The sequence below is a fragment of the Ruegeria sp. CDSC054 genome, from assembly GCF_059610645.1.
This window is the reverse complement of record NZ_JBXWOA010000017.1, coordinates 1-55,530: the sequence shown is the minus strand read 5'-3', so window position 1 is coordinate 55,530 and position 55,530 is coordinate 1. Positions and strand designations below refer to the sequence as shown.

General features: G+C 53.6%; 57 protein-coding genes, 1 tRNA gene and 2 pseudogenes (1 of these 60 only partly in view). 36 read left to right on the top strand and 24 right to left on the bottom strand.

All coding sequences use genetic code 11. The features are described from left to right. A protein-coding gene (locus AC2FGC_RS21920) for a permease (protein ID WP_496783465.1) crosses the window boundary here: on the top strand, positions 1-139 show its 3' portion. It extends 839 nt beyond the left edge of the window; the window shows 139 of its 978 coding nt (coding positions 840-978); the start codon falls outside the window, past its left edge; the stop codon is at positions 137-139. Between the two features lie 1,243 nt (positions 140-1,382). Here the strand turns inward: AC2FGC_RS21920 and AC2FGC_RS21915 are convergent. Together AC2FGC_RS21915 and AC2FGC_RS21910 are read right to left on the bottom strand one after the other, a co-directional pair. Continuing rightward, a complete protein-coding gene (locus tag AC2FGC_RS21915; RefSeq protein WP_496783463.1) occupies positions 1,383-1,904 on the bottom strand; it encodes a GNAT family N-acetyltransferase in 522 nt (173 codons plus the stop codon). An 8-nt stretch (positions 1,905-1,912) separates the two neighbouring features. Next, positions 1,913-2,170, bottom strand: coding sequence for a YjhX family toxin (locus tag AC2FGC_RS21910; RefSeq protein ID WP_496727493.1), 258 nt, complete (start codon positions 2,168-2,170; stop codon positions 1,913-1,915). A 407-nt stretch (positions 2,171-2,577) separates the two neighbouring features. Here AC2FGC_RS21910 and AC2FGC_RS21905 point away from each other — a divergent pair, with 407 nt between their 5' ends. Further along, complete coding sequence (locus tag AC2FGC_RS21905) at positions 2,578-3,813, top strand: adenylate/guanylate cyclase domain-containing protein (protein WP_496727492.1); 1,236 nt, start codon at positions 2,578-2,580, stop codon at positions 3,811-3,813. 205 nt (positions 3,814-4,018) lie between these two features. Here AC2FGC_RS21905 and AC2FGC_RS21900 read toward each other — a convergent pair whose 3' ends face one another. The 4 genes from AC2FGC_RS21900 to AC2FGC_RS21885 form a co-directional block, all read right to left on the bottom strand. After that, positions 4,019-4,639, bottom strand: a complete 621-nt coding sequence (locus AC2FGC_RS21900; protein WP_321250554.1) for an isochorismatase family protein — start codon at positions 4,637-4,639, stop codon at positions 4,019-4,021. A 277-nt stretch (positions 4,640-4,916) separates the two neighbouring features. Next, on the bottom strand, positions 4,917-5,774 hold the full coding sequence (locus AC2FGC_RS21895; protein ID WP_496727491.1) for a DUF302 domain-containing protein: 858 nt from the start codon (positions 5,772-5,774) through the stop codon (positions 4,917-4,919). Between the two features lies 1 nt (position 5,775). Continuing rightward, entirely contained in the window at positions 5,776-6,165 is a 390-nt protein-coding gene (locus tag AC2FGC_RS21890) for a DUF4345 domain-containing protein (protein WP_496727490.1), read from the bottom strand. A gap of 183 nt (positions 6,166-6,348) precedes the next feature. Then, positions 6,349-6,648, bottom strand: a complete 300-nt coding sequence (locus tag AC2FGC_RS21885; protein WP_496783460.1) for a hypothetical protein — start codon at positions 6,646-6,648, stop codon at positions 6,349-6,351. Between the two features lie 560 nt (positions 6,649-7,208). Here AC2FGC_RS21885 and AC2FGC_RS21880 point away from each other — a divergent pair. From AC2FGC_RS21880 to AC2FGC_RS21870, 3 genes are all read left to right on the top strand, one after another. After that, complete coding sequence (locus AC2FGC_RS21880; protein ID WP_170734114.1) at positions 7,209-7,724, top strand: DUF805 domain-containing protein; 516 nt, start codon at positions 7,209-7,211, stop codon at positions 7,722-7,724. 74 nt (positions 7,725-7,798) lie between these two features. Then, a complete protein-coding gene (locus tag AC2FGC_RS21875) occupies positions 7,799-8,569 on the top strand; it encodes a hypothetical protein (RefSeq protein ID WP_496783455.1) in 771 nt (256 codons plus the stop codon). A gap of 529 nt (positions 8,570-9,098) precedes the next feature. Further along, positions 9,099-9,869: a lysophospholipid acyltransferase family protein gene (locus AC2FGC_RS21870; RefSeq protein ID WP_058282256.1), complete on the top strand. Its 771-nt coding sequence runs from the start codon at positions 9,099-9,101 to the stop codon at positions 9,867-9,869. Positions 9,870-10,198: 329 nt separating this feature from the next. On the opposite strand, the gene AC2FGC_RS21865 is transcribed toward AC2FGC_RS21870, so the two are convergent. Beyond that, the gene (locus AC2FGC_RS21865) at positions 10,199-10,567 is read right to left on the bottom strand and encodes a hypothetical protein (protein WP_298855186.1); all 369 of its coding nucleotides are present in this window, start codon (positions 10,565-10,567) and stop codon (positions 10,199-10,201) included. A gap of 614 nt (positions 10,568-11,181) precedes the next feature. Here AC2FGC_RS21865 and AC2FGC_RS21860 point away from each other — a divergent pair. From AC2FGC_RS21860 to AC2FGC_RS21840, 5 genes are all read left to right on the top strand, one after another. Continuing rightward, complete coding sequence (locus AC2FGC_RS21860; protein WP_496783451.1) at positions 11,182-11,784, top strand: TetR/AcrR family transcriptional regulator; 603 nt, start codon at positions 11,182-11,184, stop codon at positions 11,782-11,784. Positions 11,785-11,906: 122 nt separating this feature from the next. Further along, positions 11,907-13,013 (top strand): alkene reductase, encoded by a 1,107-nt coding sequence (locus AC2FGC_RS21855; protein ID WP_496727390.1) that lies wholly within the window; start codon positions 11,907-11,909, stop codon positions 13,011-13,013. A 340-nt stretch (positions 13,014-13,353) separates the two neighbouring features. After that, positions 13,354-15,243 (top strand): SLC13 family permease, encoded by a 1,890-nt coding sequence (locus AC2FGC_RS21850; RefSeq protein ID WP_496727391.1) that lies wholly within the window; start codon positions 13,354-13,356, stop codon positions 15,241-15,243. Positions 15,244-15,497: 254 nt separating this feature from the next. Then, positions 15,498-15,863 carry an alpha/beta fold hydrolase gene (locus AC2FGC_RS21845; protein WP_496727392.1) on the top strand — a complete coding sequence of 122 codons (366 nt, stop codon included), beginning with the start codon at positions 15,498-15,500 and terminating at the stop codon, positions 15,861-15,863. Between the two features lie 39 nt (positions 15,864-15,902). Next, entirely contained in the window at positions 15,903-16,445 is a 543-nt protein-coding gene (locus AC2FGC_RS21840; RefSeq protein ID WP_496727393.1) for an alpha/beta hydrolase family protein, read from the top strand. A 168-nt stretch (positions 16,446-16,613) separates the two neighbouring features. Here the strand turns inward: AC2FGC_RS21840 and AC2FGC_RS21835 are convergent, their stop codons facing one another. Continuing rightward, positions 16,614-17,501, bottom strand: a complete 888-nt coding sequence (locus tag AC2FGC_RS21835) for a LysR family transcriptional regulator (RefSeq protein WP_496783449.1) — start codon at positions 17,499-17,501, stop codon at positions 16,614-16,616. 104 nt (positions 17,502-17,605) lie between these two features. On the opposite strand from AC2FGC_RS21835, the gene AC2FGC_RS21830 reads away from it, so the two are divergent. The 8 genes from AC2FGC_RS21830 (at position 17,606) to AC2FGC_RS21795 (ending at position 22,808) form a co-directional block, all read left to right on the top strand. Further along, positions 17,606-17,896, top strand: a complete 291-nt coding sequence (locus AC2FGC_RS21830; protein ID WP_496727395.1) for a putative quinol monooxygenase — start codon at positions 17,606-17,608, stop codon at positions 17,894-17,896. A gap of 26 nt (positions 17,897-17,922) precedes the next feature. Further along, positions 17,923-18,936, top strand: coding sequence for a zinc-binding alcohol dehydrogenase family protein (locus AC2FGC_RS21825; protein WP_496783447.1), 1,014 nt, complete (start codon positions 17,923-17,925; stop codon positions 18,934-18,936). Continuing rightward, positions 18,937-19,317, top strand: coding sequence for a VOC family protein (locus tag AC2FGC_RS21820; RefSeq protein WP_496727397.1), 381 nt, complete (start codon positions 18,937-18,939; stop codon positions 19,315-19,317). It begins immediately after the preceding gene. 136 nt (positions 19,318-19,453) lie between these two features. Then, positions 19,454-19,837 carry a nuclear transport factor 2 family protein gene (locus AC2FGC_RS21815; protein WP_496783445.1) on the top strand — a complete coding sequence of 128 codons (384 nt, stop codon included), beginning with the start codon at positions 19,454-19,456 and terminating at the stop codon, positions 19,835-19,837. A 136-nt stretch (positions 19,838-19,973) separates the two neighbouring features. Next, positions 19,974-20,477 carry an aggregation factor core gene (locus AC2FGC_RS21810; protein WP_496727399.1) on the top strand — a complete coding sequence of 168 codons (504 nt, stop codon included), beginning with the start codon at positions 19,974-19,976 and terminating at the stop codon, positions 20,475-20,477. Between the two features lie 13 nt (positions 20,478-20,490). Then, entirely contained in the window at positions 20,491-20,943 is a 453-nt protein-coding gene (locus AC2FGC_RS21805; protein WP_496727400.1) for a TspO/MBR family protein, read from the top strand. Positions 20,944-20,954: 11 nt separating this feature from the next. Next, the gene (locus tag AC2FGC_RS21800; RefSeq protein WP_496727401.1) at positions 20,955-21,509 is read left to right on the top strand and encodes a CIA30 family protein; all 555 of its coding nucleotides are present in this window, start codon (positions 20,955-20,957) and stop codon (positions 21,507-21,509) included. A 126-nt stretch (positions 21,510-21,635) separates the two neighbouring features. Next, positions 21,636-22,808 carry an adenylate/guanylate cyclase domain-containing protein gene (locus tag AC2FGC_RS21795; protein ID WP_496783443.1) on the top strand — a complete coding sequence of 391 codons (1,173 nt, stop codon included), beginning with the start codon at positions 21,636-21,638 and terminating at the stop codon, positions 22,806-22,808. 216 nt (positions 22,809-23,024) lie between these two features. On the opposite strand, the gene AC2FGC_RS21790 is transcribed toward AC2FGC_RS21795, so the two are convergent. The 5 genes from AC2FGC_RS21790 to AC2FGC_RS21770 all read right to left on the bottom strand — a co-directional run bounded on the left by AC2FGC_RS21790 (position 23,025) and on the right by AC2FGC_RS21770 (position 27,570). After that, complete coding sequence (locus AC2FGC_RS21790; RefSeq protein ID WP_496727403.1) at positions 23,025-23,474, bottom strand: MarR family winged helix-turn-helix transcriptional regulator; 450 nt, start codon at positions 23,472-23,474, stop codon at positions 23,025-23,027. Then, entirely contained in the window at positions 23,464-24,564 is a 1,101-nt protein-coding gene (locus AC2FGC_RS21785) for an Acg family FMN-binding oxidoreductase (protein WP_496783441.1), read from the bottom strand. The genes AC2FGC_RS21790 and AC2FGC_RS21785 overlap by 11 nt, the downstream gene beginning before the upstream one ends. Before the next feature lie 215 nt (positions 24,565-24,779). Next, entirely contained in the window at positions 24,780-25,457 is a 678-nt protein-coding gene (locus AC2FGC_RS21780; RefSeq protein WP_496727405.1) for a GntR family transcriptional regulator, read from the bottom strand. After that, positions 25,454-26,485: a Gfo/Idh/MocA family protein gene (locus AC2FGC_RS21775; protein ID WP_496727406.1), complete on the bottom strand. Its 1,032-nt coding sequence runs from the start codon at positions 26,483-26,485 to the stop codon at positions 25,454-25,456. Before AC2FGC_RS21775 ends, AC2FGC_RS21780 begins: the two co-directional genes overlap by 4 nt. Continuing rightward, positions 26,482-27,570, bottom strand: coding sequence for an isocitrate/isopropylmalate dehydrogenase family protein (locus AC2FGC_RS21770; RefSeq protein ID WP_496727407.1), 1,089 nt, complete (start codon positions 27,568-27,570; stop codon positions 26,482-26,484). The genes AC2FGC_RS21775 and AC2FGC_RS21770 overlap by 4 nt, the downstream gene beginning before the upstream one ends. A gap of 135 nt (positions 27,571-27,705) precedes the next feature. Between AC2FGC_RS21770 and AC2FGC_RS21765 the strand changes: the two genes are divergently transcribed. From AC2FGC_RS21765 to AC2FGC_RS21730, 8 genes and pseudogenes are all read left to right on the top strand, one after another. Further along, a complete protein-coding gene (locus AC2FGC_RS21765; RefSeq protein ID WP_496727408.1) occupies positions 27,706-28,713 on the top strand; it encodes a Bug family tripartite tricarboxylate transporter substrate binding protein in 1,008 nt (335 codons plus the stop codon). A gap of 57 nt (positions 28,714-28,770) precedes the next feature. Beyond that, positions 28,771-29,520: a hypothetical protein gene (locus AC2FGC_RS21760; protein ID WP_496727409.1), complete on the top strand. Its 750-nt coding sequence runs from the start codon at positions 28,771-28,773 to the stop codon at positions 29,518-29,520. 4 nt (positions 29,521-29,524) lie between these two features. Next, positions 29,525-31,036, top strand: a complete 1,512-nt coding sequence (locus tag AC2FGC_RS21755) for a tripartite tricarboxylate transporter permease (RefSeq protein WP_496727410.1) — start codon at positions 29,525-29,527, stop codon at positions 31,034-31,036. Then, positions 31,036-31,323 carry a putative quinol monooxygenase gene (locus AC2FGC_RS21750; protein WP_496783439.1) on the top strand — a complete coding sequence of 96 codons (288 nt, stop codon included), beginning with the start codon at positions 31,036-31,038 and terminating at the stop codon, positions 31,321-31,323. Before AC2FGC_RS21755 ends, AC2FGC_RS21750 begins: the two co-directional genes overlap by 1 nt. Beyond that, the gene (locus tag AC2FGC_RS21745) at positions 31,320-32,117 is read left to right on the top strand and encodes an N-acyl homoserine lactonase family protein (RefSeq protein WP_496727412.1); all 798 of its coding nucleotides are present in this window, start codon (positions 31,320-31,322) and stop codon (positions 32,115-32,117) included. The genes AC2FGC_RS21750 and AC2FGC_RS21745 overlap by 4 nt, the downstream gene beginning before the upstream one ends. Further along, complete coding sequence (gene otnK / locus AC2FGC_RS21740) at positions 32,114-33,391, top strand: 3-oxo-tetronate kinase (protein WP_496727413.1); 1,278 nt, start codon at positions 32,114-32,116, stop codon at positions 33,389-33,391. Before AC2FGC_RS21745 ends, otnK begins: the two co-directional genes overlap by 4 nt. Then, the gene (gene otnC / locus AC2FGC_RS21735; protein ID WP_496727414.1) at positions 33,388-34,029 is read left to right on the top strand and encodes a 3-oxo-tetronate 4-phosphate decarboxylase; all 642 of its coding nucleotides are present in this window, start codon (positions 33,388-33,390) and stop codon (positions 34,027-34,029) included. The genes otnK and otnC overlap by 4 nt, the downstream gene beginning before the upstream one ends. Before the next feature lie 216 nt (positions 34,030-34,245). Then, positions 34,246-34,389 (top strand): annotated as a pseudogene (locus tag AC2FGC_RS21730) (TRAP transporter large permease subunit); the annotation flags it as partial. Between the two features lie 142 nt (positions 34,390-34,531). Here the strand turns inward: AC2FGC_RS21730 and AC2FGC_RS21725 are convergent. From AC2FGC_RS21725 to AC2FGC_RS21715, 3 genes are all read right to left on the bottom strand, one after another. Then, entirely contained in the window at positions 34,532-34,897 is a 366-nt protein-coding gene (locus AC2FGC_RS21725) for a cupin domain-containing protein (protein WP_058271378.1), read from the bottom strand. A 73-nt stretch (positions 34,898-34,970) separates the two neighbouring features. Continuing rightward, positions 34,971-36,503, bottom strand: coding sequence for a phospholipase D family protein (locus AC2FGC_RS21720; protein ID WP_496783437.1), 1,533 nt, complete (start codon positions 36,501-36,503; stop codon positions 34,971-34,973). Positions 36,504-36,796: 293 nt separating this feature from the next. Then, on the bottom strand, positions 36,797-37,012 hold the full coding sequence (locus AC2FGC_RS21715; RefSeq protein ID WP_496727416.1) for a hypothetical protein: 216 nt from the start codon (positions 37,010-37,012) through the stop codon (positions 36,797-36,799). A gap of 241 nt (positions 37,013-37,253) precedes the next feature. Here AC2FGC_RS21715 and AC2FGC_RS21710 point away from each other — a divergent pair, with 241 nt between their 5' ends. Further along, positions 37,254-38,183: an autotransporter domain-containing protein gene (locus AC2FGC_RS21710; RefSeq protein WP_496727417.1), complete on the top strand. Its 930-nt coding sequence runs from the start codon at positions 37,254-37,256 to the stop codon at positions 38,181-38,183. Between the two features lie 67 nt (positions 38,184-38,250). On the opposite strand, the gene AC2FGC_RS21705 is transcribed toward AC2FGC_RS21710, so the two are convergent. Further along, positions 38,251-39,267, bottom strand: coding sequence for a Fe(3+) ABC transporter substrate-binding protein (locus AC2FGC_RS21705; RefSeq protein ID WP_496727418.1), 1,017 nt, complete (start codon positions 39,265-39,267; stop codon positions 38,251-38,253). Positions 39,268-39,745: 478 nt separating this feature from the next. Then, complete coding sequence (locus tag AC2FGC_RS21700) at positions 39,746-40,645, bottom strand: LysR family transcriptional regulator (RefSeq protein ID WP_496727419.1); 900 nt, start codon at positions 40,643-40,645, stop codon at positions 39,746-39,748. 157 nt (positions 40,646-40,802) lie between these two features. Between AC2FGC_RS21700 and AC2FGC_RS21695 the strand changes: the two genes are divergently transcribed. From AC2FGC_RS21695 to AC2FGC_RS21685, 3 genes and pseudogenes are all read left to right on the top strand, one after another. Beyond that, positions 40,803-42,377 (top strand): arylsulfatase, encoded by a 1,575-nt coding sequence (locus AC2FGC_RS21695; RefSeq protein ID WP_496727420.1) that lies wholly within the window; start codon positions 40,803-40,805, stop codon positions 42,375-42,377. 210 nt (positions 42,378-42,587) lie between these two features. Beyond that, positions 42,588-42,736, top strand: a pseudogene (locus tag AC2FGC_RS21690) (integrase); the annotation flags it as partial. Positions 42,737-42,968: 232 nt separating this feature from the next. After that, a complete protein-coding gene (locus AC2FGC_RS21685) occupies positions 42,969-44,000 on the top strand; it encodes a hypothetical protein (protein WP_496727421.1) in 1,032 nt (343 codons plus the stop codon). Between the two features lie 172 nt (positions 44,001-44,172). Here AC2FGC_RS21685 and ykgO read toward each other — a convergent pair whose 3' ends face one another. Both ykgO and AC2FGC_RS21675 read right to left on the bottom strand, forming a co-directional pair. Beyond that, positions 44,173-44,298, bottom strand: coding sequence for a type B 50S ribosomal protein L36 (gene ykgO / locus AC2FGC_RS21680; RefSeq protein ID WP_005648635.1), 126 nt, complete (start codon positions 44,296-44,298; stop codon positions 44,173-44,175). Between the two features lie 93 nt (positions 44,299-44,391). Then, positions 44,392-44,466 (bottom strand) — tRNA-Val (locus AC2FGC_RS21675). Positions 44,467-44,615: 149 nt separating this feature from the next. Here AC2FGC_RS21675 and AC2FGC_RS21670 point away from each other — a divergent pair. Next, positions 44,616-45,476, top strand: a complete 861-nt coding sequence (locus AC2FGC_RS21670; protein ID WP_496727422.1) for an N-formylglutamate amidohydrolase — start codon at positions 44,616-44,618, stop codon at positions 45,474-45,476. A gap of 2 nt (positions 45,477-45,478) precedes the next feature. Here AC2FGC_RS21670 and AC2FGC_RS21665 read toward each other — a convergent pair whose 3' ends face one another. Next, positions 45,479-46,732 (bottom strand): DNA polymerase IV, encoded by a 1,254-nt coding sequence (locus AC2FGC_RS21665; RefSeq protein ID WP_496727423.1) that lies wholly within the window; start codon positions 46,730-46,732, stop codon positions 45,479-45,481. Positions 46,733-46,820: 88 nt separating this feature from the next. Between AC2FGC_RS21665 and AC2FGC_RS21660 the strand changes: the two genes are divergently transcribed. Further along, a complete protein-coding gene (locus AC2FGC_RS21660; RefSeq protein WP_496727424.1) occupies positions 46,821-47,228 on the top strand; it encodes an NUDIX domain-containing protein in 408 nt (135 codons plus the stop codon). A gap of 308 nt (positions 47,229-47,536) precedes the next feature. Here AC2FGC_RS21660 and pyrF read toward each other — a convergent pair whose 3' ends face one another. Continuing rightward, a complete protein-coding gene (gene pyrF / locus AC2FGC_RS21655) occupies positions 47,537-48,256 on the bottom strand; it encodes an orotidine-5'-phosphate decarboxylase (RefSeq protein WP_496727425.1) in 720 nt (239 codons plus the stop codon). A 146-nt stretch (positions 48,257-48,402) separates the two neighbouring features. On the opposite strand from pyrF, the gene AC2FGC_RS21650 reads away from it, so the two are divergent. Both AC2FGC_RS21650 and clpB read left to right on the top strand, forming a co-directional pair. Further along, the gene (locus AC2FGC_RS21650) at positions 48,403-48,723 is read left to right on the top strand and encodes a hypothetical protein (protein ID WP_170564848.1); all 321 of its coding nucleotides are present in this window, start codon (positions 48,403-48,405) and stop codon (positions 48,721-48,723) included. Positions 48,724-48,850: 127 nt separating this feature from the next. Beyond that, complete coding sequence (clpB, locus tag AC2FGC_RS21645) at positions 48,851-51,469, top strand: ATP-dependent chaperone ClpB (RefSeq protein ID WP_496727426.1); 2,619 nt, start codon at positions 48,851-48,853, stop codon at positions 51,467-51,469. 63 nt (positions 51,470-51,532) lie between these two features. Here clpB and AC2FGC_RS21640 read toward each other — a convergent pair whose 3' ends face one another. Then, positions 51,533-52,459: a class I SAM-dependent methyltransferase gene (locus tag AC2FGC_RS21640; protein WP_496727427.1), complete on the bottom strand. Its 927-nt coding sequence runs from the start codon at positions 52,457-52,459 to the stop codon at positions 51,533-51,535. A 130-nt stretch (positions 52,460-52,589) separates the two neighbouring features. Beyond that, complete coding sequence (locus tag AC2FGC_RS21635; protein ID WP_496727428.1) at positions 52,590-53,405, bottom strand: cyclase family protein; 816 nt, start codon at positions 53,403-53,405, stop codon at positions 52,590-52,592. 336 nt (positions 53,406-53,741) lie between these two features. On the opposite strand from AC2FGC_RS21635, the gene msrP reads away from it, so the two are divergent. Beyond that, entirely contained in the window at positions 53,742-54,644 is a 903-nt protein-coding gene (gene msrP, locus AC2FGC_RS21630) for a protein-methionine-sulfoxide reductase catalytic subunit MsrP (protein ID WP_282171008.1), read from the top strand. A gap of 4 nt (positions 54,645-54,648) precedes the next feature. Next, positions 54,649-55,263, top strand: coding sequence for a protein-methionine-sulfoxide reductase heme-binding subunit MsrQ (msrQ, locus tag AC2FGC_RS21625; protein ID WP_496727429.1), 615 nt, complete (start codon positions 54,649-54,651; stop codon positions 55,261-55,263). The last annotated feature ends 267 nt before the right edge of the window (positions 55,264-55,530 follow it).

The following is a 55,530-nucleotide window of genomic DNA, read 5'->3' as shown; positions in this document are numbered from 1 at the left end:
GGTTTCAGGTGGTGTGGTCAGTATCTGGGGCGCAATGGCCATCGCCCCGGTTCTCAAACTGAAGCCATTCTTGCTCTATCTTTTGCTTGCCATTTTGGGATCTCTCGCCGCGGGATATGCTTTTGGGTGGATCGCCTGACCGCGCACGAGAACTTGAGCAGGTATCGGCAAAGCACAATTCAATTCCGTAATTCGGCCATAGAACCGTTGTCGAGGAAACCGACCGCTTTTGGCTCGTTCGGCTAAATCGAATAGAATGCACGTCACGGCCTTCCGCTGAAAATGGGCTTCAGAAACTGGATTCCAGTTCCGCTATTTACCACAAGCGCTGACGGGCTTCGTCCTTCAGATAGGGTTGAATTTTGCTGCCCAGAATGCACCTATGATTGAGAGATAGCCTTTAAAAGCTGAAGAGGGTGCGCGACACCTGCCATCAATTGAGAGCGTTTTTCGAACCGCGCAAATTTATGGGCAAATCGTGCAAGCTTATGCGCAAATACTGTGCAGAATTATGGGCGAACACAGCCGAATTTCTTGAATGAATTCAATGACAGCAATGCAGCGTTATGAGCGCACCTACAATTTTGTAGGTTTGCGCATAACACTTCGCGCACCGCATAAGTTTGCGTAGTTTTCCCATAGTTTTGCGCTGAGCGATTGTCTACCCTAGCGGTGAATTCAATCAGTTTTTGGAGTAGTCGTTGCGGTTATGGTCCTTTGCGTTGCTCAATCCCGCAAAGGGCCTCCCTAAGGAACCTTGGGTTCCATGCTGCCTTTTTGCTTAGATTCTCGCGAACGTCTGCGACGCGCAGAAAGCAGACTTCGAAAAGTCTAGCTAGGGCCCATACCACCAAAACTAGATTCTGAGCTTGCAGCTCACACAGCGGACATTGATCGATATAGTTCAGCTTTGGCGAAGCCAACTTGCTCGACGGGATTGCCATTCTTTCGAGAATTCACAGAGAGCGCTCTAACTATTCATCCGCAACATCTCAGTATTTGATCGAAATACTTGAGGACCTGCCGCGGCCCCAAAAGCAATTGTGGCTGTCAATATTGCTGCGCTTTGCATTTACCGGCCGATCCGAGAAGCGCTACCGAATGCCCGATGCTTCGGCTCGCTATAGAAGGTTTGTGCCCGCCATTATCTATTTGGCTTCTGAGTTGTTAGGTGATGAGGGGCTACACCCAGACGATGAAGACTTACTTGATGCTATCGAGATAGCGATGGGCAAAGATCACAGGATCGACGTATTTGGCCGCAAAGCGCCTACAAAGAAGCTCGCGAGCAGCCTTCGAGCGCGACCGGATGTCAAATACGCCCTAGTTCAACGACGAGTAACACTGTTTTCTGATCAAGTTCAGCGGCACCGCGTTCCGTTTCACCCGTGTTGCGAGGTGTCCCACCAATGCGGTTGCATAAACGGCGGGATCGCAACAGTCCTGCCGCTCAGTTTCTCAACTGATCCTTCCGTCAACTCAAGCGCCATCCACGCCGCTGGTGCCGTCATCAGGTCCGGATATGGCGTCTGCTTGTCCGTCGGTACAAATCCATACCGAGGATAAAATGTCGGGACGCCCAACACGAACACTGCATCCGTCCCAACGGAACTGAGATAATCAATGCTCGCCTCCATGATCTCTTTCCCAACGCCGTGGCCCTGATACGCTGGCAACACCCCGCAAGGTGCCAGCAGGTAGCATTTAGTGTTGGGGTGGTCCGAGAAAACAAACGGTGTGAACAGCACGTTGCCTACAATTTTTCCGTCGCGTTCGGAACTGATAGAGATCGTGTCTGGGAGGTCGAGGAAGTCTTTGGCGAGCCGAGCGATGTCGTCGCCTTCTTCTTTTCCAAAGGCTTTCCGGTGGACGTCAACAATGGCATCAATGTCTACTTGGTTCATGTTCTTTCCTATCTTTGGTTCATTTGGGCGCGCACGGAATTGATCCCCAAAGCGGAGGCGCGATAGGGGTTGCCGTTTTTTGAACGGATAAAGCGCTTTTTCAGCAAGCGTTGGAAAACACTGAGAGTGCAGTCAGACAGCACATAACCGTCACGCGTATAACAAGTGACTTCATGGACTTTTCCGTTTTCCAGGCGTTCGTAGTGGATGGACCCGCCAAGGGCGAGTTCGTGCAAAACACGTTGCTCGTGCTTTGAGATATTCATTGGGATGTCTCGATTTTACGAAAGTACAACAAACACCACACTCAGCATCGCGCTTGAGTATGCCGATCAATGTTGATGTTCCTGAATTTGGGTCGCTAGGAACGGGCGTTAGGCCCGGGTCTCTTTCATAAAATCTCCGTTGTGTGAGGCGTACCGCCTCATACGTTTGGCGCAGATAGTCCTTCAGGCAAGACGCGTCAATATCCCTTATTAAATGAGTGTCTCATTTTGAGCTGCCGCGTACGTCTCCTGCCGCACGCGCCAGCACCCAATCGATACCCCGCAAAAAGTCGTCGACTGTTAACGGCCTTAGGGCTGCAAGCGCAGTGGTAGAATTGAATTTGATGTGTACTTGAACTGAATTAGACTAGTAACAAACTGTTCAGACATCTCATCGTGAGGTCATCATGGCAGCTCCATTAATCCAAGACTGGGAACTCACAGCCGCCATAAAGGACTTAGCCGATTGGCTGGTTCAACAAGGTTTAGAGAATGCGCCGGTTGAAACCTGGTTGGAAGCATTCTGCAAACGTCTTGTTTCGGCAGGGATTCCGCTTCAGAGAGCAAACATTACTGTGCGCGCTCATCATCCCGAGATTGGGACAGTCGCTTTCCGCTGGCACAGGGACGGGGGAAATGAGCGAGAGGACTTTGTCCGAAGAACGGATGCGCCTGAACAATACATCCTAAGCCCGATTTACTATCTTTTGGCAAACAACGTTGAAGAGATCAGACAAGATCTGACAGTCGAAGATCCAGAGCTTAGCTTTCCAATTTTTGATGAACTTCGCGAGCGCGGTGCCACAGATTACTTCGCTGTTAAACGGTTCTTCCTTATACAGGATAACGCTATGCCTGTTGACCCAATGCAGGCCGAGGAAGGTGCCATTATTTCATTGACGACCGACGCGAGCGGGGGCTTCACGAGCCAGCAACTTGACGGTTTGCGTCAACTGATATCTCCGCTTTGCCTGACGCTAAAATGTGGGGCAAACAGGCTGATGGCTGAAGACATAACCGCCGCTTATTTGGGCAAAGACGCCAGCAGGCGCGTTCTTTCTGGGGACATCACACGAGGTTCATCCGAAACGATTTCGGCGGTGATTTGGTATTTTGATTTGCAAGGATTTACCAAATTATCAGAAGCGCTTCCGGGAGATTCAATCATAGAATTGCTAAACGATTACTTCGCAGAAGCTGTTGACGTAGTCGAACGCAATGGCGGTAACGTTCTGAAATTCATGGGAGACGGTATGCTTGCCATCTTCGATATCAATCAAGTTCCGGACGCTCGCCGCGTCGCAATTCACGCGGCAGCGGAGTTGCGAGATACCTTTGAGGAACTCAACCAACGACGGCAAGCGGACGGTTTACCAACGACCGGCTTCACTCTTTCGTTGCACGCAGGCAATGTTCTTTACGGCAATATTGGCGGTAGGTCTCGCTTGGATTTCACGGTGGTCGGCCCAGCGGTAAATACAACTTCGCGCATTTTAGGCATGTGCAGCGCGCTTGATCAGAACATTGTTGTTTCCGACAAGGTGGCGGGCGACTTGGTGGGCTCCATTCCAAGCCTTGTTTCCCTGGGGCAATACAGATTGCGCGGTGTTGCTGAAAGACAGGAGCTGTTCACGATAGACTAGATAAAGCTCAATCCAAAAGTTCTGGCCCATTAGGCCAGGCGCGTAAACAACCGCTAGCGCCGCGCGGGCTTACTCTTGCGACGATCCTACGGTTAAAATCTTCCCATTACTCCAAACCAGAGCCTCATAACAAACCTCGGTTCCTGCGCTTCCGCACCCAAAAAGCACTATGCACCCCAACTGGCACTAACGTTTCGATTGCAATTTAGAGCGACGTAATCGCATTGATCACTGCTTCTCGGCTCTGAACAGCGCCAGTTTGTAGATATTCCATAGCTTTGAGAGCGGCTTCATGGGCTTGGACAGATGACCCGCCAACGCAATCTTCTACTACGCGGCAGAAGTAGTCTGATTGGTGGCCATCGACGAATGTGTAGTGCACACAAACATCTGTCAGCCCGCCGCACAACAAAAGTGTGTCTACCTTTAAACCTCGTAGCAGGATTTCGAAATCGGTTCCAAAAAATGCAGAATACCGTCGCTTCGGGACGATGTAGTCACCTTTGCGATATCCCATCTCATCTTTTGCAACCTCCGTTCTTGGATCGCCTTCGAGACAGTGTATGTCTTCGTCACCATCCAGTTCACGGCCGAAGTCTATCCTATCGGGACGGTGGACTTCTTGGATGAAAATGACTGGCACATTGTAATCATGTGCGGCATCAACCAAATCACGCGCAGCGATCATGCGCTCTTTGTAGCCCGGCATGTTGTCGATGGAGCGTACTTCGCTGTTATCAATAAACGTGCTCTTTTGAATGTCGATTACGATCAGGGCAGGTCTACCCTCGATCAGTTTCCTGGCTTGTTTGGTTTTAGTTGTCATGTTCGACCTCTAATTTGCCAGGTCGTCCTGAAAAAAACGCCCTTGCTTGGCCGGGTCGTCCCAGCGGGCAGATCAATTTTGACTAAATGTGCAACTGATTACGGTCAAGGGTGTGCTGCGTTTTTATGGAATGAAAAGCATGTGTCCGCGCCCAGGGCAACATTGCCCGCAAACTGCCGTTAGGGGTTAAGTGTTGCGATGGTCTGTACCCAGCTCAGAATGGGCAGCCAAACACGGAATATAGCAATTCAGAAAAATTGTGACTTCCAAACAGCGGCTACTCAATTGCCGTGCGAAATGTTGCGGTAAGCCGTTTGTTCAAACCGTGATGAGGTTCGGCTGAAGAACCGTAGTGCAACTCCGCCAAAGCAGCGATGTCATTGAAAATGACTACGGAGCCGCCTTCTTCATTCGCGTAAACCAATAGTTTTTGGCAAAAGGCATCCAAACCAATTGCCGGAAAGCCCGCCATAGCCACGCCACCGGGTGCTGGTCCGCCGAACAGTAAGAGAACTGCATCCGGCAGTTCCACCCCCAGATGGGACGCTTCGACTGCAAAATCGATTTCCCCAAACCAGACCGTATCGTCCTGCTCCATCACTGCTTTTCTGAGACGTTCCACTGCCTTTGGTACGCTGAGCTGAGATCGCAGTTCGATGACCCCATAGTCGGCAAACAACCCGTTGGTCGGCGCTGGTGTTGCATCCAAGTTGTTTAGAACTTCGAGCATCTTGCTATGAAATGTATTTAACGCATGGGTGTCATTCAGACCATGCCGCACTTTGAGAAACTGAGAGTCTGTATAGGCGATCTGCGGGCGATCATCCTGATCGAAGGAAAGAACGCGAAGAGGAAGGTCCAGACCTGCTCGTACGTTCTCTTCCAGAATGGGCGTGTTTATCTCTGGATCAGAGAAAATGAGTACACGTGATGCTGGCATTTCTACGCCTTCAGCTTTGGCCAAGCGCGCGTGATCTATCGATGCGATTGGAGTAGCTCCCGCTTCGTCAACGGCAGTCTCAAGCGCTAAGAAGTTTTCGTCCACCGCGGTCTGGACAGATGTCGATTGTGCAAAAGCGGATGTCGCAACCGAAAAAGTTGCAATCATCGAGAAAACAAAGCCAAACCTCACCATTTTACCACTTCCTATTTGATCGTACTTTTGTCAGGGAAACCGCCGCCAGAGCCGCAAAAGCTATCTCGGCCGCAAGGTAAAAGAGAAGTATCCCGTTCGGAACTCCATCGATAAAAATGCTTAGTATGCGTCCAACGGCCAGTCCCGACATAAACAAAAATAGAACCCACAGCGCGGGGCGTTGTAATTCTGGTTTCAAAGCGGCCGCCAACCAAAATAACGCGTTTGCCAGGTAAAGACCCATAATCGCTCGGAACACGTGGGTTTGGTTCGTACCTTCCACCGGAAATCCCAGCAAAACTGGGATCGAACTGCCGGGCATCAGACCGTATGATAACGCAATTGGCACGAGGCCGACGGCAGCAAGCAGAAGGACTAATCTAGCACTCATGGAGGACTCCTTCTCGTAGAGGTTTTGCTTTTTTGCATAAATACCAATCGGTTTTTGGGGCATCCGTTGATCAGAGCCGGATGCCCACGCTACGCTTTGAAAGGCGTATCCGACAGGCCAAGTCGAGTTTTCTGAAGAGCGAGCCGGTACTGCGCAGCCGTTATCGGCTACGCAGCAGACTGCTCACAATGCGCCTTCGTCGCCAAGGAACTCGATACCAGCTGTCGCGCCATCACTGTAGGCAATGCAATTCCAAGGAGCACGATCCTCGCCAACGCCGACTGTGACCTGTGTTCCGGCCTCGCTAAACGCGGATGAGAGCACCACGACTTGTGAATTGTTTGTTGTGCTGGCTACATCTCGTAAACACGCCTGCTGAGCGGGTGTGAGTTCGGCGGACGCACTGGATGTACCCGTGTCGTCACAGGCCGCAAGCAGTGCGAAACAAGTTGCGCCCGCAATCATCACCATCTTGTTAGACATTTTCTTCTCCCTATGGTTCCCTTGAAATTAGTGAAATTGGATGCGCTTGTTTGAAGCTCTCGCGCCTGTGCAGCCAATTGAACATACCTTGATCCTGTGACTACCTTTCCCAAAACTTGCCGTGGGGGGCTTGGTCGGCGGGACGATATTTTGTTGACTATCGGGGCCGCCAATAACGTGCGAAGGCTGAATGACGCCACTAGCAAATGCTAGAGCAAACTCTGGAGAGAGGGCGAGTTCGTTAAGTCTAAGCATCGCGTCCTCCCAGCGCTCAATCATTATAAAGTGCCTTCCGACCGCTAGCACTCACTCCAGCAGTCGGAAGGGCTCGGCACAGCGAGCAGCAACGACAACAACGGAGGTAAAATAAAGTGGTGTTGAATTCGCATGTTTGAATCTAATTTTAAATAAATCAATATTTTTTCCGCGCGTAAATTTCTCTACGCTCTCGTACAATAGGCCTCTGCGTTCAAACAAAAAAGTAAGTGGGAGCTGCGAGTGTGTTCCCCTGAGCGGCGAAGCGATTTGAGGTCGCACAGAAACAATGAAGGGATTGAAAGATGGGATTTGGTGAAGCCGTTAAGACGTGTTTCTCGAAATACTTCCAGTTCTCCGGTCGGGCTATACGCTCAGAATACTGGTGGTTCTTCTTGTTTGTGGTTCTCGTGAGTGCTGGTTTAGCTGTGCTGGATACGATCATATTCGGGACCAACCCAGAAACTGGGCAAGGATCTCGGGTCCTGTCCTCTGTTTTCCAGCTGGCTGTTCTCATACCTATGCTGGCCGCCGGTTGGCGAAGGCTGCATGATACAGGACGACCTGGCTGGTATTTGCTGCTGCCGATGGCGCTCAGCATTACAACGCTATTTGTTATGCTGGGTGGGGTGGCGTTCTTTTCGGTATTGGAGCAAGGGACCGAAAACCCCGATGCATTACGGGGACCCGCGGCAGTACTGGGCGTGACCGGTATTGTTGTTGTCTCAATTCTTCAATTGGTTCTGTCTATCCTGATGATCTGGTGGCTGACACGACCTTCCCAAGAAGGCGCAAACGAATACGGCGAACCTGTTTCCTGATCTGGCTGTCCGGGCAATTGGCTGGAACTTCTGCTGAACGACAGTGCGAACCGTAACTCAATGGAGAGAAAAAAATGAGCTGCAAAACCATTTCCATTGGAATGCTACTGATGGCAGTGGCGACCACAGCATCAGCGGAGTGGTCGTTCAGCTCCGGGCTCAACCCCAATGCGTTTATTCAGACAGGAAACATGACGCTGGAACTTCAGTGTGACCGTATTCGCTTTGCTCCGGCTGGATTCGAGGACAGCCAGGACATTGCGGACAAGCAGGGGCTTTCCATTCGTTTCTTGAAGAACGGCACCACCGAAGTTGGGGTATTTCAGGTTGGCGCAGAAAACGCTGCCGTACAGATCGTCGACAACTATCCCGTCGAGGTCAGTTTCAATAGTCAGCCGGACTATGGTTTTGTTCTGGACCAGCTTGCAGCAAATGCATCGGTCAATCTGTCCATGATTGATCAAGATGTCAGCTATGGAATCTTTGACTTAAAAGGTTCCGGCGCGGCAATTCGATCCCTTCGTTCTGCGTGCAACTCGGATGTTAGCCAAGAGGCCTCATACGAAGCACCCGAAGGCATCGTCTATTGTGGTGGCGGAGCGATAAAACGCGTAATCGAACCCGCAATTTTGGACAACCCGGACGGAGAATGGGACGCGCGAGTAACGGTTAACGGCGAGCCGATCAGAGCCATGACGGCCTACAGTTACTTCGGAAACTCTGAGCCGCCCGCCGGATTTGTCGTCGCCCTCCTTGGGGAGGACAGGTCCGAGTTTCTGATTTTTAGCGAAGGCTCGGCAAACTGGCTGGAATACGGGGACTACAGGTATGATCAGTGCAATTGATATCTCCTTCCAACCAGCTGCCAAAGTAGTGCGTCAGATGAAATGTTTGGCTTCCGGTATGGTGCTGGTTTCGGGTCTAGGAAGCGTGTGGCATTTCAATTCTCGGGTGGTGATGTCGCCCATGCTCATGCGCATCTGATACCGCTTCTCGACAAGTACGATGTCACCTCGCGACGCTACATCGAGCAAGAAGTAATGACCTTCAAACCAATCCCGAATCCGGGGAACAACGAGCTCCGAACCTTTGCCAAACTAATTGCGGATGCTCTCGACCGATGATGTAACTTTGGGCTCTTACCGATATTCTATGCCAAGGCCGGTCAGTTGTTACTCAAGTCAGACTGAAGCACCAAGATACATTCCGCTACGTCGTCTTTTCTCATTGATCTGGTACTGACTTCGACAGATAGAGAGGTGTGCGGCGGCTGTCTTCCTTCGCAAGTGGCGCATGTCAAAGCGCTGCCGGAGGACCTCCGGTGGCATTTATTCATGGCTTACGCACCAGCCACAGGCCCTATCAGAGGACGTCATGCCCTTTTCACCTGACGGTCAAGACCGCGCTACTCGCGCCATTGACCCATTGCCAATACGCCTTATCAAGCGCGCTATACTGGTTCTTGTCGGCCTGTTTTATTTCCTCTTCGTGGCCTTTGCCCCTCTTCTTTGCGTTCGGCGCAGAGGGTTTCGGGGTTGGTATTGGCGCCTGGTGAAACGGTCATGTTCCCGCCTGCTGTGGCTCCTCAGCATCCGCGTCGAGATGCGTCCTGAGGAAAAGAATGCCCTCGCCGCCGACACCAACAGCATCATCGTGGTTAACCACCGTAGCCATCTCGATGGCTTCAGTCTCATGCATGTGGTGCCCGACACCAAATGGTTCACTTTCGCGGCGAAATCAGAGTTCTGGAACAGCAAACTCCTGCGTACTGGTTTTGATGGAGCGGGTCTCGTTCCTATCAACCGCGATTCCGGTTCAACGGCCATGGATACGCTGACAAAGGCTGTCAGGGAAATGCCTGCCCGTTGTTCCATTGTGCTATTCCCAGAAGGCACCCGGGCCAAAACAGAATCGCTAGGGGACTTTAAGGCGGGTGCTGTATTAGTCGCCCGAGAAACCGGCCGCACGATCACCCCTATTGTCATCCACGACAGCGATAGTCTACTTCCACGCGGCAAACATTTACCGCGCAGCGGGACGATCCGTGTGGAGGCTTTGCCAACATTTACGTGCGATCCTACCGCTAGTGTGGATGAGGATCTGGCGCGATTGCGCAGGCAGATGATGGCTGTATTTGAGCGGTGAAGTCTGTTTGACAGAAATATGCAGAAACCGAGTTTGTTGAGTTTCCGCTACGCGTAGCGGCAGATAACAGATTTGCAGAGCAGTTGTACTTGTTGGTGGGATTTTCTCCAACGGGTATCGATATTCGAAGACCTAGTTAGTACCCGTATTTCAGTATGCTCTTGGCCATTCGTTTTTATGGATGGGCTGCTTGGTATTGTCTCTGAATTCTCAGAAGAGAATGGACAATTAAGTGCCCTGATCTCGCGATTCTTGCCGGAGGCATAAAAAGCAGGGGAGACACGAATTTGCCAGATGCTGTACGACGTATGAGTGACCAAAAGCTAACACTAAGCTGCCATCAGACCACCAGCATCGCCTGCGATACCGACTATGCAATCATCCCCGATCTGAATGCGATTTGCCGGGCTTTCCCCTCCGAGTTCCAGTTTGGGTGAGGTTAACCAGAACGCGCATTGCCACGGGGTCATTTCACGTGGCAGGGCTTTCAACACTTTTTCCATCAAAGGAAGCGGGGTTCCATCCTGAGCAAACTGGAAAGATGGATAGGCGTTGGCTCCTTTGTAAGGTAAAGAAAGTACCTTCCCGGTTCGTGTCCAGATGTCGGCTATCCGCGTGATCTGCCAGGAGCCCTTCTGCCATTGTGCGTGCACGCCTACATCGTCCAGCAATGGATACTCACGCGCAAAATCATCCATCCGGATGTCATTGACCGCGCAACAATGCCCCTCGAAATTATGCAAATACATCTACTTACTCACTGAACTCACTAACAACTCATGAAACGATACTGCCAAAAAACCGTTCTAACCAAAGTTAAGAAGTTCACATTGGGCAAATTAAACTTCAGCTAACCTCGTTTTTTTGCCTAACGCGCTGAAATTATTGTTGGTTTGCTTACGATGACCCGCCGTTCTAATGCTCGTAAAACCAGTTCTGAATTCTTGGCTTTGTTACTCATTGGAGTATTAATCCTCACAAGCTGAGGGCATTGGCCATGAATCTACCGAACCAATCTCTGGTTTGTTGGTGATCAACATCAACGCGTTGGACAAAGCCGCCTGTCACTCTGTCCAGTGTTGGAAACTAGTACCGAGCGCGGGCTCTCTTTTCTACGATCACGATCCTCGTCGTCTGACACTCCGGCAAAATGACAAACAGTCCTGATCCTAAGATTAGCGTGACACCAAGCGGGATGGGGAGGTTTTGTATTTCTACCGACCTAAATTCCTTTCTCTGGTCACAATACGGACTGACCATTCCAAAAATTTCCTACCGCCACCTTGAATTTCTGGACTAATCATTCCAAATCATGCGCATGAGCAAAAAAACTCTCCCAAATGGCGACATCAAATCATCCGCAGGTCCAGGTAGACCTCGTGCCTTTGACGAAGCTGAGGCTTTGGAAAAAGCCTTGTGCGTATTTTGGCACAAGGGCTACGAGACCGCGTCCGTGGACGATTTGACCAAGGCCATGGGTTTGAGCCGGTCCAGCTTCTATGGAACGTTCGTCAACAAGCAGGCTTTGTTTCACAAAGCCCTCCGGCACTATTCAAGGCGTGGTTTGAAATCTCTGCGTGACGTTGCAGATTCGGGCGAAGATGACCCTGTTGGTGCGATAATGAAAGCTCTGGCGAACCCGCAAGGCGGTCGTGACGGCTGCATGCTGATCAATTGCCTTACAGAGCTTGCTCCTCATGATGATGAAGTGGCGGCTCTCGGGCGGCAGCATTTGGAGAGTATTGACGAGATTATTGCGAGAGCGCTTGAGCCTTCGGATCCGGGACAGGCACTCGACAAGGCACGCGCCTTTGCGTCCCTTGCAATCGGCACACTAGCCTTGCGCAAGGCGGGCGTTCCCGCTGAGCAGATATCGCAAACCCTGAAACAAGCCCGGTTGGTGATTTCGCCATAAGGCCTCCCGCCACCATAAGGAAATGAAACCTAAAACAAACTCAATCAAGAGACAGTGACCATAATATTGGACTGATTGGTCCAATAATATCTGAACGAAGTTTACCAAATAAGGAAGCAGCAATGGCTGATGAAAAACTGTTCTCCGGCATCAAAGCTGGTGCAATCGAGCTGAAAAACCGCATTGTCATGGCGCCACTGACCCGCAACCGGGCAAGAGCCGAGGATGACAGTGTCCATGAATTGCAGGCCATGTACTACGCGCAGCGGGCAGATGCTGGTCTGATCATCACGGAAGCATCGCAAATTTCGCCCCAAGGTAAAGGCTACGCCTGGACGCCCGGCATCTATTCCGAAGCGCAGATCGACGGCTGGAAAAAAGTGACTGAGGCCGTCCATGCCAAGGACGGGAAGATCGTAATCCAGCTTTGGCATGTGGGCCGGATTTCGCATTACAGCTTGCAGCAGGATGGTGGCGCCCCTGTTGCACCATCCGCAATTGGAGCTAAGGCCAAGACGTTTGATGGTGAGCAGTTTGTTGAAACATCTGAACCGCGGGCTCTGGCCATCGAAGAAATTGCTGGCATCGTTGCGGACTACCGGAGGGCCGCGGAAAACGCCAAAGAGGCCGGTTTCGACGGTGTCGAGGTCCACGCAGCCAACGGATACCTTATTGATCAATTCCTGCGGGACGAATCCAACAAGCGTGAAGACGCATACGGCGGTCCTGTCGAGAATAGAGCACGGTTCCTGAAAGAGGTCATGGATGTGGTTGTCGATGTCTGGGGCGCCGACCGCGTTGGTGTCCGCCTCAGCCCATTCTCGGACGCCAACAACATCTCCGACAGTGACCCGCAGGCGACATTTACCCATGCGGTCAAATTGCTGAATGGCTATGGGCTGGCCTATCTCCATCTCGTGGAGGGACAGACCGGCGGCCCGCGCGATATTCCGGAAGGTGGTGATCTGAAGGCGCTCTATGAATTGTTTGACGGTGCGAAAATGGGCAACAACGCTTATGACCGGGAAATGGCGGTTGAAGCGGTTGAAACCGGAGCCGTCGATCTGGTGGCCTTTGGCCGGCCGTTTATTTCCAACCCTGATCTTGTCAACCGGTTGGAGAAAGGCGCCGCTCTGAATGAGCTCGATCCAACTACACTCTACGGTGGCAATGAAAAAGGGTACACCGATTACCCGGCACTAGCAGAGGAAGCGGTTGCCGCAGAGTAGTACATCGCTCTAGCCTCCGTAGTGACAGGCAATACCAGATAGAGTGAGCGCGCCGATTTGGACGCGCTCACTTCGCGGGCACGGCAATATCCTTTCTTTAAGCCGGGATCTAACACAAGCCTACGAATGGACTGCTTCCCTCCGATTGCAGTGATTAAGAGAGGCTTTTGAGTTTATCTTCAGCGTCTCTTTGAGTTGGCGAAATCCAGGTTTCAGCAGATACCTCGTCCGAGAAAACGAGCTGCGTAAGTCGGCCTGAGGGATTTTGGCCTTATCTGCTGCGCAGAGTTGGTCCTTCGTATTTGCTGGTAGTCAGGTAACGTTAGGTTGGGAGTACGATATGGAATTACCAACACTGACGTACGAAATGATAGCCGTACTGAGTCTATTGTCTTTTACGGTCTTACTTTTTGTTACCGAGATTATACGGATCGATGTCGCAGCAATTCTTGTAATGGTACTGCTTGGCGCACTGAGCTATCTACCGGGGCTAGGTAATCTAGCCGATGTATCCAAGCTCTTTGAAGGTTTTTCCTCGAACGCCGTGATGTCCATCATCGCAGTTATGGTAATTGGGGCTGGGCTTGATAAGACTGGACTTATGTCAAAGGTCGCTGCCTTGATCCTCAAAAATGGTGGTACGACAGAGGCCCGGATAATTCCCATAATATCAACAACGGTTGGTGTCATCAGTTCTTTCATGCAGAACGTGGGAGCTGCTGCGCTTTTTCTGCCTGTTGTGAGCCGCATCTCAGCACGTACGGAAATCCCGATGAGTAGGTTGCTTATGCCCATGGGGTTTTGCGCGATTCTGGGTGGTACGATCACCTTGGTCGGGTCGTCGCCCCTCATCCTGTTGAATGACCTGATTGTTTCGGCAAATTCATCCCTTCCGGCTAATCAACAAATGGAGACATTTGGGTTGTTTTCAGTCACGCCTATCGGTGTGATGCTGGTGCTGACAGGGGTGCTTTATTTTGTGCTCTTTGGTCGTTGGGTCCTCCCAACGCAGCGGGAGCGTGGAGAAGACGCAAGCTCAGCTAGGTCCATGCAGACTTATGTCGAAAACACCTATGGGCTTAGGGCTGATATGTTCGAGATTCGTGTTCCTGAAGGCTCGATCTTGATAGGACAAACGCTCGCGGATGTCATGGTCGCCCATAACATTTACATTCTCGGCACATCCTATCGCGGCCACAAGGTCATCGCGCCGATGGCGGATACCAAGATCGAAGCCCCTGCGCGGCTCGCAGTGCTTGGCCTGCGTCGGGTGGTTGAGCATCAGTTTGCTGAGCCTTACGGATTAGAGATACTACCCCAACTAGATGTCTTTGCGGATGATTTCGCCGCGACTCAATCGGGGGTGGCAGAGGTTGTTATTCCCCCCGGTTCTTCAGTGATCGGCCAGACTCCGATTGATTTGCGTCTCCGTCAGACACATGGGCTATCTTTGTTGGCCATTCAGCGAGGCGAAGAAACACTGAGCCATGTGGAAACTGAAGATCATGCTGCAACGCATATCGGGCAAGTCCCTTTGCAGGCCGGTGATACGTGTGTGGTGCACGTGCAGTGGGACCGTCTGACACGACTGATGTCGGACAGGGATTTTGTCGTCGTAACTTCGGACTTTCCCCAGGAAGAGTTACGGCCACACAAGGTCGGTTGGGCGCTCGCCTTCTTCCTAATAGCGTTGAGCTTAATTCTGTTCTCTGATCTGCGTTTGTCGTTGTGCCTATTAATTGGCGCTGTTGGCATGGTTTTGAGCCGGGTGTTATCGATTGATGAAGCCTACGAGTCGATCAGTTGGAGCACGGTTTTTCTACTCGCTTCGCTGATCCCGTTGGGCCAGGCAGTTCAGAACACCGGCACTGCGGATTGGATTGCAGCACATGTGTTGGCCCTCCTGAAGGGTTGGCCGATCTGGTCGTTGCAAGCAGGAATCGCCGTTCTGGCGACTGCGTTCACGCTGGTCATGTCCAATGTAGGCGCAACTGTCCTCCTGGTGCCGCTAGCAGTTTCTATTGCCGTATCCGCGGGTGGCAATCCGGCTGTTTTTGCTCTCACCGTGGCAATTTCAACGTCCAACTCATTTTTGATCCCAACACACCAGGTGAACGCGTTGATCATGGGCCCGGCAGGCTACCGGGTGGTCGATTTCGTTCGCTCGGGTGGAATCATGACTCTACTTTTCTTGGTTGTCTCAATGACCGGACTTGCGCTCTTCTTCTGATGCGCTTCTTGGCGATCCGCATAGATGAACTCTGCTTCAGCTGAGAAGAACTGGCAAGATGAGGTCTTTGAGACCAATCCTTTTGTTGGAGCAGCAGATCCGAGATCTATGCAAATGGACCTTCGCTGCGAGCAAGAGAAGAAGGGCGGCGAACAAATGCAAACCTGACGTCGACATACGCTGGTACTGGACCGTTTTTGTTTCATCGATCACTGTTGCTTGGCCAATACCGTCGGCATATTGGAGAGTTCACAATGAAGTTCCTTCGAACACCTGATCATCGGTTTGACGGGTTGCCAGATTTCGCATTCGGCCCGAACTATCTTGATGTGGAAGATACCGAAGGCGGTCGTCTCCGAATGCACTATTTGGACGAGGGACCGGCACAGGCACAGACAGTATTGTTGATGCATGGAGAACCAACCTGGTGCTTCCTGTATCGGCGCATGATTTCGTTGTTCAAAGATGCGGGCCATCGAGTTCTGGCTCCTGATTTGATTGGGTTTGGACGGTCGGACAAGCCAAGTGAGCGATCCGACTTCACCTACCAACGCCATGTAGACTGGATGTCCGAGTGGTTGCGGACAGTTGACCTAACGGGCATCACATTGATTTGCTAGGACTGGGGAGGACTCATCGGCTTGCGGCTGGTTGCGAGTATGCCCGAGCGGTTCTCTCGGGTAGTTGTTGCAAACACGGCCTTGCCCACCGGTGACACGCCCTTGGGCGAGGCATTTCTTTCATGGCGGGAATACTCGCAATCCGTTTCTGAATTTAATTCGGGACGCCTTGTATTCGGTGGCACAACATCCAAGATTTCCGACGAAGAGGTCTCAGCTTACAACGCACCGTTCCCGGATGCGCGCTATCTGGCAGGCGCTCGACAGTTTCCAATGTTGGTGCCCGACAAACCCGACAACCCTGCTTCAGAAGCCAACCGAGCCGCATGGAAAACCCTCAAGACCCTCAACACTCCGTTTCTGACCGTTTTTGGAGAAGATGACATGGTCATGGCAGGAGTAGACAAAGTGTTCCAAAAGTCGATCCCAGGAGCCGCCGGTCGAAACTATACCGTGCTACCAAAAGCCGGGCATTTCATCCAAGAAGATGCTGGCACAGACTTGGTACACGTGACTCTGAAATTCATTGAGCAGTCTCAGCGGCTATCAGTTGGTGCAACCCGCCGGAATGTTCGCCTCTAAAAGATATTCGACTTTGCAGCAGTTTCCGGCCTAAAGGGCGGTTACTGAAGGTTCTCCTGAACTACGGCTTAGATATTCCTCTTCGATTCAATTGATTCACTAATAGCTAGGACAGGCGTGAACAGCGCAGCCAATCGCAGAAGCGATTTAGTGTCTTCCCCTGCGGCCTCAACTCACACCAAATTTGCGACGCAAATGCTCAGCTAAGGCCGTTATGCGACGTGGTTGGGCTCGGCTAGGCGGAAACATCATTTGCAAAGGTTTCGGCGGTGGGAGGAAGTCGCGCAAGACAGAGACAAGTCTGCCAGATCGAACATCTTCGCCGACATCCAGCTCGGACTTCAATACGACCCCATGGCCTGCAATCGCCCAATCGCGGATCAGTGAACCATCATTGACTATTCGATTTCCCTTTACCGATACGCGCTGGGCATTTGGTCCTGATCCAAACTCCCAAACGTTGTCGATCATGTCGCCAAACCTCATAACCAAGCAGTTGTGGTTTAATAGATCTTCTGGTTTTTCAGGCGTTCCGAATAAGGCCAGGTAACTTGGGGACGCACATACGAAACGTTGGTAGCTTCCTAGATTTCGCAACCTGAGCGAGCTGTCTGTGATGTTGCCGAAGCGAACGGCGAGGTCGAAACCCTGGCCCACAAGGTCGACATAGCCGTCCGAGAGGGACAGTTCGATTGAGACAGCAGGGTTCTCTTCGGTGAATTCGGCAATAACCTCGGAAACAAAGCTACGTCCCAAGTCAATGGGCGCGCTTATGCGAATTGGGCCAGACAGAGTTTCGGCGCCGCGCCGAACAAGTGTATCCAGGTCCGCAACCTCACTGAGTATGCTTCTTGCTCCGTCAGCTAGTGTCCGGCCTTCTTCGGTAAGGCTAATGGAACGGGTGGTGCGGTTGAACAAAACCACTCCGTAATGTGCCTCCAGAGCCGCGAGCCGCTCAGACACTGTCGTGCTCGACATCCCTGTCTCGCGCGCCGCGGCCACAAGACTGCCTTTCTCAGCTATGGTCAGAAACAAGCGAAGATTGTCCAAAAGCATTAAACGGAATTTCCGGATTATATGTTCGATTATACCCCGTTTATCCCGAAAGTACTGCGGCGTAAATCTAACGCGTCGCGCAAATACACAAGGGACCTATTCTAATGGCCAAGTTGACAATCGTCGCCAACATCAAAGCCAACCCCGACAAGATCGACCTCGTAAAGGGTGAGCTGATCAAGCTCATCGATATAACCTGTGCCGAAGAGGGTTGCATTAACTATGACCTGCACCAGGACAACGACAACCCGGCTCATTTCGTGTTCTACGAAAACTGGGAAAGCAGAGAGCTTTGGCAAACCCACATGGGTGCTCCGCACCTTGCGGCGTACCTGGAAGCAACAGAGGGCGCCGTTACAGAGTTCACGTTGAATGAGATGACAATCATCAGTTGATACAGAACCGGACAAAGGAGCACGTTATGAAAGCCGTGGGATACCGTGAGACAGGGTCGATTGAGCGGGCGGATGCCTTAATCGACTTCGATACCGACAGACCGACGCCGAAGGGGCACGACTTGTTGGTCAAGGTGCAGGCCGTGTCAGTGAACCCAGTCGATACGAAAATTCGTCAAAAACGAGCGCCTGCAGGTGCAGCACCAGATATTCTGGGGTGGGACGCAGTAGGGATCGTCGAAGCAGTTGGCGAAGCGGTTGAGACTTTTAGTCCGGGACATACAGTTTGGTATGCCGGGGCGGTAAACAGACCGGGAACCAATGCTGAGTTTCATCTGGTTGATGAACGTATTGTCGGAGCCGCGCCAAAATCCATACCTGCAAAAGCAGCTGCGGCGATGCCGCTAACGACGCTTACTGCCTTTGAGATGTTGTTCGACCGCTTGCGAGTCCAAGATGCCGTTTCCGGCGGGACCAATACGTTACTGGTTATTGGTGGCGCAGGCGGTGTCGGGTCAATTACCATTCAATTGGCGCGGGCTCTCACTGACTTGACGGTGATTGCCACTGCGGCCCGACCCGAGACACAAGACTGGGTTCGAGAGCTTGGCGCACACCATGTCATCAACCATGCGGAACCTTTTGGCACACAACGCGGGGCTCTCGGTATCGAAAGCGTGGATTTCATCTTTTCAACGAACCATTCCCAGGTTTATGCGGCTCAAGCCGGAGAGGTGATGACACCTCAAGGTCGCTTTGGGTTGATCGATGATCCTGAGACCTTTGACATCGCGCCATTCAAACCCAAATCGATCTCATTGCATTGGGAGTTCATGTACACCCGCTCGCTTTTTGGGACTGAAGATATAAACCGTCAAAGCGAAATTCTGAATCAAGTTGCCGGGTTGATAGACGATGGAAAGATCAGATCCACAGCAACCGATACACTTGGTACAATCAATGCTGCAAACTTAATGAAAGCGCATGCTATCCTCGAAAGTGGCAAGGCCAAAGGAAAGCTCGTGCTTGAGGGTTTTTAGATGAGAATTGAACGTCTAGATCACGTAAATATCGTGACGACAAAATTGCCTGAGATGGTTACTTGGTATGAAGAGGTCCTGGGTTTGAGACCTGGGGCCCGCCCTGATTTTCCGTTTTCCGGGGCTTGGTTGTATGCGGGTAATCACGCCGTGGTTCACCTTGTGGGTCGCGAAGGCACGCCAAATGTCGGCTCCGAAGTGAAGCTCAAGCTCGAGCATTTTGCGCTCTCAGCCACGGGGCTGAGCGCATTCGAAGAAAAACTGATCTCGGGTCAAATCCAGTACCGCAAAACTGACGTCCCAGGGGCTCGAATGGTCCAAATCCATGTGGCCGATCCTGATGGAAATCATATTCATATAGACTTCGAAGAAACCGAGTAAGTGGCTAGCCCTCGAAATAGTTGGAACGCAAAATCAAGCTCTTGCCGATTAGTGGTCGAGATCCTTGCCGGGTTGCTTCCAAGAATTACTCGGACCAACATTTTTGGGCGGTACAAACGTCGATTCGGAGATCAGCATGCCGGACCTCGAAACAAACAAGAAAAACGTCATCGCTTTCTACGAAATGATGTTCAACGAGTGTCGACCTGCCGAGGCCATAGCGACCTTTGTTGGTGAAACCTATACGCAGCACAACCCACATGTTGGCGACGGCAAGCAAGCCTTTGTCGAGTATTTCGAGTGCATGGCTGCCGAATACCCCGGAAAGCGAGTGGACATCAAACGCGCCTTTGCTGAAGACGACCACGTTGTTCTGCATTGCCACCAAATCTGGCCCGATGGTCTTGAGTACGCAGGGATCGATATTTTTCGCCTGGATGTTGAAGGTAAGGTTGTCGAGCACTGGGATGTTCTTCAGGAAATTCCAGCAAAAAGCGCGAATGACAATGGCATGTTTTAACTTAACCGTTCTGACCACGGTGCATGTAACTTTGAAGACTCCTGTCGGCTGAACCACGATAGTCAAACGACGTAAGTCTGATCCAAGAAACCCGCCGAAGCGTATCTATCAAGAACCTTTTAGAAAGGAGATAATTATGCTTTCGAAGAGTATTCTTACCGCGACACTTGGATTGTTTGCAGCTACTTCGCTTCAAGCTGGTGTACAAATTCGTTTCATAGAAGGCGCACCCAAGGACCGTTTTGTTTTGACAAATGTCGGAGCGTGCGAAGTAGATGCCTCGACCCTCAAAATCGACTTGTCGCAATCTGCCGGACGTCTGATTTTCGACGTTACCGAAAAAGGCGCAGGTGTAGAGGTATTCCAACCTCTCGAATTCGTTGAGGGCGCTGATGCATTGCGTCAACTTCCTTCAGTTGTGGACGGGCAAAAAACAATTGAACTTAAGATCGCCTCCCTTGCAGCTGGGGACAAACTAGCCTTTACCATCGATGTAGATGACACCATCGGGCAACGCGAAATCACCGTAACAGGGTCGGAGATCGAAGGCGCCACGGTGTCTTATTCCGATGCGGATAAGACCAGTACTGCAACCTTCTCTTCCGAAGCGCTTGTCAACGTGACGACCAAGGATTGCTAAAAGCAGTCCCGCAATGTCGAATTTGTTGATCCGTATAGCATTTCTTGCGCTGATGTTGGGAGGCGGCATCCTGATCGGGACACTGACTGCACCTGGCGATTGGTATGCGCAGCTTTCTAAACCCGCTTTCAACCCACCAAATTGGATTTTTGGTCCGGTTTGGACAGTGCTTTATGTGTTGATCGCCATGGCGGGTTGGCGCCAGTTCGAAGCAGACCGAAGCTCCACCACCATGAAGTTGTGGTGGGCGCAGATGGGTCTGAACTTTTTATGGTCCCCAACCTTTTTCGTACTGCAAATGCAGTGGTTGGCCCTTGTGGTCATTGTCGCGTTGCTGGCTGTCATCGTCGTGTTCATCGCTGAAGTCAGGCACACTGATCGAGCCTCTGGACTGGCCTTCCTGCCGTATTTAGCATGGGTCGCATTTGCCACGGCGCTTAACCTTTCCATTGCGATATTGAACTGAGGAAGAACAATATGCGTGGCAACTTCGTTGGGCTTGTTTCAGGTCTAATTATCATCGGATCTACAATGGCACAGGCTGATGGAAATCTCGCTGAGGACTTCTCCGAGGCTCCAAAGACGCGTTGGGACTACGTTGCCGACACTGTTATGGGAGGGGTCTCTTCAGGGCAGGTGCAGTTTCGTTCGGAAGGTGAAGTTGCATTCGCCCGGCTGACCGGAACCGTGAGTACAGAAAACAACGGTGGCTTCATCCAGTTTCGACGCAATTTGCCTGATCGACCAGATGCGAGTGTTTCGGGCGTCAGGCTCTTGGTCCGGGGCAACGGCGAACAATACTTCGTTCACCTCAGGACACGTGGCACGGTGCTTCCATGGCAATACTATCAGGCCCAGTTCGCAACTTCTGAAGAATGGACCGAAGTCTCTTTACCTCTGTCTGACTTCAAGGCTTCAGGTGCTATGTTACGCGCTATTCCCGTTGCTGACGAAATCACCTCAGTTGGAGTTGTAGCCTTCGGGCGCGATCACGAAGTCCTCGTAGATGTCAGCAGGATTGGTTTCTATTGAAGTTCGCCCAAGCGAGGGGCTGCAATCTTCTGTTGCACCAGTCAGATTAGGCGGCTCAATAAATACGAGCGACTATGCAATTCCAATAGTCTTTGCTCGTCTTTTGCAAGCGACTAACTTGGTTCCATGGAACAAGTCGCTCGACTAACCGAATGGTTGATTACAGAAGGTCGTCGCTCCGGCAATCCCGTAAAGGTGGTGTCACAGTTCTGTTCCTCCTTGATCGAGGCCGGAGTTCCGCTGTGGCGAACAAACATTGGCCAGCGCTTTGCCAACCCATTGCTTATTGCTTGGGGGGTAGTTTGGACGCCTGAAGGCACCGACAGCTACGACGTCACCCATGAGACGATGTTGACAGATGGTTATGTCGGGAGTTCATTCGAGTATATTCTTGCGAACAGAAAGCCACTTCACAAAAGTCTCCGGCAACTGGACTTAGAAACAGAGCATTCATCCTATCTGGAATTTGCAGAGCAGGGCGGCACTGACTACTATGCTACTTTGCTCTATTACGGTGATGGATCGTTGCATGGTTGCACCTTTGTTACGCAGTCGCCGGACGGATTCTCTCTGGAGCATCTAAGACTGATTGAAGCGGCATTACCGGGCCTTTCTTCCGCTCTTGAGCCCGTTACGATGCGCAAATCGTCTAAAGGTTTACTTCGAACTTATTTAGGAGATGGACCTTCCGAGGCAGTCTGGAGCGGCAAAATAAAGCGCGGTGAGCGAACAACTCTGGATGCCGTGGTTATGTTTTCTGATCTGCGAGGCTTTACGGCACTTTCCGAGACCTCTCCGGAAGAAGAAATCTTTGACACGCTTACTGACTATTTTGATCTGGTGGTCAAAGCCGTAGAAGACAACGGTGGAGACGTTCTCAAGTTCATGGGCGACGGCATCCTATCAGTCTTTACTATTGAAACTCAAAATGACCACGCCGACCGATGCCGCATGGCAGCGTTCGCAGCCCAGAGCAAATTGAGTGGTTTGACTTCTCTCAATTCACGACGAGACGGTATTCAAAAACCGCCTTTGGACATTGGTGTTGGAATTAACGTTGGGCAGGTCAGTTACGGTAATATCGGCAGCCCCGGCAGGCTTGACTTTACAGTTCTGGGCGGCGCGGTAAACGTCGCAAGCCGAATTGAAGGCTTAACAAAATCAATCGGTCGGAGAGTTTTGGCGACGTCAGCTGTTGCAAGTGCTTCACCAAACATGTTCGTCAGCTGTGGAGATCACGAAATACGTGGCCTTGCTCAGCCAATTGAGCTGTTCTTTCTCTCTGAACGTGCGCCTTAATATGGTTTGTGCTTCTGGTGGTTGTGGCATTGGCAAACGGGAATTGCATACACCATGCGTTGAAGCACATCGTTCATTATCAATTTCCACGTTCTAAGATTGTGACATTTGACTACACGCCCACCTTGCCGGAAGGATCACTGCTGCTTCCCACGGGCGGAGACTTTATGATGTTTTGAGAATTTTACTGCTTGCTTAAGCTGACGCAGGTTGCGCCTAGTCCCGCTCACGGTCCAATGTTTCGCGAATGAGGGTCAGATTAGGTAAAGAACTGTGAAACGGTTCAGGCCCCAGTTCGAACAAAACTGGACCAAGAGCTTCTGACATATGCTCCATACAAGCTTTCAATAACTCTACGCCTTCCGGTGTAGACCGAGCAATTTTCGAACGCTTATCATTGGGGTTGGCTTCAAGGGTAATCAGGGCATGATTTTCAAGACTGGAGAGCATGTGCGTCATCGAAGTTTTGGGCACTTGAAACGCTTTCGAAAGTTGCAGTGGTGTCTCTCCCTCGGGGCGCCGGACCAGGTGGCCCAATATGCCAAATTGGGTTGCGGTCATTCTGCCAGGTAAGAACGCTTCAAGCTTGGTCGAGATCAACTGATTGATGATCCCGACCTCGGTGAAGAACCGGTAGACTTCGTTGGGCTCATCCTCAGGCTTCATTCAGAATTCGTGTCTCCAGCGGCCAGCGGGGTGTGGCAATTGGTTCAGGTCCATACCCCAAACGCAGCAACATTTGCACCGTGTAGCCCGGCGACGCAAGAAGCTCATGCGCCAGAGCGTATTCATCGGCCATCTCAGGGTACTCCTGAAGTGCCTGACTAACCGGATGAACGCCCAGGCCCATTTCGGTTGTCTTCAGATAAAAACGCATCAATTGACGTCCGGCATCGAGTTGATCGCTTCGCGTATTTGTGGCTGTCGTAAGGATTGCGTATTGCGGCGTCGCGTCTAGCATGGCGAAGTAGCCTCGCATGTGTGACTGAGTGCCTGGGTGGTCAACGTTCATAAGGGTCTCATTATCCAACAAGCCGGTAAGTCGCAGCGTTTCCAGCATGGGATCACGTAATTCAATCCCGTCCGGGTTGGCGTTGATTTCTGCTTTCCCGATCCGCATGAGGTCGACGGACTCTTTCAAGGTCTGCGGTGTACGCATTTCGATTTCAAAAGCGCGTTTCGTTAGGTCTCGAACACGGGCCACTAGATCCTCATCGGAAATCAGAGTGGCATAGTTTTCAAGGACCGACGTTTCCGCCTCGGACAGCCGCTGTTCAGTGTATGGTCCTTTGTTGGAATGCCGTTTGCGGATTTGATCTGATAGTGGATCGGATGTCCCGCCTGGCACAAACACTGCTTCTGCGATGGGTCCGTCATCCCCATCTGGCAGTAACTTGACCTCGGTATCGAACCCGAGAGCACCTGCTGCTAGAATCATCGTCTCAACAAATGCGCCGAGGCCAATATAGAGCTGGCGGTTGTAAGGATCGGTTTCAGGAAGCTCGCGATCAGGATCACGGTGGATGCGCACCTTGTCTTGTCCAACCAACTCGACCAGCCAAGGTTGCAAGTTGTGTGGATTGGGGGCGAGAATTGCGTAGGACAAAGCGGCTTTGCGTGGGTCGTCATACGGTTTTGGCGTCCACGGAGCCAGCGCGGCATGCGGCGTGCGTGTAGCGAGGAACGCAACCGCACCGCTTGCCGCCAGTATTGTGCCTCCGCCTAGAATCTTGAGAAAACGTCTTCGGTTTGGCATCTTGACTCTCCAATAGTACGATATCGAACTAGTTTAATACGAATCCGTACTATATCAACCCCAATCGATGCAGTGATTGGTTGAGTGACTTGAAAAAAGTAAATCAGAACAGCCGAACGCAACGGCGGACTGCCGTTGTAGACAAGTATTCGTAGCGCCTTTTATGCCGAAAATAGGCAGTTATTTTAGTTGATTAACGACCGGACACGAGAAGATCAGAGGCTGGTGAGCCGATGCTTTTCGAGTATCCCGCAAAGCATAGCCTGTGCTTGCAGCCTGTGTTCTCGATGACGTTCACGGGCGACATCCGGTCGACTTTCACTAATCGCTTGGAAAACAACCCGGTGATCTTCATTGGATTTGACGGGCAGGGGCCTGATGAACAACGTCGTTGCGCGCGCGCGACGTACCTGGTCGCTCATCATGGCGACAATCGCTTCGACACGTTTGTTGCCGCCCAACCGAACGAGCTCCTGGTGAAACAACTCGTCGGCCTCGGCCCAGGCTTCTAGGTCTTCGACTTCGATGGCTTGGTCCATCTTTGCAATTGAGCCAGCAAGTACCGCCAGTTCATCTTCTGAATAACCCGCTTCGGCTGCGCGCTGTGCTGCGAGACTCTCAAGTTCCGTTAGTATGTCGTAAATTTCACGCATATCGTCTGATGAAACAGGCAGTATCCGCACGCCCTTTCGGGGCCGCATTTCTAGCAACCCCTTACTTTCCAACATCAGTGCAGCTTCCCGTATCGGGGTGCGGGACATGCCAAGGGTCTCGGCGAGTTCCGATTCCAGATGGTCAGTTCCGGCTGCAAGTTCGCCGGACAGGATCATCTTTCGCAAATCCCTAACAGCGCGTTGCGTATTGGAAAGAGTTTTTGCGTCCTGATCTTTCACGGGGTCTCCAGGTTGATCTTTCGTCCCTCCGCAGCCGAGAGATAGATGTTCTCTTCGATGCGGATCACGTCCAAATAGTCTCGAGCTGTGTTTTCCAGCGGCGTGCCCTTTACAAGGCCTGAAACGACGTGACTTTGCAAGGCGTGTACGCAGTCTCCTCCAAACCCATCATGATCGCTCGGAGGTAAAATCTGCTGTCGCTCCTGTTTTCCAAAAGCGCGGAGCTCGACTGAACCGTCGCCGTTAAGAACCAGTGATCCTTCCGTTCCTTCGATGAGCGCTTCGCCCATGGTCTGACGCAGGTTTTCGGCGCTGTGGTCAAGGCATCTGTTGCCATCGAACAGAGCTCTTAAACCGTTGGCGTGGTCAAACAGGATGTAACCTGCGTCCTCGCCTGCGATAACTGGGTTAACTTGGCGCAAGTCCGCATAAACTGCGCTGGGCGTATCGAACAAAAATCGGAATGTGTCTACCCAGTGAACCGCTGTTTCGTGAACAAGGAAACGTTGCATGTCCTGAAAGTACGGCTGCCGGTCTAAGTAGGCGCGTGGTCCCTGTCCGTCGCCGGGTCGAAGCCGGAAAGTAGCTTGGAGAGGTGTACCAATTTGACCCTCGGTCATTGCCTCTTTGATTGCGCGATACCAAGGCTGGAAGCGAAAGTTCTCGTGTACAACAATAGTTGCCCCAACTGCTTCAGCCTCGGAGACGATCTTCTCAGCTTCATCCAAAGACTTGCAAAATGGCTTTTGGCAAATCAGCCATTTGATACCAGAGCGCAGTGCCGTTCGGATGGCGTCGGCCTGCGCCACAGGTGGAAGGATGATGTCCACGAGATCTGGTTTTTCCGCCTCCAACATTTTTGACAGATCATCGTAAGCGGCCAGTCCTGTTTCTTCCGCCTTGTTGATATCACGGTTGCAGGATGCAATCGGAACCGCTCCGGGCATTCGGGACCAGCTTTCGTAGTGGAACCTGCTGAAATACCCTGCGCCCACACACGCGACCCTGATGGCTTGTTGAGTATTCATGCCCGCAATGCTTCCAATACCGATGAGGCTGCATCCTGCGTTCCGGCGGTGCCACCCAAGTCCCGCGTCAGGTTCCGACCGTTCGCAGTCACCTTTTCCACCGCTTCGCGCAATCGTTCACCGTCGCTGGACAGTTCTGGGTGATCATGGGTGAACCCCAACCATTCAAGCATCATTGCTGCGGACAGAATCATCGCAAACGGGTTGGCAATACCCTGTCCTGCAATGTCCGGAGCGGAACCATGGCAGGGTTGGAATACAGCGTGGTTCAACCCGATATCCGCTGATGGCGCCAGTCCTAGACCACCCATGAGACCCGCACCAAGGTCTGAGAGGATATCTCCGAACATGTTCTCAGTGACCAAAACGTCAAATTCCCAAGGCTTTTGAACCATCCACAGAGCGGTAGCATCAACATAAGCATGGTCTGCCTGTAATTCGGGATGGTGTGCGGCTTCTGCATCAAACATCGATCTGAAGAACGCAAAGGCGCGGAATACATTGGCTTTGTCGACACATGTAACTCGACCCGGACCGCGCCCGGTTCTTTTGCGGTTCTGGGCGAGCTCAAACGCGAACCGGAACAGTTTTTCGGACACCTCACGAGTGATCAGCAGAGTTTCACGTGCTTCGTCATCGGTAACTTCGCCAGCGCCTTGAGTGAAGAACAGCCCTTCTGTGCTTTCGCGTATCAAGACAAAGTCGATCTCTTTTTCGGGAGGCAGCGCCAAGGGGGTCATTTGTCCGCTGCTTACTTTTACAGGACGCACACCAGCGAAAAGTCCCAGTTTCTTTCGCAAATCAATCTGCGGTGAAATCTCGGTTCCGTCAGGGTAGCGAACATCCGGCAAACCCATTGCAGATAGCAGAATCGCGTCGGCGTGGCGTGCAGTTTCGAGTGACCCGGCCGGAAACGATTCTCCAGTTTTGGCGTAGTGGCCTGCGCCTGCCGGAGCATCGGTAAACACCAGTTCGTAGGAAGGACTGCCGCGCGAAAGCTGGCGCAGAATTTCAAGCGTAGGGGCCATGATTTCCGGGCCGATTCCGTCCCCTTGGAACACTGCCACATCATAACTTTTCTTCATCTTAGCCCGCTTCCTTCCCGTTTCGCATCCATAGCGCGATTGCAGCTCTCACTACAGTCCGTTGACAACGCATTCTTTAATGTATACGCAAATAAATGCAATAATAAACGCAAAGTTGTTTGGGAGGGCTTGGAAATGAAACTAAAGCTAGGGCGGTTGGCGGCCGCAGCCGTGATGGCGACCGGGATTACAGGGGCAGCTGCTGCGCAGGATTATCCCTATCGTGATATCACCACAGCTGTGGTCTGGGGGGCCGGTGGTGGCACGGACACGATCAACCGAATGATCATGGCCGAGATGGAAAAACATCTTCCGGTCTCGATCAATGTGATCAATCAAACAGGTGGTGTCGCAGGCTCCAACGGTATGGTTTATGTGATGAACCAACCAGACGATGGCTATACATTGGTTGGTTTGTCAGAGTCTAACGTCACCGCTGCTGTGCAGGGTGGTTGGGATAAGAAATTTGATTTTTGGTATCCGTTCATTGTTGGCGGATCACCTGATCTGATCTCGGTTCCGGTGGACAGCCCGTACAATACTCTGGAAGAACTGGTCGACGCTGCGAAAGCTGCTCCTGGCACTATTCCCGCGGCGGCTTCCGGCGCAGGTTCGATCCACCACTTGAATCTTCTGGCCATCGAAAAAGGGTCAGGGACTGAGTTCAAATTTGTTCCATACAAAGGCTCAGCGCCCGGGCAGGAAGCAGCGATAGCGGGTGAAGTTGCGTTGGTTGTGACGTCACTGGCTGAACAGGCTCCATTGATTGAAGGCGGTCAACTTAAACCGCTCGCGATGTTGACGCCCGAAGATGCGCAGATTGCAGGGGCAACAGTGCCTTCTGCCTTTGGCATCTATGACGGTCTTGATCAGTATTTGCCGCTCAAACAGGCCATCGGGTTTGCAGTTCACAGTTCAGCCGGGGACGATGTAAAGGCCGCGCTTGGTGATGCCTTCGAGCAAGCTATTGCCTCCGACACCGTCGCCGAATGGGCCTCTGCAAACAACTATGATGTCGGTGGTCAACACGGTGAAGAAGCTCAAGAACTGTTTGCGAACCTCGAGGCTACTTTTGCCTACACCTTGCAGGACCTTGGCGCTGCCACAGTGGATCCGGCCTCGCTGGGTATCGAGCAGCCCTAATCCGATCAATTTTGAAGGGGCGCGCTTGATCGCGCCCTTTCCCTCAGGAGGCAGGCAATGGACAAACCTGACGAAACACTGGTCATGCGGTCGCGCGACTTTTGGGCAGCAATTGTTCTTATAACAGTGTCCGTCTTTTTTCTTTGGAAGACATCGGACATTCCACTTTGGGGCGAAAACCGCGCAGGTGTAAGTGGATCGGATTGGTACAACTCGGCTGCAATTGTACCGCTGTTCATCTTCGGTGGATTGCTTAGCTTGTCCTTCGTTTTGCTGGCTATTTCAATCCGCTCAGGTGGGGCCCAAAACGCGCTCAGTGCTTTGGGCATCGGATGGGATAAGTCGGAAGCCTATCGAGCTTCAACAATAGGCCTGATCCTTCTTGCTTATGTCGTCGGACTGGTTCCCAGAGTGGACTTCATTTTGTGCTCGGGGTTACTGATTACAGCTTTGATCTACGGCTACTACGGCGGTTACGCGCGGCGTGCTTTGGTGGCCTGTATCGCAGTTGTCTCTGCCGGGCTTTTTGCGTTCGCCGTATTTCCCGCGCAGGCGGACTGGAATTCACACGGTGATGATTGGTTTACACTGGCCCTATGGGTCTCGCTATCACTTTTGGTGTTGACCAAAGCGGCTTCCGAACGCGTTTTGCGGGTCGTTCCCTGCGTCGCGATATTGGCCCCGCTCATCCTCGTTTGCGCGATGGCCTTTGTATTCCGACAGAACGTGCCCGCGCGCGGCGGGCTGATCTTCAAGCAAATCGAATACCACTACTACGTGACGCTGCGTCCGTTATGGAAAGACTGACCGGATGGACTTTATCCTTTCGCAACTGGCTGGATTTGGGACCGCATTCGTGGGCCTGGCAGTAGACCCGCTGACCTATCTGTATTTGATCGCATCCGTGTTCTTGGGCATCACGTTCGGCGCATTGCCCGGCCTGACCGCAACGCTGGCAGTGACGATCCTGACGGGTTTCTTCGGCAACAAGATCCCATTGGACTATTCGCTCATCGCTTTGCTCGGGGCCTATGTCGGCGCGATTTACGGCGGCTCTTACCCGTCTATTCTGCTGAACATTCCGGGCACAGCAGCCAGCGCGGCGACGGCCATGGATGGATACCCTCTGGCCAAAGCGGGTCGAGGGGGCGAAGCACTAGGGCTGACCACAACGGCCAGTTTCATTGGCACGGTTATCGGGACCATCACGCTTTTGATCTTTGTCTGGGCGTTGCTTTTGGTTTCAAAAAACATCGCAAGCCCGGAGAAAGCACTGCTGGCCCTGTTCGGGATTCTGCTTTCTGGCACTTTGATGAGCGAAGACCTGGTGATTAAGGGATGGATCGCTGGTTTGATCGGGCTTGCGATGTCCATGGTGGGACTCGACCCTTTGTTGTCTGAGCCGCGCTATACCTTCGGCTGGTCTTACTTGATGAGCGGGTTTCAGGTCGTGCCGGTTTTGATGGGGGCCTTTGCCATTCCCCAAATCATCGACGGTTTAAGGCACATTGAGGCCGGGAAAGTTCTGGCTCTGAAAGGCCGTATTCTTCCAAACATTCGCTCTATTCGACGTTACTTGCCGACCATTGGCCGGTCAGGAGTGATCGGGACCGGGGTAGGAGCGCTTCCCGGCGTGGGCGAAGATGTCGCCGGTTGGGTCAGTTACGGTGTCGGCAAGACCGTATCTGCCGAGGGCGATAAGTTTGGAAAAGGCTCTTTGGAAGGTCTGCTGTGCTCAGAGACCGCAAACAACGCCTGCATTGGGGGCGCGCTAATCCCGCTTTTGGTTTTGGGCATTCCCGGTTCACCACCCGCCGCGGCTTTGATGGGGGCTTTCAAGATCAACAACGTGATCCCGGGCCCGACGATTGATCCCGAGATCATTCTGCGCGTGGTTGCAATCCTAGTGCTGGCATCCCTGACAATGTTCTTGATGGGCCTGTTCACTGCTCGGGTTTTTATCAAAATACTCGCCATACCGCAGACCATTTTCCTGCCTGTTGTTATGGTTCTAACAACAATTGGGTCTTTCAGTGTTGGGGGTGGCATCAATGATCTTTACCTGATGCTTGGAGTAGGCGCCGTTGCCTATTTCATGAACTTGATGAAATACCCAATCGCGCCGTTGGTGATCGGGGTTATTCTGGGCAGCCTGTTTGACGAAACCTTTCGCCGGTCGCTGTTCTTGTCGGATGGGGATCTTTCGGTCTTCTTTTCGCGGCCCGGTGCGGCCATTCTGCTGGTGCTCAACATTGGTCTGATCCTCAGCCAACTGCCTGTCGCGAAGCGCGCTTTCTCACGTCTGAAAGGACTTCCCGTCTGATGTTTGTGGTTACTGTCACCTTCACTCTCAAGCCCTGTACGAGAGACACCTTTTTGCCGCTGATGGTCGAAAACGCTTCGACCTCTTTGCGTGAAGAACCCGGATGCCAGCAGTTTGACGTTTGCCTCGGCGATGATCCTGAGACAGTTTTTCTCTATGAGGTTTATGATGATAGCGCGGCGTTCTCCGCCCACCTAAGAAGCGCGCATTTTCAGGCCTTCGATACGGCAGTGGCTGATATGATCGCCACCAAGGTAGTTCACCAGTACTCCGAGGTCATCCGATGAACGATTGGGAAATCCACGCCGTGAAATACGCGGATCGCAATGCCCGGACGCGAGCTGATAGTTTCATCATCGATGATAATCACAGCGCGCCTCACGCGATGGATTACTTCGTTTGGGTGCTCCAACGCGGTAACAAAGTCATTCTGGTCGATACTGGCTACGACTCCGATGAGGCCGCCGCCCGTGGTCGTCCCATTGCGATGGATCCTCGCGAGGCTCTGCGGCCCCTAGGCATTTCACCGGAAGCGGTAACCGAGGTTATCGTGACCCATCTTCATTATGATCACGCGGGGGGGCTGCATATGTTCCCGAACGCGAAGTTGCATATGCAATCGGCGGAGATGGCCTTCGCCACAGGCCCCTGCATGTGCCACGACCATCTGCGCGCACCTTTCACGGCGGGCCATATTTGCGAGGTCGTAAACCGTCTCTATTCAGGGAAGGTCGTGTTCTACGATGGAGAAGCCGAGATTATAGATGGGGTCACGGTGCACTGCATTGGTGGGCATTCGCGAGGGTTGCAATGCGTTCGCGTAAGGACGGAAGCCGGGTGGATGGTGCTCGCCTCTGATGCCTCGCATTACTATGAGAATTTCATGGCGCGCAAAGCCTTTCCCATTGTCGTCGACCTACAGGACATGATGGATGGTTTCGAGACACTCGAGAGGTTGGCCTCGCATCCTCGACTTATCGTGCCCGGCCATGATCCACTTGTGCGTGAGGTTTTTCCAGTCGGTGCAGCGCCGCATATCTATAGGCTAGACCCAGGGCCGACGAGGGACATCGAACTATGAAAATTGGTGTCATAGCGGATGATTTTACTGGTGCGAGTGATATTGCGAACACCTTGGCGAAGGGCATGGAGCCAGAAGGTGGGATACGAACCGCGCAGTTTCCGGGTGTTCCTAATATCCCGGTCGACGAAGAGATCGAAGCGGGTGTGATCTCACTCAAAAGCCGCACTGCACTGGTTGAAGAAGCCATTGCAGACAGTCTGAGTGCTTTGCGGTGGCTCGCGGATCAAGGATGCCAGCAGTTCATCTTCAAGTATTGTTCGACCTTCGATTCCACGACGGAAGGAAATATCGGCCCAGTTGCGAAAGCGCTTGCCGACGAGCTGGACGCGCAAAAGGTGGTTTTCTGCCCGGCCTTTCCGGCAACCGGACGCACCGTCTATCACGGTCACCTATTTGTGCTCGGTAAGCTGTTGCACGAGTCTGGGATGGAAAATCACCCTCTTACTCCGATGACGGATGCTAACATCAGGCGATGGTTGCAGCATCAGACCCAAGAAGCGGTCGGGTTGGTGTCGATTGACGCCGTGGAGCAAGGATCAGAGGCGATTGCTGCTGCTTTGCAGAAGACCGACGAACGATTTGTAATTGGCGATGCGATTTCGGATGAAGATTTGTTGGCCTGGGGCGAAGCTCTAAAGAATGCCAAGCTTGTTACTGGGGGATCGGGTATAGCACTGGGGCTTCCAAGAAACTTCCTGAGAGAGACTTCATCCAAAAGTGCCGGCAGTGTGTTCACTGGTATCGCTGGACCCGAAGCGATCCTTGCGGGGTCTTGCTCAGGTGCGACCCGTACGCAGATCAATATTCATGCGGAATCCCATCCGACCTTCGCCATTAATGTTCCGGGCGTCATGTCCGGGGACGTGACCACGCAAACGCTTTTGGATTTCTTTGAAACGCATCCGGGTCAGGCGCCACTCGCGTATTCATCGGGAAGCCCGGATAATGTGGGCGCGATCCAAAACAAATTTGGTCAGGAAGCTGTGGCAAAAAAACTGGATAGTCTCTTTGCAGATACAGCACGAAAACTAGCGGAAGCGGGGTACAAGCGCCTTGTGGTGGCAGGAGGAGAGACGTCGGGAGCTGTCGCCAAGGCTGTCTCTGAGGCACTGGGGTCACCGGCCATGTCAATTGGGCCAGAAATTGACCCTGGCGTACCAGTCTTGAGCGTTGGAAAAACTGAACCCATTGCGATGGCACTAAAGTCTGGGAACTTTGGCGCTCCAGACTTTTTCGCGAAAGCGCTGAGAATGATGGAGGCAGGCCGATGAGTTCGGATGAATGGGCTATGCGGCAGCAGATGTCGGAGTTGTGTGCATCTCTGTTTGCGCGTGGATTTTCTGTCGGTACTGCGGGCAATGTCTCTGCCCGTCTGAACGAAGGCATCCTTATGACACCCACCAATTCGACATTGGGGAATATCGACCCCGAGCGCATTGCCAAAATTGATTTGGATGGCAACCACGTCTCCGGAGACAAGCCGACCAAGGAAGTCTTTCTGCATCACGCCTTCTATGAAACGAGATCGGAAGCGGCTGCCGTAGTTCATCTGCACTCGACCTGGGCGACCGCACTGTCGTGCCTCGAAGACACTGATCCAGATGACTGTATTCCACCGCTGACGCCGTATATGGTCATGCGTGTTGGTACGGTCAAACTGGTTCCATACGTCAAGCCGGGTGACCCGAAATCCGGTGAATTGATCCGCGAACTGGGCGGCAAATATAGTGCTGTTCTATTAGCCAATCACGGTCCCGTCGTATCAGGAAAGGATCTCTTCTCAGCTGTCTGTGCAGCTGAAGAGCTGGAAGAAACGGCTAAGCTGCTAGTGGCTTTGCGCGGCCTGCCAACCCGCTTATTGGATGCTGGACAAGTAGCAGAACTCAATGAGACTTTCAGAAGGATGTAATCAGACACCGAAAGGGGGAGTGTGCCGACTTTTGGGCAAATCGTGCAAAATTATTCGCGAATACCGCGCAAAGTTATGGGCAAGCACATTTGAATTTAATGCACGAAATCAATAGCAGGAGCGCATCGTTATGAGCGCGCCTACAAACTTGTAGGATTGCGTATGACACTTCGCACACCCCATAGGTTTGCTTAGTTTGCCTATAGTTTTTCGCTGCGCGATTATGACCGTCCATTCATCTTGGGACAACTCGCCGCCGGAGGAACCCTGGGCATTCTGATCCCCCCATCGATCCCGCTGATCATCTATGGCGTCATTACCGAGACTTCGATTCCAACGCTTTTGGCGCTTTGGATTCCTTACAAGCTGTTCTGACGGAACAAGCGGCGCACTCAATTGGTTCTTACAAACTGCCATACCGGGATACAGTCAGGCCGAAACGGTGCCATCCTCCGGTGAAGGTTCCGTCTGGGGTTTCGTATATGGCCTCGGATCGGCGAAGTTACTCAAACTGAATTATGACCGCTTCAAAGTCCTGATCGCTTGTGACCCTGGTGTGGTGACCCTTTCCCACTTTGTCTTCCATGTGCCACACGTCGCCGGGGCCGATGTCACGATAGTTTCCATCACTTGCAGTGACGCGGATTGTGCCTGCAAGGCATATCAGCCTTTGCGCCACCGGGGTCGGATGGATGGGCTCGTTCCAACCGGATCGAAGCCGCAGAAACATTGTCTGTTTGACGCGCTCTGGCTCGGATACCTCGATGGCCTGCGCGGGCGGGGCGAAACTCCGTTCCTCGAGGTTGACGTCAATGTCATCCCAATGGCTTTCGCCAGCAGCATCGGCATAAAGCTTGTAATACTTCACGGTGAACGTCCTTTCAGCTTTTTGCAGCGGTAAACCTAAGAATGATCGGTCGCGTTAGTCGTTACTTGCGGGCCTAAAGCTGTGACCCGATCGGTAAAATACCAAGAAAACCAGAGACGATGTGATCCCAGACCGACCCTGTGGGCTCGGAATCGTATTCCAGTATTTCCCCGCCCGCTCCTCGTGTTCTCCATTTAAGCTGGCCTGCGCGTTCCAACGTCACCTGGTAGGTGTAGGCGGGCAGGGCCGCGTCCAATGCACCCATCGTTTGAACGGTCATCGCGGGAGAGTCGATCAGAATGCCCATTTCGGTATTGATGTTCACAGACCGCGGGTCCCAATTGAATGAGCCAACAAACAGGTAACGGTCGTCGATGGCAAAAGCCTTGGAATGCAGGCCGGATCGGGATTGTGCCCAGTTGATACCGCGACGCTGAACCTGATAAGCGTCTGGCCGCAATTCATAAAGCTCAACACCACCGCGCAGCAACGCTCTGCGTTTCTTGGCGTAATGGGCATAGACCGGCACGACGTCGTTCGACCCTAAGGAATTGGTCACGACTTTGACGTCCACACCGCGATTTTCCAACTCGGTCATCCATCGGACGCCATTGTTGCGCGGCACGAAATAGGCCGAGATGATATTTACCTCGCTGCTGGCAATTTCAAAATATGGCAGCAATTGCGATGCAAGAATGGGGTCGGACGTTTCAACGCCCGCAGCTTTTGAGGGCGGGTCCGCATACAAACGCGCGGGGACCCAATTCAGCCGCAGCGCGCCGTCGGCAAAATTCTCTTGCGCGGATTTCCTGAGCGCAGCGCCGTACTGGGTCTGTTTTGCTTCCTCCACCAACTCATTCAGCCTTGTGCGCGCATCGTTCAGGTCAAACGATTCCGGTTGTCCAACAACCGCGCGGGCGGGAACGGCAAATTCACTGTTCCAATAGGCGTCAAAGCTTTGGGAAACCTCATTCACGACGGGGCCTGCCGCCAGCACGTCCAGATCTGCGTAGTTCATTTCTTCCCGGGCCAGGAAATACTCGGCCCCAATGTTGCGCCCACCAACGATCGTGAACATGTTGTCTGCGGTCATGGATTTGTTGTGCATCCGGCGATTGATGCGTTTGAAGTCTGTGAGACCTGCAATCAGTAGGCTTTGATCCCGCCAAAAAGGATTGAACAGTCGGATCTCGATATTCTCGTGATAGTCCAGCGCTGCGGTCATAGCGTCGTAGCTGGACGTGTCCATGTCATCCAAAAGCAGCCGGACACGAACGCCCCTGTCCGCCGCCTGCAAAAGACTGGCCGCAAACAGGTGGCCCGTGGGGTCATTGTGCAAAAGGTAGTATTGCGCGTCGATAGTATGCTCGGCTGCAGCGGCCAGCAAAAGCCTTGAAACCAGCGCTTGTTCCCCATCACTGATCAGTTTTACCCCGGACCGCCCATCCTTGGGATCGCCAAGCCGGTTGGCCGCGCGCATCAGGGCGCTGTTCGCGGGGGCCGCAAAGGACAACGAAATGGTTTTTTCATAGCTGCGTGTTTTGGGGGCGCATGCAGCAAGAGCCAGCGTACTGCACAGACAAACCACGACGGCCCATGGCTTCATCGACATTCTCCCCCCATTCTATCTCAGGTGACTACGCTTGTAGGGGTGATTGCAAGTTTGTTTCCGTATTCACCGGGTCGTTTCTCAAGCCTGTGTTGTTTGGGCGAAACCCTAAAAGGGCCCGCGCAGGGGTGTTCGCTGACCGCGTCGTTTTAAATTGAAGACGGAGTCTCGGATACTGAGGTTGAAGGGGTGTCGCCGGGTTTTGCAGGTCCGATCGGCCCCCAATTCTGATCATAAAGCACCTAACTGGTTCAAGGCACCTGCGCCGTCCCACAAATGGGTGACGATTTTCAGGTTCGGGGTTTGCGGCTCAGCAACCCGTATTTCATGGCCCAGGATCGGAATGAACGACGTTTGCGTCTTTCCGATTTCGCTGCACGCTTGGATTGTGCGCCGCCCTGTCGGTTGAATTCGAACACATCAATCACCTTCTCGGCACAGCCGCAGGCTTCGCCCATGCCAACCTTGGCAAAGTAGAATTTCTCGAAACTATCCCGGTTTTTCATGGCGAGCCTCCTGACGTGATTGAACCCGTTTTGGGGGAAAAGTCCAAATCACATTCCGGATGGTTGTTGAAAACGCCACGATGACCGGGTGTTTCCAAAATGCAAGCCATCAGATTTCGTGACCGCGAATTTGTTGTTTTCGTTTTTCGTAAACTAAGACTGGGTTACGGTTCGCTTAACGCCTAGCGCGTCTACAAGGATGCGCTTGCCGGCCGACAACATACGACAGGCGAACCTGCGATTGAAAAGACTTGTTGCGTACACACTGCCATTGTTCTGTGGTTTCGCCGCGTCGACCAACGCGCAAAACCTGGATCCAGACGCCTCGGAAACCGCCGCCCGGGCCGCTCTTGCGGTGCTGAGTATTGCCGCCACACCGAACGAAACACTGTCGTCCCTATCCTTTCTGAGCGCAGCCGGTGACGCGCGAAATCTGCGGTCCACACAGTTGCGCGGCGGGTTCAAACCATTGGACAACGGCCTGTATCTGGAAGGTCAGTTCGCCTATCAGAACTATAATCCGGTGGTGATATTCCCCGAAATCGGGTCTGATACCGAACTGGATGTGAAATGGTCAAGCATCGCCGCGACCCTTGGTGTCGGATGGGAATTTCCGCTCACAAATGATTGGCACATCCGGCCAGCCGCGCATCTGTCCCTTGGCCATGTCACAACGGACGCCGTGTTTTCCGACTTCCCGTTGTTTCCGACCCGCTCGAACGGAGTGGGCGAGGTGGATGGCAATCTGAACGCCTTTGGCTTCGGCGCGTCCCTGAGTCTTTTTCGCGAGGCACATTTCGGCCGTTGGCACGCAGAATACAAACTGCGCCAAACATTTCTGGAGTTTCACCCGATAGACGAACCCGAGGTTGGGAATGCGCGCGCAAACTCGAATCAGACCACGTTGTTTTCGCGCTATCGCTATCCGCTGGACAAGGTCAAACTACTGGGCAGTCCGTCAAAGCTGGTTTTGGACGGGGGTGTTGTCCTCTATCACGGCGACAGCGCGATGGTGTTGGATACGGATTGGCTCGCGACGGTAGGTGTCGGAATTGAGGTCGATACCACAAAGATCGGGTTGCCCGCCGTCGAGGGCGCGCGCGTCATGCTGAACGGCGTTATCGCGGATTCGTTTTCGGGGTTTTCGGTCGGGTTCGGGGTTCGGTTCTGAACCTGCCACCAAAGGAAAAGGGCGCAGAAAACCTGCGCCCTTCTTACTGCTCTGGTTTTTGCCCAGATTATTTCCAGCCGGCTTCGTTAAAGATCTTTTGCGCTGTCGGCAGGTTTTCGGCGACGTCGGACAGGACGACCTCATCCGCTTTGAACTCACCCAGCGATTTCACCGAGTCCGCAAGCGCGACGCCTTCAACCGCGGGGAATTCGTCATTCCCGGCCGAGAAATATTGCTGGGCGCTGTCGCTTGCCAAATATTCGAGGAAGAGAACGGCATTCTCTTTGTTCGGCGCATTTGCAGCCACACCTGCACCGGACAGGTTCATATGCGCGCCATAGCTGTCCTGGTTCGGGAAGACCCAACCGATTGCATCGATATCGGCCGAGACGCCTTTGACATCTTTGCGGATTGCGCGAGCAAAGTAATAAGTGTTTGAAACCGCGATGTCGCATTCGCCGGATACGATACCCCGCAGCTGATCGGTATCACCGCCCTGTGGTTCGCGGGCCATGTTGGCCACGATGCCTTCGGCCCAGGCCTTTGCTGCTTCGGGGCCTTCATGGGTGATGATCGACGCCAGAAGGGTCTGGTTATAGGTGTTGCTGGACGACCGGATACAGACCTGACCCTTGTATTCGGGCTTGGCAAGATCGGCATATGTCGCTGGAGGGTTAGCGACGTTTTCCTTGTCGTAGAAAATGATGCGACCACGTTGCGAGAAGCCGAACCATTCATTGTCGCTGTCCTGAAGGTTGTTCGGGATGCGTTCTTCAAGAACGGCGCTTTCGATCGGTTGCAGAATGCCGGCATTCTTGGCCCGTGAAAGGCGCGAGGTGTCGACTGTCAGCAGAATATCCGCGGGCGAGTTCGCGCCTTCGGCTTCCATCCGCGCGATCAGCTCATCGGCTTTGCCTTCGATGCGGTTGATGGTGATGCCAGTGGCCTTTTCGAAATCACTGTACAGGTTTTCGTCGGTGTCATAATGGCGCGAGGAATAAAGGTTCAACTCACCCTCGGCAGCGGCAGAAGTGGCAATCAGGGCCGACAATGCGGCGGCGAAGCAGGTAGAGGATTTGAGCATCATAACTCCCAACATTGAAATGTGCGGCGTAGTAATCCGACTGAAATTGTCAATTAAACGATTCCCGAGTGGATGCAAGGAAATCTGACAAAATTAGTTGGTCAAATGGTCGCTATTGTCCGGTGGGGGAAAGATGCGGAAAGTACGATGCAGAAAAAGTTGGTGGGTAGGATTGTTAAGGGCCCAATGTGTGAATTGGATTCTACGCTGTGAGTGCACGCCGCACCAAACATGCTGCAACTGCGTAGTTCTTGGTCCCGCCATGCAAGGAAGAAGTCAGCAATTCGGGCTGCGTGCCGCGATTTTAGGACCGCGAGTTCACACAGCGCGCAGCATTGCCACCATTGGCCATTTTCAAACAAAAAGCCGCTCTGCGGTGTAATCCGAGACATTGCCAAGCTAACTGAGCTCGCGAAAACGTTTTAGTCGAACCACGATACGTCCCAGTTGGGCGTCTTTTTGTTCTTCAAATCACCGGTCACGCCCGGTGTTTGGCCAGTTCACTCCAACACAATTCAAGAGCAGCCGAAGTGTTTTGGGATTTGCGCGCCGCGCAGATGTTCCATGAAAGGCTCTGTTTCATCGACACCGGTTTGATTTTCTTTGTGCTGATCAGTTCTGCGAAAGTGTCCGGCATCCCTCCTACGATATAGTCTGGCTCTTCCAGTAATCCGGTCAGAAAGTTGTAATCGTCGCATTCGACATTCGGCTGGACATTGACTTTATTGACCGCGTCAGTGTTGCCGCCAAGTGACTTTATCAGAGTCGCTTTCCAGTGTTTGTGAAGATGCGGTGATGCAAAGGGAAAGTCGAAAACACCTGCCATTGTTTGCGGGCCGCGTTGGTGAATTTCATGATCGGGGTGCGCAACAAACTGAATTTGCCGTTTTTCCATCACCATGATTTCGACATTATCCGCATCTGGAGTGTAGGTCAGATCGCCCAGAAACACATCGAACTGCCCCGCCTGCAACAAGTCGAGCGGACGCGCGTAGGCGCTCACCAGTATTCTGAATCGCAGGTCGGGCATCACTTGCCGCACAGACCGCAGGACGGGCACGATCAGAGATCTTGTGGTCAGAGGTCCGCAACCGATCAGCAAAGTACCAGGTCCGGCGTCACGCAAACTGGCAACACGCGTCGCATAGCGATCCAGGTCTTGCCGCAGAGCCTTAGCGATGGGCAAAAACTCCTGCCCCGCCCGCGTCAGCGTACTGCTGTTGCGCCTTCGATGAAACAGCACGAGCCCTGCATGGTCCTCGGCTTGCCCAATATAGCGGGAAAACGACGCGTTGGAGGCACCCATCACGCGGGCCGCGTGTTGGAAGCTGCCAGTTTCAGCCAAAGTAAGAAAGGCGGTTAATGCGTTTTCATTCATCGTGCGGTCAATTTCATCTCAGTTATCGGTTTTTAACTTTCATAATGTGAAATCCTAGTAAAGCTCTGTTGCAGCATTAAAGTTTCGACCGTTATCCCTGATGAACCTTCCGATATTTCCATCATCGGTATCGCCTTCCACTTCCGCAGAGGTCAAAATGTTCAACCTTCGATCCATTGCGTTTTCGGCAACGGTGACCACAGCTTCGGTCTGTGCTACGCCTGTCTTGGCCGAAACCGACCAACCCAATATCCTTGTCATCATGGCCGACGATGTGGGGTGGGCCAGTCTTGGCAGCTATCATCAGGGGGTTAAAAGCATCAAAACCCCCAATCTCGATCAACTGGCAGCGGATGGCATGCGCCTGACGGATTATTATGCTCAGCCAAGCTGCACGGCGGGGCGTTCGGCCTTTATCACCGGACAGTTGCCGGTTCGTACCGGGATGCATACCGTCGGCTTACCCGGAGACCCCGAAAAGGGTCTGAGTGATGACGATCCCACCCTGGCCAACATGCTGAAATCCTTGGGTTACACGACCGGTCAATTCGGTAAGAACCATTTGGGCGATATGAACAAGTTTCTGCCAACGGTGAAAGGTTTTGATGAATATTGGGGTTGGCTCTATCACTTGAACGCGATGGAATACACGTCCGACCCGGACTGGCCCAAAGATCAAAAGTTCAACGACACTTTTGGTCCTCGGAATATCATCCACGCCTATGCGACAGATACGGTTGATGAAACGGTAGACCCGCGCTGGGGTCTGGTCGGCAAGCAACGCATCATCGACGATGGCCCCGCTCCGCCTGAACGGCAAAAAACGCTGGACGACGAAGTGACAGCCCATACTCTGGGATTCATCAACCGCGCGGTTGAAAGTGACACCCCGTTCTTTGTCTGGATGGCACCGGCGCGGGCGCATGTCTGGACACACCTGAGCCCTGAATACGAAGCCATGCTCGGCGATGGGCGTGGGTTGCAAGATGTGGTGATGAAGGAACTTGACGACAACGTAGGAAAAGTCATGGAGCGGTTGGAAGAACTGGGTGTTTCCGACAATACGATTGTTGTATTCACTTCCGACAACGGCCCCGAAACCATGACTTGGCCCGACGGGGGAACAACGCCGTTCCACGGTGAAAAGGGCACAACCTGGGAAGGCGGTTTCCGCGTACCTGCCATTATTCGCTGGCCCGGGAAAGTTCCCGCCGGAACCGTAAGTAATGGCATCTTTGCTGGGCTCGACTGGATGCCAACCCTGGTCGCGGCTGCAGGTGGACCGGATGACTTGCCGGATGCTTTGTTAGAGGGTCACGAAGGCTATCAGGTGCATCTTGATGGTTACAATCAGTTGTCGTTCTTGACCGGCGCAAGCGACAGCAGCCGCGAAGAAATCGTCTACTACGAGGGACCGGACCTGCAGGCCGTACGCCACGGTGACTGGAAAGCGCATTTCACAATTCAAACCGAAGGGTGGGCTGGCCCCAAAGAGGAGTTGAATGCTCCGCTTCTATTCAACTTGCGCCGTGATCCCTACGAAAAAGCGGCCGAAGAGTCGGGGATGTATACCCGGTGGATGGGCAACAAAATGTGGGCCTTTGGTCCTGCGGCTAAGATCGTTCAGAACCACCTGTCTACGTTCAAGGGCTATCCTCCGCGGGGATCGGACATAACCAATCAAACTCACGTGGAAGAACAAATCTCGACCGAAGGCGGGATGTCACAGTAAAACAAACAATAGTCGGGAGGCATTCAATTGTGCCTCTCGATCTTCTTAATCGAGTACTTGAAAACACCTGCGCACGTGGGTCAGCTTTGATACCTTGCTCGGGCACTCGTGTATGCCGCAGCGTCAAAAAGTCTGGGCTCGACGCCGATGTAGGAGCAATCGTGACATCGATTCGACCGCCCCAACTTCGCTCAGCTTTGGATCGGTTCTTACAGCACGCGTTCACTCCGACGGGCGAAAGCCTCAAAAATCTAACGCAAGACCGGAATCCTTCGCGCTGTGCAGCTTTTGCTGGGTCACACGAAAGTCGACAGCCGGGGCGCTACCCAGGCATTGAACTGGAGGGCGCGTTGAGCATCTGGCAACAGTCGGCGAGCGGCTCCGCCATTCCAGAACGGTTCTTTATCTTCTGTGCGTCATTGGGCCGTTTTGAGCCCATAATGTCCGATGCTGCGCAGTGCATAAAGGTCTGCTTCGGTGAAATCTGTTGAGCTCTGCACTTTTGTTGAAGCTCACTCGAATAAGTGCCATGCTAAGCATAATTTCGAACAGAAACTTGGCAAGATCTGACCGAAGGATGGATTCACTCCTTTGATTTACGTTTACTATTTTTTCTACCTTTTGGCTTGGATTTTCGGGGTAACACGACGAGGCAATGATGCCGCGAAAACCAAGAGAATTGGTGTTAGGCTAACCGTTATCTCTCTGCTTACTACGGTTGCCTTTTTTGTTTTGATAAGCGGCATAAAGATGGGTGGCCTTATTTTTGGTGCCATACCACTTTTTCTTCTTTTTCCCATACTCGCGCTTGGAATTGGCCTTGTCACTTCAGCAGTTGCAAATGACCTTGCAAACCGAGGCCTGACGATTTCCGCCCATGCCGTCCGGGTAATCTCGTTGGTCGGCCCTTCTTTGGCAATTCTGTTTTTATGGTGGAACCAACACATAGATGAACAGCAGCGCCGGGATGACTTGGCTGCTTTCCAGGCTGGCGAGCTTGCTGGGCAAATCGGTGACGAAGAGATTCGTTTTCCCGCAAGTCCACAGCTTGAGACCATTCATTCGTGTAGGGGAGATCAGCCCTGCTACACGAAATTTTGGCGCAGTGGAGACACACTGCAAGACATGGTTGCATATGGGGTGGGCGAAGTCAGTTTTACTGAAATTGAGCTGATCCCCGTGCATAGCACATGTGACGGTCCCACCGCGCCACTGAACGCATGTTTGCAACAGTCCGAACTTCAGAGGTGGTGTGAAACAAGGGTGGCGCTTTCTGAGAGCATCTGGTGCCTGGGGAGGCCAAGGCATAGGGTGGTATTCTCGCCTGTGGCTGAAGGCAATTTGCGGCAATTCCAGGAGGAAAACTGGTTAGGTACTGATACAGATAGCCTCGGGACAGATTATGTTGGCAATCCTATTGCAATTGAATGCAATGCCCGCCGCGATGAAAGCATACTGAGCAATCCTCACCTTAGTCGCTATTGCCGTGTCAAGTTTAGCGTTGCTGCTGATGTGATTGCCGCTGTCTATCTTGATAGGTTTGAGCCTTCTGAAATGAAATCGCAGGCAACAACCATGTTGGAATATGCGAGTGTAATCTGGGCGAGCGTAATCCAACAATGATCGTTCCAAGTGTGCCGACGACGTTGCTTCGTTTTTTAGGCGAACGCGTGTTGAGCAGACATTGATGCAAATACAACAAAGGTCTGCTTCGTCCGCATAGCAGACATTAACACCGCAAACAAAAAAAGCCGCGCTCGAAAGCGCGGCTTTAATATTTGGTAGAGTGCAGTTCTTAGCCCTGGCGAGCTTTGAACTTGCGCTGCGTCTTGTTGATCACGTAGACGCGGCCTTTGCGACGCACAACACGGCAATCACGGTGCCGGTTCTTGAGCGAGCGGAGCGAGTTCTTGACCTTCATGGGTCTGTCTCCAATCTGCGGCGCCTTCATCAAGGACGTGGCCAGCGCCTGGGTTTGCGGGTGTCCCGGGTCAGACCCGAAACAGTGAATAGATGGTGGGCGGTACAAGGATCGAACTTGTGACCCCTTCGATGTCAACGAAGTGCTCTACCGCTGAGCTAACCGCCCACTTAACCTTTGCGTTGCCCTGCCCCATAACGAAATGGGGCGCGGAACCCCGCGCCGGTAGCGGGGTCTATAAAAGGAGTCGCAAAGGGGTTCAAGGGGTTTGGTAGAACTATTTTCCGGTCTATGTTCAATGCGAACAAGGAGTCACCATGAAGAACGCTGCTTACGTATTGGATATGCCCGTCAAGCGCACGTCTTGCGTTGTATTTTCTTCTCCTCACAGTGGCCGGAACTACCCCGAAGCGATGCTGAACCGGACAGTTTTGAGCCAGAATGTGATTCGATCTTCGGAAGATGCATTCGTGGATCAGTTGTTTTCTGCAGCGACTGACCATGGTGCACCCCTGATATCTGCAACAAAATCAAGAGCCTATCTGGATCTTAATCGCAGTGCTGAGGAGCTGGACCCGGCCCTGATCCAGGGCGCGCGCCGCCACGGCCATAACCCGCGTGTCGCTTCGGGGCTGGGCGTGATTCCCAGGGTTGTCGCCAATGGGCGCGCGATCTACCGCGGGAAGCTAACGATGGATGAGGCGCGTTTGCGCATCGACACCTGCTGGCGTCCTTATCATGCGCGTCTCAAGTCGCTGCTGGCCGAATCGCACGCCGCTTTTGGTCAGGCCATTTTGATTGATTGCCATTCGATGCCGCATGAAGCGGTTTCGGTGGCCAGCACGACCACGTCCCAGCGCCCGCAGATCGTGTTGGGTGACAGGTTTGGCGCTTCGGCTTCGGCCGAGATTGTGGACCGGATCGAATGCGCGTTTGCCTCGGCGGGTCTGGTTGTCGCGCGCAACGCGCCCTTCGCCGGCGCTTACGTTACGCAGACCTACGGGCGGCCCGGGCGCAATCAGCACGCTATCCAGATTGAGATCGACCGCTCTCTGTATATGGATGAGGTCAAAATCGCGCCGAACGGCAATTTCGCGGCGTTTCAGGACGTATTGCGGCAGGTCATACGGGAAATTTCGGGTATTGGCCGCGATCCGTTGCGTCTGGCGGCTGAGTAACTTCAGCGCAAAGCCCGGCCTTTGACAATCGCATCCGTCCCGAATCTGCGCCGGATTTCATCCGTAGCGCGTTCCGCCTGAGACCGCCTGGACGCGTCGGGATCCAAAAGGTCTCCCGAGATGTCCGCCTGATCATCAGGGCACAGATCGGATATTCCGCAACCCAACAGACGATATGGCCCTTTGTCGCCGACCTGATCGAATAGCCCACGTGCGGTGCGGTAGATGCGGTCCGCGATCTGAGTGGCGTCCCGCAACGAGACACGTCGGGTGATGACCTTGTGGTTTGCTTGTTTAAGTTTCAGGGTTACGACCCGTCCGGCCAGCCCTTTGGCTTTGGCGCGATCCGCAACTTTTTCGGACATGCGCCACAGATGCCCGTCAAGGATGTCCAGGCTGGCTGTATCCTCGAAAAACGTGGTTTCGTTGCTGATCGACTTCATTGGCTCGTGCGAAGACACGCGCCGTTTGTCCTGACCGCGCGCCAGATGCCATAGCCGATAACCCATTGATCCGAACCGGGCTGTCAGTGCCTCCTGATCCCAGCGTAATAAATCCGAGAAGGCGCGGATGCCGGCACGATCCAACGATTCCTGTGCCGCCGGGCCGATACCCCAGATCAGGCGCACTGGTTTATCGTGCAGAAACTCGGCGGTCTCAGCTTTTCCAATCACTGAAAACCCACGCGGCTTGTCCAGATCCGAGGCGACTTTGGCCAGAAACTTGTTGTGCGACAGACCGATTGAGCCTGTTACGCCCAACTCGTCCTTCATCCGCTTAACCAGTCTTGCCAGCATGGCTGCCGGTGGCGCGCCATGCAGCCGCTGCGTACCGGACAGATCCATGAATGCTTCGTCCAGTGACAGTGGTTCGATCACAGGGGTCAATTCGTCCATCATGGCTCTGATCTGTCGTGACACCTCGGCGTAGACCGACATGCGAGGCTTGATGACCACGGCGTCCGGGCACAGTTGCAGGGCTTTGAACATCGGCATCGCAGAGCGGACACCCCGAATACGCGCCACATAACACGCGGTTGACACAACACCGCGTTTGCCGCCTCCGATGATCACCGGTTTGTCGGCCAGATCGGGATTGTCCCGCTTTTCAACCGAGGCATAGAATGCGTCGCAATCCATATGCGCGATGGACAGGTCGAACAGCTCGGGGTGCGTCTTGATCCGCGGGCTGCCGCAGGAAGGGCAGCGCGCTTCCTGTTCCAGAATCGAAAAGCAGTCGCGGCATAAAGCGGGCATTACATTTACATCTCAGTTTTATGCGCTTTGTCATATCAGGCGTTACTGGCTAAAATTTATCCGGTTGGGCAACAAAGAGAAAGCGCTCATGCAGTTCACGGGGGCGAAGGTCGCGCTGTTTCTTGGACCAGACCTTTTGGTCATTCAAAGGGACGACAAGAAGGACATTCCATTCCCGGGCCATTTCGACTTTCCCGGCGGAGGGCGCGAAGGGTCAGAGACGCCGCTGCAATGCGTCAGGCGCGAAACACTGGAAGAAGTCGGGCTGCACCTCGCCAAGGCTGATTTTGTCTGGTCGCGCATGTATGGGCAAAACTGGTTCTTCGCAGCACACCGGCCACCCAGCGACGTCAACCTGATCAGGTTTGGCGATGAGGGGCAAGGATGGCGTTTGATGTCGCCGGATATTTACCTTGAGAATGCGTTGGCGGTGCCGAATTTCGCGATCCGCCTACGTGACTACTTGGCCCAAGGTAGGCCGTCTTTTGATATGTGAGGTTTTCGGAAGAAGACCCCCCGCGATTGGCGGGGGGAGGTGACGGACCTCAGGAAGAGATGGTCCGCGGGGAGTATCACGTCCCCAGAATCGCGCAAATTTCGGGATTTAGATAGGACCCAGGTCACACAACGAAAACTCGCATATTTCATGTGTGTTTTGGGGCACAGGGACGATTTGGCGCGGAATTGGCAAAAAGTGACGTTGGGTCAACTGCTTGAGCCGCAGAAACCGTAAGAAATTGTCTGCGCGGACGCGACCACCCGGCATCAAGCCCTAAAAAATTTTAGCCTGCAATGCGTCGAGAGTTAAGCCCTGTTCGGTGCTTTTGCCTGCGGTGAGGACAATTCGGCAAGGATTGCCTCGGCAGCAGCTTTAGGGTCGTCGGCCTGATAGACAGGTCGGCCCACGACGATGTGGTCCACGCCATCTGCGACGGCATTTGCGGGTGTAGCAACTCGTTTCTGATCGCCAAGCGCGGCACCTGCGGGGCGGACGCCCGGGGTCACGATCAGACGACCTTCGGCCTGGGGCAGGGCACGGATTAGCGCGGCTTCTTGCGGGCTGGCGATGACGCCGTCGGCACCAGACTCAAGCGCGCGTGCAGCGCGTTCGACAACCAGATCCTGCACTTCGCCCTCTTTCAGAAGGCTGGCATCCAGGTCGTCGCGGTTCAGCGAGGTCAGGATGGTAACGGCCAAAATCTTGAGGTCTTTGCCAGCGGCCCCTTCTTTCGCGGCCCGAACCACATGCGGATCACCATGCACCGTCAGGAAATCCAGATCGAATTGCGCCAGCCCGCGAACGGCGTTTTCGACGGTGTTGCCGATATCGAACAGCTTCATGTCCAAAAAGATGCGCTTGCCGTGTTCCTGTTTCAGTTCATCGGCCAATGCCAACCCGCCACCGGTCAGCATCCCCAGCCCGATCTTGTAAAAGGAAACGCTGTCGCCCAGCTGTTCTGCCATGGCCAGACCCTGAAGGGCATTGGGAACATCTAGGGCTACGATCAAGCGATCATCGGACATGGTGCGGGCTCCTTTTTGGCAAACGTCTGCGTCCTAGCGGTTTCGGGCCGCCGTGTCCATGCAGCGCGCGTGATCCAGATCACGCAGCTTTGGCCGGACTGTGATATGGTGCCGGTCATTCATAAGAATTTTTCGATGGGGGGACTATGAAACAGGTATTTAGTGTTGGGATACTTCTGGCTCTGATGGGATGTCAGGATATGCCATTGGAAAATGAGGCCGCGGATACGGTCATCAAATCCCCGACAAATGACAATTTGCGTCTGGTGGGGGGATATCGCTCAACCGACGATGATTGCCAATTGACCGGCGAGACGTCATTTACAGTCAATTTTCTGGATGATGCAGCAGACCTTGTTTCCTGCCCGACGGGCAGCGACGCCGCACAATCATTGGTGGAAATGTACCCTGCACGCGAGGTCGCACAGACGGGCGGATATACTGTCTACACCGTGCCCCGACGATAAGTCTGAATCTGCGCTCCAGCCTCTTGAACGGGCAAAGATATTTCCCAGATTGAATGTGAGGCCCAGACCGACGCGTGCCGCCAAGCGGGCGCATCACATTCAGGGCGCTTAGGAAAAGGAGAATACTATGGACTTGAACAAGTTCACCGAGCGGGCACGGGGATTCGTGCAGGCGGCGCAGACGATTGCACTGCGCGAGGGGCACCAGAGATTGATGCCCGAACATCTTTTGAAAGCATTGATGGATGACGATCAGGGGCTGGCCAGCAACCTGATCACACGCGCCGGCGGCGCGCCAACCCGCGTGGTCGAAGCACTGGACGCCGCGCTGTCAAAAATTCCGAAGGTCAGCGGCGACGCGAGCCAGATTTACATGGATGGCCAGACCGCCAAGGTTTTTGCCGAAGCTGAAAAGATTGCCACTAAGGCGGGCGACAGTTTTGTGCCGGTCGAACGCGTTCTGATGGCGCTGTGCATGGTGAAGTCCAAAGCCAAAGAGGCTTTGGAATCCGGTGCCGTATCTGCGCAAAAGCTGAACGAAGCGATCAACGACATCCGTAAAGGCCGCACCGCTGACACTGCGTCGGCGGAAGAGGGCTATGACGCCCTCAAAAAATACGCGCGTGACCTGACCGAGGCTGCGGCTGAGGGCAAGATCGACCCAATCATTGGGCGGGATGAGGAAATCCGTCGCTCGATGCAGGTTCTGTCGCGCCGGACCAAGAATAACCCGGTTCTAATCGGGGAGCCTGGTGTGGGTAAAACCGCGATTGCCGAGGGTATGGCCCTGCGCATCGTCAACGGTGACGTGCCGGAATCGCTGAAAGACAAGAAGCTGCTCGCGCTCGACATGGGTGCGCTGATCGCCGGTGCGAAATACCGTGGTGAGTTCGAAGAACGCCTCAAGGCCGTTCTGACCGAGGTCACTGAGGCCGCCGGTGAGATCATTCTGTTCATCGACGAGATGCACACGCTGGTTGGTGCCGGTAAATCCGACGGTGCAATGGATGCCGCCAACCTGATCAAGCCTGCGCTTGCCCGGGGCGAGCTGCATTGTATTGGCGCGACCACTTTGGATGAGTATCGCAAATACGTGGAGAAGGATGCAGCTCTTGCCCGCCGGTTCCAGCCTGTTGTTGTGGCTGAACCGACCGTCGAGGACACGATCAGCATCCTGCGCGGCATCAAGGAAAAGTACGAGCTGCACCATGGCGTGCGTATCTCGGACTCGGCGCTGGTGTCGGCCGCGACCTTGTCGCATCGCTATATCACCGACCGTTTCCTGCCCGACAAAGCCATCGACCTTGTCGATGAGGCGGCGTCTCGGTTGCGGATGGAGGTGGATTCCAAGCCCGAAGAACTCGATCAGCTGGATCGTCAGATCCTGCAGATGCAGATCGAGGAAGAAGCGCTGAAGCTTGAGGACGACGCGGCCTCGAAGGATCGTCTGGAAGCCTTGCAAAAGGATCTGGCCGACCTGCAGGAGCAATCCGCCGAGATGACCGCCCAATGGCAAGCTGAACGTGACAAGCTGGCTGGCGCGCGTGATCTGAAAGAACAGCTCGACAAAGCGCGTGCTGATCTGGAAATTGCAAAGCGTGAAGGCAACCTCGCCAAGGCGGGTGAGTTGTCTTACGGCGTCATTCCCGAGCTTGAGAAAAAGCTGACCGAGGTTGAGAACGCCGAAAGCAGCCAGATGATGGCGGAGGAAACGGTGCGTCCGGAACAGATCGCTAGCGTTGTCGAACGCTGGACCGGTATTCCGACCTCGAAAATGCTGGAAGGTGAGCGCGAGAAGCTGCTGCGGATGGAAGACGATCTGCATTCGCGCGTGATCGGTCAGGATGCGGCGGTGACCGCCGTGGCAAACGCCGTGCGCCGCGCGCGAGCGGGCCTGAACGATGAGGGCCGTCCGCTGGGCTCGTTCCTTTTCCTCGGCCCGACCGGCGTGGGGAAAACCGAACTGACCAAGGCCGTGGCGAACTTCCTGTTCGACGACGACAACGCGATGGTGCGCATCGACATGTCCGAGTTCATGGAGAAACACGCAGTCGCCCGCCTGATCGGTGCCCCTCCGGGCTATGTCGGTTATGACGAAGGCGGTGTGCTGACCGAAGCCGTGCGGCGCCGGCCCTATCAGGTCGTGCTGTTCGATGAGGTCGAAAAGGCGCACCCGGATGTGTTCAACGTCTTGCTGCAGGTTCTCGATGACGGCGTTCTGACCGACGGTCAGGGCCGCACCGTGGACTTCAAGCAGACGCTGATCATCCTGACGTCGAACCTTGGGTCTCAGGCGCTCAGCCAGTTGCCAGAAGGTGCCGACAGTGCGCAGGCCAAGCGTGACGTGATGGACGCGGTCCGGGCGCATTTCCGGCCTGAGTTCCTGAACCGTCTGGACGAAACGATCATCTTTGATCGCCTAAAGCGGGCCGATATGGATGGTATTGTCGATATCCAGATGGCTCGTCTGCAGAAACGTCTGGCCGCCCGCAAGATCGAGCTGGTCTTGGACGGCGGCGCCAAGGAATGGCTTGCCGACGAGGGCTATGACCCGGTCTTCGGTGCACGCCCGCTGAAACGCGTTATCCAGCGTGCCTTGCAAAACCCGCTGGCCGAGGCTCTGCTTGCCGGTGAGATCAAGGATGGTGAGACCGTCCCTGTGACCGCAGGCTCAGACGGTCTGATTATCGGCGACCGGCTGGGTACGTCAGAGCGGCCCCGTCCGGATGATGCCGTGGTGCATTAAACCAAACAAAGGCCCGCCACTCCGGCGGGCCTTCTTTTTTAAGTCACTTCAAAAGCAACTTGTTCAAGTGGGTCGCAGTTGAACAAGTGAGAAAGACGAGGCGTCCAAAGAATCCATAGGGAAATCCATCGTCTCTGGACCCAGCCCCAATTCGCTCAAGTATTTTTCGGTCCCTCTGCGCCCAAATATGTGCTCAAGCACAGAAAACCCTTGTTCAGACGCGTAGGCGCTGACCTCAGTGGGAGAGATGTTGAAACGAAAGGGTTCGCCGACTCCGGCCACCGCATTTCCGATACTGTCGACTTCCTTTTGCGCTTGCGACGCTGCAGCGGTTGACGCGTATGTCGTCAGAAAACGCGTTTCATTTGAACCATTCGACAGGACCATTGTGTAGACATCTGCAACTTCGGGCGGTGCTACATATTCTAGCGAAACCTCAGCAATAAAGACCGTGCCCAGTTCATGGTCGTAACCGAGCGACTGCAACTTATCGAGCGTTGTCTCACGAGAGAAATCAACCGCCGTATATCGAACGTTTGGTGGAACGCCAAAATTTGAACTGACCAATGATCGCTTGGCTTCGATAGTCTCGGGGCGGTCAACCTCGAAAACTGGAATGTGGCTGTGACTGTTGGACAACCTCAGACCCAGCGTATCTAGGCCCGCGCCAAGTACTACGATCTGACGCGCACCATTCTTGATTGCAGTAAGCGCGCGGTTTTGCATGAAAGTCTTACGCCAAAGAACCGACGCGACGAGGCGGCGTGCCACTGAACGGTCATCGGCGAACTTGAGTACGGTTTCCCAGTCGGTAGCTTGGTCCAGGACCTCGGGCCCCTCGGTAGAACCGTTGCGAAACAGCTGCTCGGCAAATGGGTCGTAGAATACGCGTCGGTATGTTGGGTTACGGTTTACCAAGGCGCAAAAAGCGCAAACCCCAAGGGCGGTGCGGCTTAGCCCGGGAATGGCACTTTGCGGAACATAAAACATGAAAAGCTCGCTTCAATTGTCTGTATGACAACGTAGCCTGAATACCCTACCAATTGGCAGAGTTCAGATTATCCGGTCAAAGTCGCCAGTCTTTTGGAGATAAGGCCCGCCAGCAGGCGGGCCACTTCGTTCAAACCATTGCAAAAATGCGCGCAGGCCCGCCGGTGCCACCGGCATGTTTTGGCGCACCGATCACCAGCGTTGCGCCAGCCGCCGGTACGCGATCCAGTCCCGCGATATTCTCAATCCCGAAACGGCCCGTGGGCAGCCAAGCATAATGGGTGGCGAAGTCGGTCGATATGCCGTGGTCCAGGGACAGCGTGTCGGATGCGATCGAGCGTGCACCGGTCTCTTCGATCAGCATCATTGCGGCTTCGGGGTGGAAACCCGGGTAATGTTGTGCCTGACCGTCGAAACCGCGATACGCGTCGCTGTCAGCTTTGGCGGCCCAACCGGAATACAAGGCCACGCAAGCGCCATCCGGAATGTCTCCGTTGGCAGACATCCATGCCTTCAGGTCATCTGGTGTCAGCAGCGTATCGACATCCTCGGCTGCGCGGGCGGCAATGTCGACAACGCAAAGCGGTGCCACAAGATCGGACACGGGGATTTCGTCCACCGAAGCACCATCCGCTGAAAAGTGCAGCGGCGCGTCGATATGTGTGCCTGTGTGTTCATTGACTGTCAGGCGCTGCAGGTTAAAGCCGTGTTCGCCAAAATTGAAAACCTGTTCGGACGCGTACCCCGGTTCGCCAAAATAGGTTGGGAAATCGGCACTGATCGTATGGGTCATATCCTCGACCTTACCCTCACCAGCGGCGAGGGCGAACGATGCACTGGTGCCAGTTGCGGCAACAGCCACACCGGAGGCAGCGGCAGCTTTGAAGAACCCTCTTCTAGAAAGCATACGGTCTTTGACCGCGTTCATCACGCAGATGTCACACATTCGTCTTCTCCCTTTAGTCTTGCCCGACAATCGGGTGGACAGCGGATCTAAGGGCCTGTTGGCCAATCCTGGCTACAAGACTGCAAGTTGCGTGAAGCAGTTGTAAAGATTGAAGGTCCGGGTATTCCGCCTGAATTGGGCGTTGCGAGTTCAACTTGGCGTGACAGGTGCTAACGGTTTTGGCGCAATTCGCCCTCGGGGATGTCTGATGTGATTTGGTATGGACTTAGCGTGAATCGTTACAGTCTCGTCTCCCAATCGTGACGCATGTTGCCTTGGCGGTGTGGTATCAGCGGATTATCTGGAATCTCAGGCTAGCTTACCAAGGAGACTTAAATGGCGCATCGCTGGACCAATACACTGACACATGCCGACGTCACGCCACAGGCGGCGTTTTTGAATCGGCGGCAGGTGATGGCCGGCCTGGCGGGTGTAGGATTGGCGGGGCTGGCCAGACCGGCAGCGGCGCAGGAAGCACTTGAACCCAACACCTGGGAAGAGATCACCTCGTACAATAACTACTACGAATTCGGGACCCGCAAGGAAGATCCCGCAAGATATGCGCATACCCTGGTGACCGAACCCTGGAGCGTCACGATCGACGGTCTGGTCGACAAGCCGGGTGAATATGACTTCAAGGACATCATGTCCGAAATGACGGTCGAAGAGCGTATCTACAGATTCCGCTGTGTCGAGGCCTGGTCGATGGTCGTCCCGTGGAATGGCTTTGAACTGGCGGACCTTCTGAATATGGCTGGCGTACAAGAAGGTGCCAAGTATGTGGCCTTTGAAACGGCATACCGACCCGATGAGATGCCGGGCGTTCAGTTCCCGATCCTCGAATGGCCATACCGGGAAGGCTTGCGCCTGGATGAGGCGATGCACCCGCTGACTATTATGGCGACTGGTATCTACGACAAACCTATCCCGAACCAAAATGGCGCGCCGCTGCGTCTGGTGGTGCCGTGGAAGTACGGTTTCAAGTCTATCAAGTCTATTGTTCGCATCACCGTTTCGGATGTCGAGCCGCCCACCAGTTGGAACATGTCTGCCCCGCGCGAGTATGGCTTCTATAGTAACGTGAACCCCAACGTGGATCATCCGCGCTGGTCGCAGGCCTCGGAACGTCAGATTGGCGGCGGTCTCTTTGCCAAGCGTATCCCGACGCTGATGTTCAACGGTTACGAAGAAGAGGTCAGCGGACTTTACGACGGTATGGATCTGAAGGAATTCTACTAAGACCATGCAGACGCTGAATCAGATATTGCGCCGCATTCCGGTGTGGCTGGTCTACTTGCTGGGGGTGCTTCCGGCGCCCTGGCTGTTTTACCAGGGGCTGACCGGCGGTCTGGGCGTGGATCCGATTGAGGCGTTGGAACACCGGTACGGCGAACTTGCGCTTCAGCTGTTGATCGTCGTGTTGGCAATATCGCCGCTGCGGCGATTCTTTGGGCTGAACCTGCTCAAGTTTCGCCGGGCGCTGGGCGTGCTGACCTTTGCCTATGTCAGCCTGCATCTTTTGGTGTGGCTAGTGCTGGACGTGCAGCTGCCCAGTCAGATTTGGGCGGATATTGTGAAGCGCCCTTATATAACAGTTGGCATGGCAGCGTTTGTCATGATGATCCCGTTGGCGGTGACGTCAAACAATCTGTCGGTACGCAAATTGGGGCCCCGGTGGCGCAGCCTGCAGAGGCTTGTCTTACCTGCGGCGATTCTGGGCGGGCTGCACTATGTTATGCTTGCCAAGGGATTTCAGATCGAACCGCTGGTCTACCTGTCTCTGATCGTTAGCCTGATTCTGCTGCGCATTCCGGTTTCTGGCCTGCTGACTCGGTTTCGCCCGGCCGATTCCGCCTGACTCGGTGTCGAGTCTGTGGGTAACTCTGTCCAAAGCTCCAGATTCGCTGCCGGTTGCTCTGACGACCGCTTTTGTTGGAATGGTTATTATCGTATAACTTATTGGTTTTGAGCAATAAAATGTGACTTTTCGGTTTTTTACAAGTTTATCGAATTTTCTGCTTGCGGACTTATGCGGTTATACTTAGAACCCCCTTCACCGGCGCTGCTGAGGCGGTGCTGACGGGTCGGAGAGACGGCCGGACGGGTTGGAGAGACAGCCGGACGC

What these genes read in the sequence shown, in the direction of transcription:
- AC2FGC_RS21915 (WP_496783463.1), bottom strand. Translation starts at nt 1,904, where the DNA reads ATGAACCAAGTAGACATTGATGCCATTGTTGACGTCCACCGGAAAGCC.
- AC2FGC_RS21910 (WP_496727493.1), bottom strand. Translation starts at nt 2,170, where the DNA reads ATGAATATCTCAAAGCACGAGCAACGTGTTTTGCACGAACTCGCCCTT.
- AC2FGC_RS21905 (WP_496727492.1), top strand. Translation starts at nt 2,578, where the DNA reads ATGGCAGCTCCATTAATCCAAGACTGGGAACTCACAGCCGCCATAAAG.
- AC2FGC_RS21900 (WP_321250554.1), bottom strand. Translation starts at nt 4,639, where the DNA reads ATGACAACTAAAACCAAACAAGCCAGGAAACTGATCGAGGGTAGACCT.
- AC2FGC_RS21895 (WP_496727491.1), bottom strand. Translation starts at nt 5,774, where the DNA reads ATGGTGAGGTTTGGCTTTGTTTTCTCGATGATTGCAACTTTTTCGGTT.
- AC2FGC_RS21890 (WP_496727490.1), bottom strand. Translation starts at nt 6,165, where the DNA reads ATGAGTGCTAGATTAGTCCTTCTGCTTGCTGCCGTCGGCCTCGTGCCA.
- AC2FGC_RS21885 (WP_496783460.1), bottom strand. Translation starts at nt 6,648, where the DNA reads ATGTCTAACAAGATGGTGATGATTGCGGGCGCAACTTGTTTCGCACTG.
- AC2FGC_RS21880 (WP_170734114.1), top strand. Translation starts at nt 7,209, where the DNA reads ATGGGATTTGGTGAAGCCGTTAAGACGTGTTTCTCGAAATACTTCCAG.
- AC2FGC_RS21875 (WP_496783455.1), top strand. Translation starts at nt 7,799, where the DNA reads ATGAGCTGCAAAACCATTTCCATTGGAATGCTACTGATGGCAGTGGCG.
- AC2FGC_RS21870 (WP_058282256.1), top strand. Translation starts at nt 9,099, where the DNA reads ATGCCCTTTTCACCTGACGGTCAAGACCGCGCTACTCGCGCCATTGAC.
- AC2FGC_RS21865 (WP_298855186.1), bottom strand. Translation starts at nt 10,567, where the DNA reads ATGGATGATTTTGCGCGTGAGTATCCATTGCTGGACGATGTAGGCGTG.
- AC2FGC_RS21860 (WP_496783451.1), top strand. Translation starts at nt 11,182, where the DNA reads ATGCGCATGAGCAAAAAAACTCTCCCAAATGGCGACATCAAATCATCC.
- AC2FGC_RS21855 (WP_496727390.1), top strand. Translation starts at nt 11,907, where the DNA reads ATGGCTGATGAAAAACTGTTCTCCGGCATCAAAGCTGGTGCAATCGAG.
- AC2FGC_RS21850 (WP_496727391.1), top strand. Translation starts at nt 13,354, where the DNA reads ATGGAATTACCAACACTGACGTACGAAATGATAGCCGTACTGAGTCTA.
- AC2FGC_RS21845 (WP_496727392.1), top strand. Translation starts at nt 15,498, where the DNA reads ATGAAGTTCCTTCGAACACCTGATCATCGGTTTGACGGGTTGCCAGAT.
- AC2FGC_RS21840 (WP_496727393.1), top strand. Translation starts at nt 15,903, where the DNA reads ATGCCCGAGCGGTTCTCTCGGGTAGTTGTTGCAAACACGGCCTTGCCC.
- AC2FGC_RS21835 (WP_496783449.1), bottom strand. Translation starts at nt 17,501, where the DNA reads ATGCTTTTGGACAATCTTCGCTTGTTTCTGACCATAGCTGAGAAAGGC.
- AC2FGC_RS21830 (WP_496727395.1), top strand. Translation starts at nt 17,606, where the DNA reads ATGGCCAAGTTGACAATCGTCGCCAACATCAAAGCCAACCCCGACAAG.
- AC2FGC_RS21825 (WP_496783447.1), top strand. Translation starts at nt 17,923, where the DNA reads ATGAAAGCCGTGGGATACCGTGAGACAGGGTCGATTGAGCGGGCGGAT.
- AC2FGC_RS21820 (WP_496727397.1), top strand. Translation starts at nt 18,937, where the DNA reads ATGAGAATTGAACGTCTAGATCACGTAAATATCGTGACGACAAAATTG.
- AC2FGC_RS21815 (WP_496783445.1), top strand. Translation starts at nt 19,454, where the DNA reads ATGCCGGACCTCGAAACAAACAAGAAAAACGTCATCGCTTTCTACGAA.
- AC2FGC_RS21810 (WP_496727399.1), top strand. Translation starts at nt 19,974, where the DNA reads ATGCTTTCGAAGAGTATTCTTACCGCGACACTTGGATTGTTTGCAGCT.
- AC2FGC_RS21805 (WP_496727400.1), top strand. Translation starts at nt 20,491, where the DNA reads ATGTCGAATTTGTTGATCCGTATAGCATTTCTTGCGCTGATGTTGGGA.
- AC2FGC_RS21800 (WP_496727401.1), top strand. Translation starts at nt 20,955, where the DNA reads ATGCGTGGCAACTTCGTTGGGCTTGTTTCAGGTCTAATTATCATCGGA.
- AC2FGC_RS21795 (WP_496783443.1), top strand. Translation starts at nt 21,636, where the DNA reads ATGGAACAAGTCGCTCGACTAACCGAATGGTTGATTACAGAAGGTCGT.
- AC2FGC_RS21790 (WP_496727403.1), bottom strand. Translation starts at nt 23,474, where the DNA reads ATGAAGCCTGAGGATGAGCCCAACGAAGTCTACCGGTTCTTCACCGAG.
- AC2FGC_RS21785 (WP_496783441.1), bottom strand. Translation starts at nt 24,564, where the DNA reads ATGCCAAACCGAAGACGTTTTCTCAAGATTCTAGGCGGAGGCACAATA.
- AC2FGC_RS21775 (WP_496727406.1), bottom strand. Translation starts at nt 26,485, where the DNA reads ATGAATACTCAACAAGCCATCAGGGTCGCGTGTGTGGGCGCAGGGTAT.
- AC2FGC_RS21770 (WP_496727407.1), bottom strand. Translation starts at nt 27,570, where the DNA reads ATGAAGAAAAGTTATGATGTGGCAGTGTTCCAAGGGGACGGAATCGGC.
- AC2FGC_RS21765 (WP_496727408.1), top strand. Translation starts at nt 27,706, where the DNA reads ATGAAACTAAAGCTAGGGCGGTTGGCGGCCGCAGCCGTGATGGCGACC.
- AC2FGC_RS21760 (WP_496727409.1), top strand. Translation starts at nt 28,771, where the DNA reads ATGGACAAACCTGACGAAACACTGGTCATGCGGTCGCGCGACTTTTGG.
- AC2FGC_RS21755 (WP_496727410.1), top strand. Translation starts at nt 29,525, where the DNA reads ATGGACTTTATCCTTTCGCAACTGGCTGGATTTGGGACCGCATTCGTG.
- AC2FGC_RS21750 (WP_496783439.1), top strand. Translation starts at nt 31,036, where the DNA reads ATGTTTGTGGTTACTGTCACCTTCACTCTCAAGCCCTGTACGAGAGAC.
- AC2FGC_RS21745 (WP_496727412.1), top strand. Translation starts at nt 31,320, where the DNA reads ATGAACGATTGGGAAATCCACGCCGTGAAATACGCGGATCGCAATGCC.
- otnK (WP_496727413.1), top strand. Translation starts at nt 32,114, where the DNA reads ATGAAAATTGGTGTCATAGCGGATGATTTTACTGGTGCGAGTGATATT.
- otnC (WP_496727414.1), top strand. Translation starts at nt 33,388, where the DNA reads ATGAGTTCGGATGAATGGGCTATGCGGCAGCAGATGTCGGAGTTGTGT.
- AC2FGC_RS21720 (WP_496783437.1), bottom strand. Translation starts at nt 36,503, where the DNA reads ATGAAGCCATGGGCCGTCGTGGTTTGTCTGTGCAGTACGCTGGCTCTT.
- AC2FGC_RS21715 (WP_496727416.1), bottom strand. Translation starts at nt 37,012, where the DNA reads ATGAAAAACCGGGATAGTTTCGAGAAATTCTACTTTGCCAAGGTTGGC.
- AC2FGC_RS21705 (WP_496727418.1), bottom strand. Translation starts at nt 39,267, where the DNA reads ATGCTCAAATCCTCTACCTGCTTCGCCGCCGCATTGTCGGCCCTGATT.
- AC2FGC_RS21700 (WP_496727419.1), bottom strand. Translation starts at nt 40,645, where the DNA reads ATGAATGAAAACGCATTAACCGCCTTTCTTACTTTGGCTGAAACTGGC.
- AC2FGC_RS21695 (WP_496727420.1), top strand. Translation starts at nt 40,803, where the DNA reads ATGTTCAACCTTCGATCCATTGCGTTTTCGGCAACGGTGACCACAGCT.
- ykgO (WP_005648635.1), bottom strand. Translation starts at nt 44,298, where the DNA reads ATGAAGGTCAAGAACTCGCTCCGCTCGCTCAAGAACCGGCACCGTGAT.
- AC2FGC_RS21670 (WP_496727422.1), top strand. Translation starts at nt 44,616, where the DNA reads ATGAAGAACGCTGCTTACGTATTGGATATGCCCGTCAAGCGCACGTCT.
- AC2FGC_RS21665 (WP_496727423.1), bottom strand. Translation starts at nt 46,732, where the DNA reads ATGCCCGCTTTATGCCGCGACTGCTTTTCGATTCTGGAACAGGAAGCG.
- AC2FGC_RS21660 (WP_496727424.1), top strand. Translation starts at nt 46,821, where the DNA reads ATGCAGTTCACGGGGGCGAAGGTCGCGCTGTTTCTTGGACCAGACCTT.
- pyrF (WP_496727425.1), bottom strand. Translation starts at nt 48,256, where the DNA reads ATGTCCGATGATCGCTTGATCGTAGCCCTAGATGTTCCCAATGCCCTT.
- AC2FGC_RS21650 (WP_170564848.1), top strand. Translation starts at nt 48,403, where the DNA reads ATGAAACAGGTATTTAGTGTTGGGATACTTCTGGCTCTGATGGGATGT.
- clpB (WP_496727426.1), top strand. Translation starts at nt 48,851, where the DNA reads ATGGACTTGAACAAGTTCACCGAGCGGGCACGGGGATTCGTGCAGGCG.
- AC2FGC_RS21640 (WP_496727427.1), bottom strand. Translation starts at nt 52,459, where the DNA reads ATGTTTTATGTTCCGCAAAGTGCCATTCCCGGGCTAAGCCGCACCGCC.
- AC2FGC_RS21635 (WP_496727428.1), bottom strand. Translation starts at nt 53,405, where the DNA reads ATGTGTGACATCTGCGTGATGAACGCGGTCAAAGACCGTATGCTTTCT.
- msrP (WP_282171008.1), top strand. Translation starts at nt 53,742, where the DNA reads ATGGCGCATCGCTGGACCAATACACTGACACATGCCGACGTCACGCCA.
- msrQ (WP_496727429.1), top strand. Translation starts at nt 54,649, where the DNA reads ATGCAGACGCTGAATCAGATATTGCGCCGCATTCCGGTGTGGCTGGTC.